Here is a 57,671-nt window from a genome sequence, read left to right on the forward strand (position 1 = left end):
TTCCTCGAGCCCGAAGCCGAGGAGTTTCCGTTCAAGTACAGCAAGGAGCAGGCGCATGAGCTGGCGCCCTACCTCGCCACCGAGCCGGCCACGCCGCTGCTCAAAAGTTATCTCGCCGCCATCGACCGCACGCCCAAACGCACCATCGATTTCCTGGTCGGGCTGAACCAGAAACTGCAGCACGACATCAAGTACGCCATCCGCATGGAGCCGGGCGTGCAGACGCCGGAAGAAACCCTGCAGCTCGCCGTCGGCTCCTGCCGCGACACCGGCTGGCTCATGGTGCAGCTGTTTCGCCACCTCGGGCTGGCCGCACGTTTTGTCTCGGGTTACCTGATCCAGCTCAAGGCCGACGTCAAGTCGCTCGACGGCCCCAGCGGCGCCGAGGCCGACTTCACCGACCTGCACGCCTGGTGCGAGGTGTTCCTGCCCGGCGCCGGCTGGGTCGGCCTGGACCCGACCTCGGGCCTGATGGCCGGTGAAGGCCACATCCCGCTGGCCTGCACGCCCGAGCCCTCAAGCGCCGCGCCGATTGAAGGCGGCGTCGATAAAAGCGAAGTGGACTTTGCCCACCACATGGGTGTGCAACGGATTTATGAGTCGTCGCGCGTGACCCAGCCCTACACCGACGCGCTGTGGGCCGATGTGCTCAAGCTGGGCCACCAGGTGGACCAGGACCTGGTCGCCGGCGATGTGCGCCTGACCATGGGCGGCGAGCCGACTTTTGTTGCCACGCAGGACCGCGATGCCGCCGAATGGAACATCGACGCGCTGGGCCCGACCAAACGCGGCTACGCGACCGAACTCGTGCAGAAGCTGCGCGCCGAATACGGCAACGGCGGCTTCCTGCATTTCGGCCAGGGCAAGTGGTACCCGGGCGAGCAGTTGCCGCGCTGGGCGCTGAGCATTTTCTGGCGCAAGGACGGCCAGCCGGTCTGGCAGAACCCGGCGCTGTTCACCGACGAGCGCCAGCCCTGCAGCTACACCAGTGACGACGCGCGCCGATTTACCGAGACGCTGGCCGGCAAGCTGGGCCTGTCCGCCCAACACATCACCCCGGGTTATGAAGACACCTGGTACTACCTGTGGCGCGAGCGCCGCCTGCCGGTCAATGTCGATCCCTTCGACACCAAGCTCGACGATGCGATGGAGCGCGCCCGCCTGCGCCGCGTGTTCTCGCAGGGCCTCGATGCCGTGGTCGGCTACGTGCTGCCACTCAAGGTTCGCGAAGAAAGCGCAAAAGGCAAGGGCCCGCAATGGTCCACCGGCCCCTGGTTTTTCCGCGACGAACGCATGTATTTGATGCCGGGCGACTCGCCCATGGGTTACCGCCTGCCGCTGGACTCCGTGCCCTGGGTGTCGAAAACCGATTTCCCCTACATGACCGAGGCCGACCCGTTTGCGCCGCGGGACGAGCTGCCCTCCACCGCGGCCCTGGCCGCGCGTTACAACGCCGCCACCGGGCAAGCCGCACCAAGTCCCGCGCCTGCAGCGGCGGCACCCGCCACCGGGCACAACAGTGCGAGCATGCTGGCCCAGTACATGGCGCGTTACATGACGGCCAGCGGCCCGCGCAATGAAGCCAGCCGCCTGCTGCAGTTCAAGCCGTCCACGGTCAGCACCGATGTACGCTTCAGCCAGACTCCAGTCAACACGGCAGCCCCCACCGCCCCGCCGGCGGCTGCGCCGGCGCCGGATACTTCGGCCCGCATGCCCAAACCCGGCGAGTCCGCCGCCTGGCTGACCCGCACCGCGCTGTGTGTGGAAGTGCGCGACCCGACGCGCGCCAACGGCCCCCAGGACAAACCCAAAGCAGCACCGAAAGAAAAAGGCGCAAAGGCGGAGACAGGCGCGCTCTACATTTTCATGCCGCCGCTGGAGCGTCTGGAAGACTACCTGGACCTGCTGGCGGCCGTGGAGGCCAGCGCGCAGACGCTGGGCCTGCAGATCGTGCTCGAAGGTTACCCGCCGCCACGCGATCCGCGCCTGAAGATGCTGCAGGTCACGCCCGACCCCGGCGTGATCGAGGTCAACATCCACCCGGCCTACAACTGGAACGAGCTGGTTGAACACACCGAGTTTCTGTACAAAATCGCGCACGAGACACGCCTGTCGGCCGAAAAGTTCATGACCGACGGCCGCCACACCGGCACCGGCGGCGGCAACCACTTTGTGCTCGGCGGCGCCACACCGCCGGACAGCCCCTTCCTGCGCAAGCCGGAGATGCTGGGCAGCCTGATTGCCTACTGGCACAACCATCCGTCGCTGAGTTATCTGTTCTCGGGCATGTTCATCGGCCCGACCAGCCAGGCGCCGCGGGTGGACGAAGCGCGCAACGACCAGCTGTACGAGCTTGAAATCGCGCTGCGCGAAATCGCCGCCAACCGCGAGAAATACGGCCAGGACATGCCTCCATGGATCGTGGACCGCGCCTTGCGCAACATCCTGGTCGACGTCACCGGCAACACACACCGCAGCGAGTTCTGCATCGACAAGATGTATTCGCCCGACTCGGCCACCGGCCGCCTCGGCCTGCTCGAGCTGCGTGCTTTTGAAATGCCGCCGCATGCCCGCATGAGCATCGTGCAGCAGCTGCTGCTGCGCGCGCTGGTCGCGCGTTTCTGGAACAAGCCTTACCACGGCCGCATGACGCGCTGGGGCACCGAGCTGCACGACCGTTTCCTGCTGCCGGGTTTTGTGCGCATGGATTTCGCCGACGTGCTGACCGAACTCAACGAAGCCGGTTACGCCTTTGACATGGCCTGGTTCGAACCCCATTTCGAGTTCCGCTTCCCGATGATCGGCCAGGTGAAAGCCAACAGCATCGAGCTGACGCTGCGCAGCGCGCTGGAACCCTGGCATGTGATGGGCGAGGAAGGCTCGTCCGGCGGCACCGTGCGTTATGTGGACTCCTCGCTGGAGCGTGTCGAAGTCCATGTGACCGGCCTCAACGACAACCGCTATGTCATCACCGCCAACGGCCGCGCCCTGCCGCTGCAAAGCACCGGCACCGTTGGTGAGTACGTGGCCGGCGTGCGCTACAAGGCCTGGAACCCGCCCTCGGCCCTGCACCCGTCAATCGGCGTGCATGCGCCGCTGACCTTTGACATCGTCGACACCTGGATGGAACGTTCGCTGGGCGGCTGCCAGTACCACGTGGCGCATCCGGGCGGCCTGAGCTACGACACGCTGCCGGTCAACTCCTACGAAGCCGAAAGCCGGCGCCTCAACCGCTTCTTCCAGATGGGCCACACCGCGGGCAAGATGCGGGTCCAGCCGGCACAGCCGAGCCGGGAGTTTCCGTTCACGCTGGACCTGCGCTAATGCTGAGAAATGTCTTCCCGTTCATGTTGAGCTTGTCGAAACGCCTCTACATCCAGGGCTGCAATGCTGTTTAGTCAGCCCCGCTCTCCCTGAGCTTGTCGAAGGGCTGCAAGGCTTCGACAGGCTCAGCCCGAACGGACAATCCCCCAACCTTCCGTCGAGCTTGCATTCGATCTGTCTTGCGACAGCAACAACGGCGGCCCATTGCCGTGTGATCGTGCGCTGAACCGCATCCCGATGCCGCATGGGTGGCCTGCAAGGTAAGCATAAAGGCATACTTGGGCCACCGTGGACAACAACCCCTCCCTTTTTGCAGCCGCCGCGCTGGAAGCACCTGGCGACCTGGCAGCAGCGTTGGCGCTGCCGGCGTCCGTCGGACATTTTGACGAGTTGCACGGCCGGACCCTGGACAAAGCCCCACCCCTGGCCAGTCAAATGCAGGGCCAGAGTCAAAGCCAGACCCAGCAAATGCTGCAGCTGGCGGGTACCGCCGTTGCGCCCGCTGCAGCGCCCGGCCCCACCGCTGCCCCGGCGTCCACCCTGGCGCCCGACTGGAGCCGGTTCTTCAATTTCCTGGGCGGCGACGGTTTTGACGACCTGAACCACCGCACCGCCAACCTGCAACGCCAGATCCGCGACAACGGCGTGACCTACAACGTCTATGCCGATGCCAACGGCCCGCAACGGCCCTGGTCGCTGGACCTGTTTCCGCTGGTCCTGTCGGCGCAGGACTGGGCGAAGATCGCCACCGGTGTGCAGCAGCGCGCCCGGCTGCTGGAGCGCATCCTGGCCGACGTGTACGGCCCGCAGCAGTTGCTGGCGCTGGGCCTGCTGCCTGCGGCGCTGGTGCAGGGCCACCCCGGTTACCTGCGCGCCATGCACGGCGTGGTGCCGGCCGGCGGCACTTTTCTGCACATCGCCGCCTTTGACCTGGCGCGCGGCCCCGACGGGCGCTGGTGGGTGGTGTCGCAACGCACCCAGGCGCCCTCGGGCCTGGGTTACCTGCTGGAAAACCGCCTGGCGATCTCGCGGCTTTTTCCCGAGGCCTTCCGCGAACTGAAGGTGCAGCGCCTGGCCGCCTCCTACAAGGCGCTGGTCGACGGCATGAAGGCGTCCAGCCCCGCGCATGCGCGCGGCGAGGAAAGCCGCATCGTGCTGCTGACCCCCGGCCCCTACAACGAGACCTATTTCGAACATGCCTACCTCGCACGTTACCTCGGTCTGACCCTGGTGGAAGGCAGCGACCTGCTGGTGCGCGACGACAAGCTCTACCTCAAGACGCTGCAGGGGCTGGAGCCGGTGCACGGCCTGCTCAAGCGCCTGGACGACGAGTTTCTGGACCCACTGGAGCTGCGTTCCGACTCCACACTCGGCGTGCCCGGCCTGCTGCAGGCGATACGCGCCGGCAACGTGCTGGTGGCCAATGCCCCGGGTTCTGCTTTTCTCGAATCCAGCGCGCTGCTGGGTTTTCTGCCGGCACTGTCGCGCCACCTGCTCGACGAGCCGCTGGCCCTGCCTTCGCTGGCCACCTGGTGGTGTGGTGAGCAGGCCGCGCTGCAGGCGGTCCTGCCGCGCCTGAAGGAATGTGTCATCAAGGGCACCTATCCGGAGTCCGGCATTGAATCGGTGATTGGGCAGACGCTGTCCCGCCGCGAACTCGATGAATGGGCCGGCCGCCTGGTCCGGCGCAGCGAAGACTACACCGTGCAGGCCTACCTGCCGCTGTCCCAGACACCCACCTGGCAGGGGCAGAGGATCGCCCCGCGCTCGACCATGCTGCGTGTGTTTGCGGTAGCCGACGGCGCGGGCTCCTGGCAGGTCCTGCCGGGCGGGCTCGCGCGGCTGGCCGGCCCCAACGACAAGATTGCCTCCATGCAGCAAGGCGGCAGCAGCGCGGATGTGTGGGCGCTGGGCGAAGCCGCAGCCCCAGCCCCGGCGACCTCAGGCAGAACCACCGGTCCGGCGGCAGCCTGCACCGACGCCGTGCCGCTTTCCCCGTCCGGAGTAGAACTGGGTGCTGCGCCGCGTGCGGCCATGCGCACCATGCACAAACCCCCGGTCACCAGCCGCGCCGCCGAAAACCTGTTCTGGCTGGGCCGTTATACCGAGCGCACCGAAAACGCCATCCGCATGGCCCAGCTGACGCTGCAGTCCCTCAACGGCGAAGACCAGTCTTCACAGCCACTGCTGGCCTGGCTGTCGGAGCTGTCCGTGAAAAACGGCCTGGTGCTTGACTCGGTGCCACCTGCCACACAGTCGCGCCGTGTGTTCGAGCGCTCACTGATTGCCAGCCTGGACGACACCCAGGACGCCGCCAGCGTGGGCTACAGCCTGCGCGCACTCAAAGGTGCGGCTTCGGCCGTGCGCGAACGGCTGTCGCAGGAACAGTGGCACGTGATCATGCGCGCCGAGGCCGATTTTTTCAGGCGCTGCGAGGCTTTCAGCGGATCCGACCACCCTGCGTCGCAGGCACTTGAATACTCGTCGGTCGAAGCCCTCGCGGCACTGGAGTCGGCCAGCGGCTTCCTGGCCGCCATGACCGGCGCGCAAACCGACCGCATGAGCCGCGACGACGGCTGGCGCCTGCTCAGCGCGGGGCGCCACATCGAACGGCTGAACACGCTGGCATCCTCGCTGATCCTCGGCCTTGAAACCGGCGCCGTGTTCGACGAAGGTGGCTTCGGCGCCATCCTCGCGCTGTTCGACAGCACCATCACCTTCCATGCCCAATACCAGCAGCAACGCGATGTGCGGGCGCTGCTGGACCTGCTGGTGCTGGACCGCGACAACCCGCGCTCGCTCGGCTGGGTCACCCAGACGCTGCGCGGCCGCCTTGCGCGCCTGGCCGAAAACACCGTGGGCGCACCGCAACCGGTACCCGACCTGACGCCCACCCTGCCCGACCCGGGCAGCTGGCTGCTCAGCGAGCTGTGCACACCCGCGCCCGGCGCGAGGGACAGCGAACCGTACGCGGGCCTGCTGGCGCAACTCGAGCTGTGCTGCAGCGCCGCCTTCGAGCTCTCGGACACGCTGAGCCGGCGCTACTTCAGCCACGTGGCCCCGGACGAACACAGCCTGGGCGCCTGAGCGTCCGGGGTCCGCTTTCCTTCTTTTTTTCCATGCTGCTTCACCTTGTTCATGAGACGCGTTATGCGTACAGCCCCACCGTCGAAAGTGCCCACCATGTGCTGCACCTCAAGCCGGCCAGCCACGCCGGCCAGCAACTGCTGAGCCACCAGCTGACGATCAGCCCGCAACCGGCACGGCTGCAGGAACGGACCGACGTGTACGGCAACACCCGCAGCTATTTCTCGCTGCACGCGCCGCATGACAAGCTGACGGTGGTCGCCGACAGCATCGTCTCCACCCTGGCGTTTGCCGCAACGCCGGAAGACGCGCCGGCAGGCCTGCCCTGGGAACAGGTGCGCGAGCAGTTCCGCTACCACGCCGGCGCCGCCTATGACAGCGCCTGCGAATTCCTGTTCGCCTCGCCCTACATCCCGCGCGACGAGGCGTTTGCGGAATTCGCCCGGCCCAGCTTCACGCCCGGGCGTCCCTTGCCTGAAGCAGCGCAGGACTTGATGGAACGCATCCACACCGGCATGGTCTATGACAGCGAAAGCACCGAGGTGGGCACGCCGGCGCTGGAGGCGCTGCAACTGGGCAAAGGCGTGTGCCAGGACTTTGCCCACATCATGGTCGCCTGCTGTCGCGCCATGGGTGTGCCGGCGCGTTATGTCAGCGGCTACCTGCTGACCACACCGGCACCCGGCCAGCCGCGCCTGATCGGCAGCGATGCCTCCCATGCCTGGGCCTCGGTCTATTGCCCGGTGGAAAGCGAGGCCGGCGGCCTGGCGCTGGCGGAAGGACAAAGCCCGGGCCTCTGGCTGGACTTCGACCCCACCAACAACCGCGCCCCGGGCGAGGACTATGTCACGCTGGCCACAGGCCGGGACTTCCTGGACGTCTCGCCGATGCGCGGCGTGATACGCGGCGGCGCGCGCCATGTGCTGGACGTAGCCGTGACGATGACACCCATCGCCAAACTGCCCGAGCCCGAGTGAACGCAGCTCGCCTGCCGGGCCGCTGCATGCCCAGCGCTTCGCGGGCTAAAATTGCCGGAAGCCAGCCGCAATCGCTATCTTTTTCATAGCTACTTGCGCTCGCCCCATAAGGGCTAATGGCATATTTCATTCAAATTTTCTACCCATCCACTTTCTGGAGCACTTCATGAGCACAGCCACCGGCCCCATCTACGACAAGCTGAAAACCCTGGGCATCACCCTGCCACCGGTCTCCACGCCGGCAGCGGCCTATGTACCTTTTGTGCAGACCGGGAAACTGATTTTCCTCTCCGGCCACATTGCCAAAAAAGACGGCAAAGCCTGGGTCGGCCAGTTCGGCAAGAACATGAGCACCGAGGAAGGCAAGGCCGCGGCACGCGCCATTGCGATCGACCTCATGGGCACGCTGCATGCAGCCGTCGGTGATCTCGGCAAGATCACACGCATCGTCAAGGTGATGAGCCTGGTCAACTCGACCGGCGACTTCACCGAGCAGCATCTGGTGACCAACGGCGCCAGCGAACTGCTCGGCGAAGTCTTCGGTTCTGCCGGCAGCCATGCACGCAGCGCGTTTGGTGTCGCGCAAATCCCCATGGGCGCCTGCGTCGAGATCGAGCTGATCGCCGAAATGGAATAAGCACACCCCGTGGAGGCTTCGCCTCCTCCCCCTTGCAGGGGCGGGCGCCTCTCGCCCGGCGAAGCCGGATCGCGGCCCCCGCTTGCAATGCGGTGTGGCAGCCTCTTGATCGGCACACGGTGCCCAATAGCCCGCCCGCAGCGCCGGCTTTGGCCCGGCGCTTAAACTTCATGGGTGCCGGCCATGACGCCGGCACAGCGTTCTCAGGGCGGGGCGAAATTCCCCACCGGCGGTGTTTGCGTGCAAACGCATCAGCCCGCGAGCGCCCGGCCTGGCCATTTTTAGTTCAGCGCGAGATTAGGCGCGTCGCCGCAGGCAGTGCTACGGCACGATAAGGCGGCGCAACGACATATCGCGTTGAATTGGAAATGGCACCCGGGGTCAGCAGATTTGGTTCAACTCCAAAGCCGACGGTCACAGTCCGGATGAAAGAGAGCGCGAAGTCCATGGCCTTGCCGTGGGCTGGCGCCTGCGCGCCGGCCTGCCGGAGGCCACCGGCTCGTGCGCCCTGATTTCCGGTGACCGTTTTCAGGAGAAGCCCATGAGTCAGAGAGATCCCCAAGCCGCCACCTTGCCGCAGCAACACCCTGCCAGGTTCTGCTTCATCCAGGCCGGCTGGCACGCCGACATCGTCAACCCCGGCCGCGATGCCTTCCTGGCAGAGATGGCCAGACAGGGCGTGCCGCAGCAGGACATCGACTTGATGGAGGTACCCGGCGCCTTCGAGATACCCCTGCATGCACAGCAGTTGGCGCGCTCAGGACGCTACGCCGGCATCGTGGCCTGTGGCTTGGTGGTGGACGGCGGCATCTACCGCCATGAGTTCGTCGCCGATGCCGTGATCAGCGGCCTGATGCGGGTGCAGCTCGACACCGGAGTGCCGGTGTTTTCGGCGGTGCTGACACCCCACCACTTCCACGAACATGAGGAGCATCGCCGCTTCTTCAGCGCGCACTTTGTGGTCAAAGGCACCGAGGTCGCGCAAGCCTGCCTGCGCACAGTCGCCAGCTTGCGGCAGCTGGCAGGGCTGGCACCGGCCTGACCCAACCTGACCTTGGCGAAGCACTTCCATGCTGGTGACCCTTCGACAGGCTCAGGACAGGCCCCTTCGACCCTTCGTCAAGCTCAGGACAGGCCAAGCCCAGGGCGAACGGTCGAGCGGACAGTTGCTTCCTAGGCGCGTTCGCTAACCCAGGCCTGAACCGACTTCAGCGCAACCAGGAGTTTTGCCGGTTCGGTGCCGCCGGCCATGGCCATGTCGGCCTTGCCGCCGCCCTTGCCGCCGACCTGCTGGGCCACAAAGTTGACGAGTTCACCAGCCTTGACCTTGCCCACGCTGTCGGCGGTCACGCCGGCCGCGATCTGCACCTTGTCGCCGTCCACCGCGGCCAGCACGATGACCGCGGTTTTCAGCTTGTCCTTGAGCTTGTCCATGGTGTCGCGCAGGGTCTTGGCGTCGGCGCCTTCGAGCTTCGCGGCCAACACCTTCAGGCCCTTGACATCGACCGCCTGCGACATCAGCTCATCGCCTTGCGCCGAAGCCAGCTTGCCCTTGATCGCTGTCAATTCTTTTTCCAGGTCGCGCATCTGCTCAAGCAGGCCGCTGACACGGGCCGGCACTTCATGCGGCGTGACCTTGAGCGTTCCGGCCACGCCGCCCAAGGTGGCTTCCATGGCCTGCACGTAGTTGAGCGCCGCCAGGCCGGTGACGGCCTCGATGCGGCGCACGCCGGAGGCCACGCCGCCCTCGGCGGTGATGGTGAAAAAGCCGATGTCGCCCGTGCGCCCCACGTGTGTGCCACCGCACAGTTCCTTGCTTGAACCAATACTCAGCACACGCACCTTGTCGCCGTATTTCTCGCCGAACAGCATCATGGCGCCGGTTTTTTGCGCGGCTTCCATGTCCATCACACTGGCGTCGGTCGCGGCGTTGGACAGGATCTCGGCGTTGACGCGCGCTTCGATCTCGCGGATCTGCTCGTCGGTCACCGGCGCGTTGTGGGCAAAGTCGAAGCGGGTTTTCTCGGCATCGACCAGCGAGCCTTTTTGCTGCACATGGTCGCCCAGCACTTCGCGCAAGGCCTTGTGCATCAGGTGGGTGGCGCTGTGGTTGCGCACGGTGGCGGCGCGCACGGCCAGGTCGACACGCGCCGACACATGGTCACCCACGTTGAGCGTGCCCTGCGCCACGCTGCCGTGGTGGCCGTACACATCGGCCTTGATCTTCTGGGTGTCACCGACTGCAAAATGCGCCGAGCCGCTGACCAGTTCGCCCTGGTCGCCCGCCTGGCCGCCGCTTTCGGCATAAAACGGGGTGTTGTCCAGCACCACCACGCCCTGCTGACCGGTCTTGAGCGCCACCACCGGCACGCCGTCGGCGTACAGGGCCACAATTTTTCCGCTGGTTTCCAGGGCTTCGTAGCCGGTGAACACATTGCCTTCGCCGGTGTACTCGAGCGCGCGGTCCATCTTGAACTTGCCGGCGGCACGTGCCTGGTTTTTCTGTTTGTCCATGGCGGCGGTAAAGCCGGCCTCGTCAACTTCGACGCCGCGCTCGCGGCAGACGTCAGCCGACAGGTCCAGCGGGAAACCGTAGGTGTCATGCAGCTTGAAGGCCACGTCGCCGGGCAGCACTTTGGCGCCGCCGGCCAGGGCCGTGTCCAGAATGGTCATGCCGATTTCCAGCGTTTCAAAGAAACGTTCTTCCTCAGCCTTGAGCACGGCGGTGATACGCGCCTCGTCGCTCCTGAGCTTGGGATAAGCCTCGCCCATCAGCTTGACCAGGTCGGCCACCAGCTTGTGGAAAAACGGCGTTTTCTTGCCCAGCTTGTAGCCATGGCGGATCGCGCGGCGGATGATGCGGCGCTGCACATAACCGCGGCCTTCGTTGGACGGATTCACGCCGTCGCTGACCAGGAAGGCAGTGGCGCGAATGTGGTCGGCAATGACGAACAGGCTCTTGTTGCCCAGGTCCTTCTCGCCGGTCTCGCGTGATGCCGCCTTGATCAGCGCATCAAAGATGTCGATTTCGTAGTTGCTGTGCACATGCTGCAAGATGGCAGCCAGGCGCTCCAGGCCCATGCCGGTGTCCACGCAGGGCGCGGGCAGCGGCTTGACCGAGCCGTCGGGCTGCATGTCGAACTGCATGAACACGTTGTTCCAGATCTCGATGTAGCGGTCGCCGTCCTGCTCGGGCGAGCCCGGCGGGCCGCCGGCGATCTCGGGGCCGTGGTCGAAGAAAATCTCGCTGCAAGGGCCGCAGGGTCCGGTGTCGGCCATCATCCAGAAGTTGTCGCTGGCGTATTTGGCGCCCTTGTTGTCGCCGATGCGCACCACGCGTTCCGGCGGCAGGCCGATTTCTTTCGTCCAGATGTCGTAGGCCTCGTCGTCGTCGATGTAGACCGTGGCCCAGAGTTTGTCGGCCGGCAGCTTGTAGACCTCGGTCAGCAGCTCCCAGGCCCACTTGAGCGATTCACGCTTGAAGTAGTCGCCAAAACTCCAGTTGCCCAGCATCTCGAAGAACGTGTGGTGGCGCGCGGTGTAGCCCACGTTTTCGAGGTCGTTGTGCTTGCCGCCGGCGCGCAGGCAGGCCTGCACGGACGCGGCGCGCACGTAGGAGCGCTTGTCGGCACCCAAAAACACGTCCTTGAACTGAACCATGCCCGAGTTGGTGAACATCAACGTGGGGTCATTGCCCGGCACCAGCGGGCTGCTTTCGACCACGGTATGGCCTTTGGATTCAAAAAAATCGAGAAAGGTTTTGCGAATGTCGGCGACATTCATGGTGGTTTGGGTCATGACAGATTGATCGTTGGGCAGAAATAGGGACGTTCTCGGCCAGACTGCGCACAGTACAGCAGGCCAACTATGCATTATCGCCCGGCATCAGCGCAGGTGCCCGCCGGTTGCTGACAGGTTTCCATCGAGCGTGGGACGCACGGCAGTCAGAAAATTACTCAGTGACTCAGGCAACACCGCCCCTTTGCGCCAGGCAAGGCCGACCTCCAGGTGCGGCATCGGGTACGCCAGGGACCTTGCTTCAATTCGATCACCTTCCAGAGACCAGGGGCGGTACAACATGTCCGGAAGCACCGAACACCCCGCACCAGTGGCCACCAGACTGCGCACCGCTTCCACAGAAGATGTGCGGATCAAGATGTTGGGGTCGGATCCCCCGGCGTTCCACAGCGCGGTAGCCGTGTCGCCCAACTCGTCTGCCTGCAACAGTATCAGTGGCTGCTCGGCGAGTTCCCTGGCTTCAATTTTTTCCTCGCTCGCCAAACGGTGGTTGACCGGACACCAAACGCGCCAGCCCGAGCGAAGAACAGTCTCGGTCTCGAGTGCACGGTAATTCTGCAGTTGTGACACAACGATCAAGGCCACGTCCAACTCACCATTGATCAGCAAATGCTCAAGATAGTCACGCCGATCTTCAGTGATTTGAACCTGGATCCGTGGAAATACCCGGCGAAACCGGTCCAGCAAAAACGGCAGGTAGTACCCCACCATCAGGCTGGTGACGCCGATGTTGAGGCTGCCGGTGACGGTATGGGGGCGCGAGGCCAGCGCGTCGCGCGCATTGCGCATGGCCACTTCAATCTGGTGGGCATGGCGCAAAAACTGGTGGCCCGCATGGGTCAAGGCCATGCCGCGGGCCCGGCGCTCAAACAACAAGGTACCCAAATCAGCCTCGATTTGGGCAATGGCCGCCGACACCACCGATTGCGACACACCCAACTCATGGATTGCCGCCGAGATGGAACCCGATTCCGCGACCGCTATGAAATACCGAATGCTCTTAAAAGATGTACTCATATCGTTGTTTCGTCATTTCAGGCACCTTTTTGGCCCATTTAGCGGGTAAACCCGGCAATGCACCTTTTTGAAACCTAGGGTTAACCACTAAACCAATGCCATTTGGTGCAAGGTTTCTGTTTTTCCGATGGATTGTATTGCCATGCGCGTATGGATCAAGCCTATCGCTCTCCCTAAGATGCCAGCAGGCCCGCAAACGCTGGCCACAACAACCCACGTCAGGAGCCTCTTTATGTCACAAGCCCGCGCATTACTCACCGGTTTGCTGGCGGTAGCCGCCGCCGCTTCCAGCTTCGCCAGTCCACCCTCGTCCATCGGCAAGGGTGAAGGGAAACTCAACATCATTGCCTGGGCGGGATATATAGAGCGTGGAGCAACCGTCAAGGAATACGACTGGACCACCGAATTCGAGAAGACATCCGGCTGCAAAGTCAACGTCAAGACGGCGGCCACTTCGGATGAAATGGTGTCTCTGATGAAAGCCGGTGGTTATGACCTGGTCACAGCCTCGGGCGATGCCAGCGGACGCCTGATCGCCTCCAAATTGGTGCAGGAAGTCAACGTGGGCCTGGTTCCCAGCTACAAGAACGTGGACCCGCGCCTCCAAAACGCGTCCTGGCACACCATTGATGGAAAGCACTACGGCGTGCCCTACCAGTCGGGTCCCAACGTACTCATGTACAACACCGATGTGTTCAAAAAGGCACCCGATTCCTGGGGTGTCGTGTTTGAAGAACAAACCCTGCCCGATGGCAAGTCCAACAAAGGCCGCGTACAGGCCTTTGACGGAGCCATCTACATTGCCGATGCAGCGCTGTACCTCATGACAAAAAACCCGGCGCTGGGCATCAAGGATCCCTATGAGCTGAATGAAAAACAATACGCTGCGGTGCTGGACCTGCTGCGGGCCCAGAAGAAACTGACGCACCGCTACTGGCACGATGCCACGGTGCAGATGAATGACTTCAAAAACGAAGGCATCGTCGCTTCCGGCTCCTGGGGCTTCATGGTCAATTCACTGAAAGGCGAGAAAAAGCCGATTGCCTCGGTCATCCCCAAGGAAGGCGCCACGGGCTGGGCCGACACCACCATGCTGCACACCAACGCCAAGAACGTGAACTGCGCTTACAAGTGGATGGAGCATCAGCTCAGCGACAAGCTGCAGGCCCCCCTGGCCGAGTGGTTTGGCACTGTGCCGGTGACACCTGCGGCCTGCAAGGCCAAGGCCCCGGGTGGCAGCGACTTCTGCAAGATCAATGGCTTTGACGACCTGAACAAGATCAAGTTCTGGAAAACCCCGCAAGCCAAGTGCACCACCCAGGGCACCTGTGTTCCTTACGCCAAGTGGGCGATGGACTACATCGCCATCATGGGCGGCCGTTGATCCGCAAAATCTGAAGGTGTGTATGCCAGTCGCTATCGAGTTTCAACAGGTATCCCGGCACTACGGTGAAGTCAAAGCGCTGGACAGCGTGAGCTTCACCGTGGAAGAAGGCGAGTTTTTTTCCATGCTGGGGCCGTCGGGCTCGGGGAAAACCACCTCGCTGCGGCTGATGGCGGGCTTTGAGCAGCCCACCAGCGGCAGCCTGACCTTGATGGGCAAAGAGGCTTCTGGCACACCGCCTTATGAGCGCGATGTGAACACCGTCTTTCAGGATTACGCCCTGTTTCCGCACATGAGTGTGCTGGACAACGTGGCCTACGGACTGATGGTCAGAAAAGTGGGCAAGGCCGAGCGCCATGCCAAGGCGCGCGATGCCTTGGCCATGGTCGCCTTGCCCAACCACGCCGAACGTACGCCGGCCCAACTCTCCGGCGGTCAGCGCCAACGTGTGGCCTTGGCCCGCGCACTGGTCAACCGGCCCCGTATTTTGCTGCTGGACGAACCTCTGGGCGCACTGGACATGAAGTTGCGCGAACAAATGCAGGTGGAGCTGAAAGTGCTGCACCGCAAACTGGGCATCACCTTTGTGTATGTCACGCACGACCAGGGCGAAGCCCTGTCCATGTCGGACCGCATTGCCGTTTTCAACCACGGCAGGATTGAACAAATAGCCTCGCCACGTGCGCTGTACCACCAGCCCCGCACCCGCTTTGTGGCGGACTTTGTGGGCAGCGCCAACGTGATCGACACCGATCTGGCCCACACCATCACCGGCAAGGCGCAGGCCTTTGCCGTGCGCCAGGAAAACATCACCGTGGTCGCGCCCGGCGGCAGCGCCAAAAAGGGCCTGCTGCAGGTCGAAGGCGAAGTGCTGGCCATCCAGTTCCTGGGGGCCAGCCAGCGCCTGGAAGTGCGGGTAGGTAACCAGACCCTGACCGCTATGCAGACTGAGAGCGAAGCCGCGTCCACCCTCGCAGCCCATACCCAGGCAGGCCAGCGCGTGGCCCTGAGCTGGTCGCAGCAGCACATGGTGATGCTGGACGCCTGAGGCCCCTGCCATGCGCGCACTCTCCAACTTTTTTTACCAGCGGCGCACACTCACGCTGCTGTTGATCCTGACCCCGCCCCTGTTGTGGTTTGGCGTGGTGTACGTGGGCTCGCTGCTCACCCTGCTGAGCCAGAGCGTCTTTACCTTTGACGACATGAGCATGTCGGTGGTGGCTGAATTCACCACGGCCAATTTCGCAGGCCTCCTGGTGCCCGCCAACCTGGACATCGTTCTGCGCACGCTGGGCATGGCCATCGCGGTCACCCTGGGCACCGTCCTGATCGGTTTCCCCATGGCCTATTACATGGCCCACCATGCCAGCCCGGCAGAAAAAGGTTTTTTCTTTGTTGGCGTGATGCTGCCCATGTGGGCGAGCTACATCGTCAAGGCCTATGCCTGGACCGTGTTGCTGGCGCAAGGCGGCGTGATTTACTGGGCGCTGGATGCGCTGGGTTGGCGCGGCGCACTACAGGCGGTGCTGCAACTCCCGGTGATTGGTGGCGACACCCTGGCGACCTCCAATCTGGGGCGTTTTCTGGTGTTCACCTACATCTGGCTGCCCTTCATGGTGCTGCCGATCCAGGCCGCCATCGAGCGCGTGCCGGCCAATTTGCTGCTGGCCTCGGGTGATTTGGGCGCCCGGCCGTTACAGACCTTTCGCCACGTGCTGTGGCCGCTCGCCTTCCCGGGGGTGGTGGCGGGCTCCATCTTCACCTTTTCGCTCACGCTGGGCGATTACATCATTCCGCAACTGGTGGGGCCGCCCGGCCTGTACATCGGCAACATGGTCTACACCATGCAAGGCACCATTGGCAACATTCCCATGGCCGCGGCGTTTACCTGCGTCCCCATCGTGTTGATCACCATTTACCTGGCGATGGCACGCCGACTGGGAGCATTCAATGCACTCTAACCCAAAGACCTGGCGTCGCCCCAGCCTGCTGCGGGTGGCCGCCTATGCGGGGCTGGCTTTTTTGCACCTGCCGCTGTTGTTCATCGCACTGTATGCCTTCAATAGCGATGACAGCGGCTACAGCTTCCCCATCCAGAGCCTGACGCTGCGCTGGTTTTACCGCGCGCTGGAGCGCACCGATATCCATGAGGCCATTGCCCTGTCACTCTCGGTCGCGGCCATGGCCACCGTGATTGCCATGGTGCTGGGCACGCTGACCGCCGCCGCCCTGAACCGCGACCGCTTCTTTGGCAAGGACGCCTTCACCACCATGCTGATCATGCCGATTGCCCTGCCCGGCATCGTGACCGGCATTGCGCTGTTGTCGGCGTTCAAGATGATGGAAGTGAACCCCGGCTACTGGACCATTGTGATTGGCCACGCCACCTTCTGCGTGGTCATCGTGCACAACAACGTGGTGGCCCGCCTGCGCCGCCTGCCCGATCGCCTGTGGGAAGCCTCCATGGACCTGGGGGCCGACACGCTCACCACGCTGCGCTACATCATCCTGCCGCAGCTCAGCACCGCGCTCCTGGCCGGCGGCATTCTGGCCTTTGCGCTGTCGGTGGACGAGTTGATCGTCACCACCTTTACCGCCGGAGCTGACCAAACCCTGCCCATCTGGCTCATGGGGCAACTGGGCCGCCCCCGCGAAGTCGCCATCACCAACGTGGTGGCGCTGGCCATCATGCTCATCACCATGCCGCTGATTCTGCTGGCCTGGCGCCTCACCCGCGACGGTGAAGCCAGCCCCAACGCCCGTTGATTGCCCGCTGAACCAAGCATCCCATTACCCTCAATCCTCTGGACTCTCCACCATGGCTGCAACACGATTTCCCACCCGACTCCTGATCAACGGCACCAGTGTCACCGGCGAAGGCCGGGCCGAAAGCGTGCTCAACCCGTCCACCGGCGAAGTGCTGTGCGAAGTGCGCGAAGCCAGCGCGGACCAGTTGCGCCAGGCCGTGGACGCCGCCCACGCCGCCTTTCCTGACTGGGCCGCACTCACCCCCAAGGACCGCAGCGCCTACCTACTGAAAATTGCCGATGCCGTGGAGGCCCACGGTGACGAGTTCGCCATGCTGGAGTCCCTGAACTGCGGCAAACCCCTGAGCGCCGCCCGCAACGACGAGATTCCGGCCATTGCCGATGTGTACCGGTTTTTTGCAGGCGCCATCCGCAACATGTCCGGCAGCCTGGGAGGCGAATACCTGGCGGGCCACACCAGCATGATCCGGCGCGACCCGCTGGGCGTGGTGGCGTCCATTGCACCGTGGAACTACCCGTTGATGATGGCGGCCTGGAAGCTGGGCCCGGCCATCGCGATGGGTAACACCGTGGTACTGAAGCCCTCGGAGATGACACCGCTCACCACTCTGCGCTTTGGCGAGTTGCTCTCCGACATCCTGCCACCGGGGGTGGTCAACATCGTGTGCGGCCGGGGCGACACGGTGGGCGCGCCGCTGATCCGCGACCCGCGCATCCGCATGGCCTCGCTCACCGGTGATGTCTCCACGGGTAGCAAAATCATGGAATCCGCCGCACGTGGCATCAAACGCACCCATCTGGAACTGGGCGGCAAGGCACCGGTCATCGTGCTGGACGATGCGGACATTGCCAGCGTGGTCGAAGGTCTGCGTACCTTTGGCTACTACAACGCCGGTCAGGACTGCACCGCCGCCTGCCGTGTCTACGCCAGCGACAAGATTTATGAGCGTCTGGTGGCCGACCTCAGCAGCGCGGTGTCCGGCATCCAGTTGGGCCTGCAACAGGAACCCGGCGTCGAGATGGGGCCACTCATCTCGGCCCGCCAGCGCGACCGCGTGGCCAGCTTTGTGGACCGCGCCAGCCAACTGCCCCATGTGGAGATCACCGCCGGTGGCAGCGCCTGGGGCACCAAAGGCTTTTTCTACAAGCCCACAGTCGTGGCCGGTGCCTTGCAGGACGACGAAATTGTGCGCAGTGAGGTGTTTGGCCCGGTGGTGTCCATCACGCGCGTCAAGGACGCGGAGCAGGCTGTGGCCTGGGCCAATGATTCGGAATACGGCCTGGCCAGTTCGGTGTGGACCAGCGACGTGGGTCGCGCCATGAACATTGCCTCACGCCTGCAGTACGGCTGCACCTGGGTCAACACCCACTTCATGCTGGTGTCGGAAATGCCGCACGGCGGCATGAAACATTCCGGCTACGGCAAGGACATGTCGGTGTATGCGCTGGAAGACTACAGCTGCGTGCGCCATGTCATGGTCAAACACAACGCATAACGCATAACCCAGGCACAGAGAGACAACTCCTCAAGTGAAAAGCACACGATGACCATTGCCAGCACCCCAACCAACGCCGCCCTCATGGCCCGCCGTAGAACCGCAGTACCACGGGGCGTGGGCCAGAGCCACGAAGTTTTTATCGCACGCGGCGAAAACGCCGAGGTGTGGGACGTGGAAGGCCGACGCTACATCGACTTTGCGGGGGGCATTGCAGTGCTCAATACGGGGCACTGTCACCCTGAAATTATTGCCGCTGTAAAGGCGCAACTCGACAACTACACTCACACCTGCTTCCAGGTGGTAGCGTATGAGCCCTATGTAGAGTTGGCAGAACGAATCAATGCACTGGCACCTGGCAACTTTGACAAGAAGACCCTGTTGCTGAGCTCAGGGTCAGAAGCGGTGGAAAATGCCATCAAAATCGCGCGCGCCTACACCCAGCGCTCCGGCGTCATCGCGTTTACCAGCGGCTACCACGGGCGCACCCTGCTCACCCTGGGCCTGACCGGCAAAGTAGCGCCTTACAAAACCGGCTTTGGCCCGTTCCCCGCAGAAATATTCCATGCCCAGTTTCCCAATGCGCTGCATGGCGTCAGCGTGGACGAAGCCATCGCATCCGTAGAGAGCATCTTCAAAAATGACATTGAGGCCAACCGGGTGGCCGCCATCATTGTGGAACCGGTGCAGGGCGAAGGCGGTTTCAATGTGGCCTCGCCGGAATTTCTGCAACGCCTGCGCGCACTTTGCGATCAGCATGGTATTTTGATGATTGCCGATGAAATACAAACCGGTGCCGGCCGCACCGGCACCTGGTTTGCCATGGAGCAAAGCGGTGTTGCACCCGACATGATCACCATGGCCAAGTCCATGGCAGGCGGCTTCCCCATCTCGGCGGTGGTGGGCCGTGCCGAAGTCATGGACGCGCCAGCCCCCGGTGGCTTGGGCGGTACGTATGCTGGCAGCCCCCTGGGTTGCGCCGCCGCACTGGCCGTGCTCAAGGTATTTGAAAAAGAAAACCTGCTGGAGCGCAGCAAGACCCTGGGCGCACGCTTGACCACACGCCTGCAAGCACTGGCAGCCCAAAACCCCTGCATCGCCGATGTGCGCGGCATGGGCGCCATGGTCGCGATTGAGTTGTGCAAGAACGGCGACGTGCGCCACCCCGATGCCGATCTAACCAAACGCCTGTGCGCAGAGGCCACGCGCCGCGGGCTGATTTTGCTGTCCTGCGGAACCTACGGCAATGTCGTGCGGATTCTGGTGCCCTTGACCGCGAGCGATGCAGTGGTGGATGAAGGCCTCCAGATGCTGGAAGCCGCTTTGGCGACTTGCCTGGCCCTGCAACGATAATGGCCAACACAGACTTCCCACAACTTTTCATCTGCCACCATGAACTCAATCACAGCCACAGCCACAGCCGCACCCCTGTCCCTCCTGAAAGACCCCAGCCTGCTCAAGACCGACGCCCTGATCAACGGCCAGTGGGTCAAGGGCAGTTCGCGTTTTGACGTGAATGACCCCTCCACCGGCCTCAAACTCGCTGACGTGGCCAACCTCGGCGCCCAGGACGCGGAAGCCGCGATCGCCGCCGCCAACGCCGCCTGGCCCGCCTGGCGCAGCAAGACCGGCAAGGAGCGCCACGCCATCCTGCTCAAGTGGTACCAGCTCCTGATGGCCAATGTCGAAGACCTGGGCCGCATCATGACCGCCGAGCAGGGCAAGCCTTTTGCGGAAGCCAAGGGTGAAGTGGCCTATGGAGCGAGTTTTGTCGAGTGGTTTGCCGAAGAGGCCAAACGTGTCAACGGCGAAACCCTGCCCCAGTTCGACAACAACCGCCGCCTGATGGTCTTGAAGCAACCCATCGGTGTCTGTGCGGCCATCACGCCGTGGAACTTCCCGCTGGCCATGATCACCCGCAAGGTCGCGCCAGCCCTGGCCGCCGGCTGCCCCGTGGTCATCAAGCCAGCCGAACTGACCCCGCTGACGGCCCTGGCCGCGGCCGAACTGGCAGTGCGCGCCGGCATCCCGGCCGGCGTGCTCAATGTGCTCACTGCCGACAGCGACAACTCCATCGCCGCCGGCAAGGTGTTCTGCGCAAGCGACGTGGTGCGCCACATCAGCTTTACCGGCTCCACCGAAGTCGGCCGCATCCTGATGGCGCAGAGCGCGCCCTCGATCAAGAAGCTCGCGCTGGAGCTGGGCGGCAACGCGCCCTTCATCGTGTTCGACGATGCCGACGTGGACTCGGCCGTCGATGGCGCCATGGCCAGCAAGTACCGCAACGCCGGCCAGACCTGCGTCTGCGCCAACCGCCTCTATGTGCAGGACGGCGTGTACGACCAGTTCGTCGAGAAATTCGCCGCCAAGGTCAAGCTGCTCAAGGTCGGCAACGGCTTCGAGGAAGGCGTGGTCCAGGGTCCGCTGATCGAGGACGCGGCCGTGGAGAAAGTGCAGCGCCATGTGGACGACGCCATTGCCAAGGGTGGCAAGCTGATGGCCGGCGGCAAAAAGCTCAGCGGCCAGTTTTTCGAGCCCACCGTGATTTCGGAAGCGACCGGCGACATGCTTTGCGCCAAGGAAGAAACCTTTGGCCCGTTTGCGCCGGTGTTCCGCTTCAAACACGAGCAGGAAGCCATTGATGCGGCCAACAACACCGAGTTCGGCCTGGCCAGCTACTTCTACAGCCGCGACATCGGCCGCATTTACCGGGTCGCCGAGGCGCTCGAATACGGCATGGTCGGCATCAACGCCGGCGTGATCGCCACCGAACACGTGCCTTTCGGCGGCGTCAAGCAGTCAGGCCTGGGCCGCGAAGGCTCCAGCCACGGCATGGAAGAGTACCTGGAAATGAAATACCTGTGCCTGGGAGACATCCTCAAATGAACCGCCGGCTTTTTATCCATGCCGGTGCCGCCGTCGCAGGCGCTACATTTTTAGTAGCTGGCGGCGCCCAGGGGACGGGGGCTACAGGCCAAAAACGTCACAAAATGGTGATCCAGGTCAGCGACAATGACCCGGCCAAATGGAACCTGGCGCTGAACAACGCCAAAAACCTGCAGGACGACGTGGGCGCCGCCAATGTGGACATCGAAATGGTGGTCTACGGCCCGGGGATCAACATGCTCAAGCTCGAATCCTCCGTCGGCTCGCGCGTCGCTGACGCCATGAAGGCCAACGTCAAAGTAGTGGCCTGCGAAAACACCCTGCGCGCGCAGAAGCTGAGCCGGGAAGACATGCTGCCCGCTATCAGTTATGTGCCGGCCGGCGTGACTGAAATCATGAAAAAGCAGGGCGAAGGCTGGGCTTATTTGCGGCCCTGAGCGTTTTTCGCCGTCAGTTCACTTTTATAATCGGCTGAGCTTCCAGCCTGAATGCGGGTGTAGTTCAATGGTAGAACTTTTGCTTCCCAAGCAAATAGCGTGGGTTCGATTCCCATCACCCGCTCCACATCTCTCCGTGCCCGGCCCCTGCCGGCACACACCTCACACGGCGACCGCCGGACTGTCAACCACCACTGCGCCAAGGGTGAAGTAAAACGTCGCCCCCTGCCCCTCGGCAGCCTTGGCCCAGACCCGGCCCCCATGCCGGTCAATGATGCGCTTGACGGTGGCCAGCCCGATGCCGGTGCCGGCGTAGTCCGTGGAGGAATGCAGCCGCTGGAAGGTTCCAAACAACTTGTCGGCGTATGCTATGTCGAAGCCGGCACCGTTGTCCCTGACGAAATAGACAGCTTCGCCGTCTTCTCCCGTCTGGCAGCCCACATCGATGCGCGCCGACGGCTGCAGGGACGTGAACTTCCACGCGTTGCCCAGCAGGTTCTGGATCACCACCGACAGCAGCAACTGGTCACCCAGCGCGAGCAGCTTCTCCTGGATGTGGATATCCACCGCGCGCTCCGGTTCGCGCTCGCGGCACGCCTGGACCACCTGCCTGGCGATTTTTGCAATATCCACTGTCCCGGCGCGCAGCGGGTCGCGCGCCAGCTTCGCCAGGGACAGCAGACCCTCGATCAGCTCGCCCATCTGGCGGGTGCCGGCACGGATGCGGCTGAGGTAGTGCCTGCCCTGCTCACCGACTTTGTCCCTGGCCATGCGCTCGAGCAACTGGCTGAATCCATCAATCGTGTTGAGCGGGGAACGCAGGTCGTGTGACACCGAATACGAAAACGCTTCGAGCTCGCGGTTCACGGCCTCGAGTTGCGATGTACGCTGCCGCACCCGTTCCTCCAGTTCGGCATTGAGGCGCAGGATGCTTTCCTGGGCCTGTTTGCGTTCGGTGATGTCCTGGGTCGAGCCGTGGAGCCGGATGACATGGCCGCTGTCGTCGCGCACCACTTCACCAATCACCCTGACCCAGACCCGGCGCCCGCCGGCAGAAATGATTTCCATTTCTTCATCAAACGGCGTTCCGCTGTCGATACACGCTTCGATAACCGCTTCCATCTTCCCGCGCCACTCAGGCGACACATAAAACTGCAAGGCTTCCTGCAGGGAGGGCGTGGTTCCGGGCGGCACCTCATGGATTTTGCAGACTTCGTCGGACCAGACCACATGATCCGAGGACAGCTCCAGCATCCAGCCGCCTATCCGCGCGGTGCGCCCTGCAATCCTGAGCAAGGCTTCGCTCTGGCGCAGCTTGGACTGGATAGCCCGGCGCTCCGTGATGTCTTCGGTCACCGAGATGACGTGCGTGGCCTCCCCCGACGCCGACCGCACCATGGACACCGTGGAATGAACCCACACGGCGGTGCCATCCTTTTTCACATAACGTTTTTCATCCGAGAAGCTCTCCAGCTCGCCGGCCAGCATCCGGTCCCTCTGCGCGGCGTAACGAACCCGGTCGTCGGGGTGGGTCAACTCGCGCGTGTCCATGGCCTGCAACTCGGCCTCGGTGTAACCCACGATGGCGTAGTAGGCCGGGTTGGCCATCAGGAAGCGTCCGTCAGGCGTGTTCATCACGATGCCTGTTGCAGCGGTGCCGAACATCAGCTGAACCATGTCCTGGCTGACCTTGAGCTGCTGCTGCGCCTCAGTCCGCCGCAACACCTCGGTCTGCAGCTGCCGGGTGCGATCGCGAACACTGCGGCGCATCTGCAGGTTCCACAGCAGCACCAGGGCCAGCAGGGCGGCGACGCCAACAACCGAGCCGGCCAGCCAACGCGCCTGGGAAGGATGCAGGCCCGACCGCGGTTCGAACATCAACCCCGCCAGGGAGTAGTCCGCCTTGACCATGCCCAGGCTCGCCAGCGTCCGCGCGATGGACTCCAGCCGGCCGGGGTTGAGTGCCCGATCTCCACCAGATCGGGCAACACCAGAGGCCGCATCTGCATCGCCTCGCCCAGCAGGGCCGCGCGGGTCAGCCCCCGCTGCCGGACGCCCTTCATGCCCGTGATCAGATCGGCGATTTCCTGTTCGTGGTTGAAGGCATATTCCCAGCCCTTGCGGGTGGCACGCAGGAAGGCGGCGGTACGCTCGGGCGCTTTCGCTGCCTGGGCCTCGGTCGTGAAGAGAATGTCGCCATAAAAATCTACGCCATAGTCCAGGCTGCGCATGATCGCAGGCGCCACGCCGCGGGCGCGAAGCAAGGCGGGCTCCACCGTGGCATACGCTGACATGGCATCTACCCTGCCCTCGATCAGGTCCTCGAGCTTCCAGGTCTGGGGGAGGATGTTGACGCGCTGGGGGTCGATGCCCTCGCGTTTGAGCACGGCGCGAAGTTGGATGCTGCCCTGACCGTCGGAAAGCATGACCCTGGCGCCGACCAGATCGCTGGGAACGCGAATCTGGCGATCCGCCCGGCTCATCAGGACATAAGGCGAGTGCTGAAATATCGCCGCCAGCGCCACGAGCGGCTGCCCGTTGATGCGGTCGATCAGCAGGTCCGAATCGCCAATGCCGTAGTGCGCGTCGCCCTTGAGAACGGTGGCAATCACCGGCCGGTCTGCACCGCCCTCGCGAATGGTGACGTCCAGGCCTTCATCGCGGTAAAAGCCCTTGGCCAGGGCAGCGTAATAACCGGCAAACTGGAACTGGTGCAGCCACTTGAGCTGCAGGGTGACGCGTTCGGGTGCTTTGGTGTCGGGGGCGGCATGCACCTGACTGGTGCAAAAAACCCAGAGGGCAATGACCGGAAAAATGGCCATAACCGCCACCAGCGGCCTCACCGGATTCAGCAAGGACTTGGGCAAGCGGCTCGAGAGAAACATCGTGATTTCAGTCTAGCATGCGTATGTCTTTTTCCGAGAGAAAGTAGCTCTCCCGATGGCGCAGACAATGCTCTTCTTTTGATAGCTTTTGTACATGGCCGGAGCGGGGTTGCTGCCACGGATCTACAAAGCGGGTACTCAGGACAGCAACGGCAGAACAACCAGGCGGACCTAGTTTTCCACAGAAGCCGGCTCCAGCACTTCGGGATTCAAGCTTAGCTGCGTAAATTCGAGCATCGCGTTCATGAAGTTCAATCGGAAATAAAAAAAACCGGGCAAAACGCCCGGTCTTTTCTTATCGCTCCTGTTAGAGAGGTTTGCAGAGAACGAAGCCCGCAGTGGCCTCAACATAAGGGCTGGATGCTCCGGCATTTGCAGCAGGAGGTGCAGCGGCAACAAGTGCACGAACATCCCCGGTGTTGCTGACACCGTCATCAAGCATTCGATCCAATGCGCCGGCCTGCTTGCCTGTCAAGCCGCTCAGGCATACAACATTCCGGACGCCAAAACCAAAGACGCCATTGGTCAGACCAATTTGACCGCCTGCTGCATTTAACAGCGGCCCCGTATCCGTTGAGTTGCCTTCCAGAAATCCAGCGTAGCGCAGTGCTCGAATGGCTTGCCTGTTTTCCAGAAGTATCGCCGCTGCAGTGTTCAGGAACGGGTTGGAGCCGGCAGCGCCTATCAAACTATCGGATGCAGCGACAGCGGTAAGCGCCGGAGCGCTGGTCCAGCCGCGGTCTGCGATATTCGCCGCAGTAAGGTCATCGCCGGGAAGACCACGGTAACGGTCCTGGTAGCTGGTAACGACTGCGGTCATGCTGCTCATGTCCTTTGCCATGTTCTTGATCCTTGAGCTTTCAATCAGCTCCTGGCCTTTGAGAACACCAGCCAGCAGCAAGCCAACAATCACCAGAACGATTGCGATTTCCACCAAAGTGAAACCGCCCTGTTTTTTCAATGTTTTCATTGATGACTCCAAAATAATTACGCGACGCGGGATGCATCGGTAATTAAATGTATCTTTTGTTTTAAAGCTAGGGGAGTCAGGAATTTTTACAAGGCATGCGCAGCGTGATACGCACCCCCAGGCCCAAGGGCTCTGCGTAGAGGTTGCCGCCCGCCTGAAGGGCCTGCTTGCGCGCCTGGTACATGCCCAAACCCTTGTTAACCGTCCCGGACGTCGCCCAAGGCTCAAAAAGCCTGTCCAACGGAATCTCCAGCGGCAACTGAGGCGTTTCGAAATGGACAGCGATGTCCTGCCCTTCTTCCATCACCCGTACCCTGCAGTGTGCCGGCAGCAGGCGCTCGCGCGACAAGGTGGACACATTGCCCAGCACGTTGTCGAGCACTGTCGCAAGTGCCTGCTCGTCCCACTGCAACCAGGCACCGCCCTCGAGCTCGATCTCGACCTGGTGCAATTCTCCGGCCTGGCGGATGTGTTCATCCAGATCCAGCATGGGCGCAGCCTCGGGATCTTCCCGCGAGGTTAGCGGCGCTGAGAGTGATGGCTGCCAGGTGGGATTGAGCAAGGCCTTCGCCATGCGCTCTGCCCGGTTGGCCGCCAGGGCGGCATTGCTGCGCAACCGCCGCGCGCGGACCATCAGCGTCTGGTCGTCCTGTGCCGCCGCAAAGTCTTCTGCCACCAGCTGTACCCATTGCGCTAGGTTGCGCATGTCGTGCTGCAGAAAAACGCCTACCCGCGCACGCTGGCTGACCGCTGCCACCAGTGCAAGCTGACGGGCCGCCAAGGCGCCCTGAAGCATGGCAAACAGCACCTCGGCGGCCTGCACGGCAAACAGATGGCGCTCACCGCGCAAACCTTTGAGTCCGATGCGAAAGTCCAGCGAAATATCGTCAAACTGAAAGCTCTGACAAAGGACGCGATCATCAAACCGCCGCTGACCCCGCGCATCGGTCGCCGCCGCCCCATGCACCAGGGCAGGAATGGGCGGCCCCATTCGGGTGAACACCGGCGAGCCATACCAGTTCCCTTGCCAATCCATGCTGATCAGGCCTACCTGCGCAAGCGTGCGCTGATGCAGGACCAGCGTGCCCAGCAAGTCATCATGCAAGGCCTCGCGCAAGGCCAGCATCTGGTCCATGCGCTGGCGATGCAGGCGGCTCAGGTGGCGCAGCCAAACCATGGTGAAGCCCACGCTCAAACCAGCCACCACCAGTGCCACCGCGGCATCGTAAAGATCTGTCACGACGCCGCTCTTTCGATACCGAACTTTTTCATGAAGTAGTACAGGTGCTCCCGGGTCAGCCCCAGCTTGCGGGCAGCCTGTGCCACATTGAACTGACTGTCGGTCAGCACCGAACGCACCAATTTTTCCTGCGCTGCCTCGCCGAACTCCCTGACGCCTTCCCCAATCGGTGCAGTCAATGTCATGCGCGCCTGTCCGTCGGTGCTCAGCTGTTGTTCAGCCTGCAGAAACAGCACGGCACGGGCCAAAGCCTCGCGCAGGCGCTGGCTGCTGGCGGGTTTGTTTAGAAAGTCAAACGCACCCAACCCAATCGCCGTGAGCGCGACTGAAGGTTCGTCCTGGCCGGTCAGCACCACCACTTTGAGCGAAGGCCGCTCCAGGATGAGCAGACGCAGCAACTCCAGACCGGCCGTTGGCTCGTTCGGATGAGGCGGAAGGCCCAAGTCAAGCAAGGCGAGGTCAAACGGCGCTTGCGCCTGCCGGGCAATCACCAGCGCTTCAGCAGCAGAGCCCGCCGAAAGCACGTCGTAACCCATGTCTTCGAGCGAGCCGCACCACCAGTCGCGAAGAGATGCGTCGTCTTCGACAATAAGAACGGTGTGGTGAACTGGCATTGTTAAGGCAACACCCCAGCCTTTATCAAGCCACTTCCAATGACACTTGTCGGTTGCCATAGAAAAATATCATCGAAGGCGCCGTTAGCTGCACCAGGTTCCGAGCGCGGATGAAACACATACACCGGGTCATTGTCCAGGTTGGCAGACTCATCCGCGCCACCCCCACCAGGAAGCTCAGCACCATTGCGCACCGTGGACCAGACTACGAAACCGGCCTGGGCTAAACGCACTGCAGTCCCGCAACTGGTCGCCGTGATACCAGTGACGGTGGTACAAACCTCCAGCTGACCCACTGGAATACCTGTAGTGGCAACAAATGAAGGAAAGAATTCGGCCGCAGAAACTGCAGCGGGCACACCGTCCAAGTAGTAAGCGCTCTTAAGCCCATCGACCTGTGTAAACGGATAGCAGGGCGCCCCGGCTACCGAACAATCCTTTTTTGTCACGGCTGGGTTGTGCCCAGCCCCAATATATGCCCGCTGATCAACAGCGTAGCGCAGGCCAAAACCCCATGCATCCTGCATCAGCCCGTCAGGCCCCTGTTCACCAAGGCCCAGGGTACGAGCTGGTACAAAACCGTCGTTCGGATTGGCACATTGACCCCGCGTGCCTGCCGCGCCTGCGGATACCACTTCAAGTCCGGCGCTAACCGCAGTAGCAGGACAAGGCAGCCTCCGATTCACCATCGCAAACGCCATGATGGCGTCTGAAGCCTGCTTGATGCGCTCCTGGGTATCGCCAACTTTCCTGTTTTCAAGCTGTGGCCCAAGCGCCGCCATAATTCCGCCAAGCGCCAAGCCAACGATCACAAGTACCAAAGCAATTTCTATCAGGCTAAACCCGCGCTGACGCAGTCTGAAAACAGCAGGTAGAAGCACTTTATCAGCGGGGGGATGATTCATTTTCCTTACTCCTTCTAATACTGACACCCACCCCAGCCTTCGGCGGAATGATCCGGATAGCCCCGGGGGGCAACAAATCTACCGCCTGCCCCGAAGGCACATCAATCACCTGCCCCGGCCTGGCTTTGAGTTGCATGTCATGGCCCCCGGACTGCAACACACCCGCCCGACCCGCCAGCGTGCGCAAGGGATTGGCTGCACCTCGTCCATAAATCGGCTGGTCATTGACCCACACCGTGCTGCGGTTGCCTGAACGGACCACCACGCCACTGACGACCAAAGCATCGGGCAAACCCGGCGACACATCAATGGAAGGATCTTTCTGCAACACTTGAATGCCGGCATCCGGGTTGTCGGCAGTATTCCGTAATGTTTCAAGGTTGCGTCGCTGGGATGGCGAAAGGATAAGTGAGCCCAGCGTGTCGGAAGTGAAGTTAGCCTGCGGAGCCGCTAGCAGGGGACCAGCAGCTTGCGCCATTGCCGAACAAGTACCCAACGTGATCACGGCACAGACCGCACCCCGCACCCATAACATAAGCCAGCTTCGGACTGGCAGCAAAGCTGTCATGACATGCCCGCTTTCATGGTGCTTTCGGCGCTACGCCTTCAGCTACCACATACAACCATGACAAACTGCATTGCGCATCCAAGGCCATCGTGGACCTTTCGCCCAAACTGAATTTCTTCCCCAGATAGGTACAGCTATCTGCTGTGAAATAACCGCCGCTACTACCCTGCAGACGCGCCAGCAGTTGTAGCCATTCCTCCTCATGAATCGTGCTGGCACTGAGTTTCATCGGTACCCGCACCAAGTGGGCCACCGTTACCCCGGTCTTGTCATCGTTCAGTGGCTTGAGCTTTTCCTGTGCACCGAGCTCCCATAAGACAGTGACTTTTCGCATATCACGGGCAGCGACTTCCAGCGCTTCCAGCATCGCAAGGCGGTCGGGCCTGTGAGCAAAGCGGGACTGCCTGAGTTTGTCAAACATCTGCAGGTTCTCCTCAAGACGTGCCCGGTCCGACTGCGTGTTTTCGAGCGACAGGTTGGCCGCGTTCAGTGCCGCCTCGGCCTGGGCCGCTTCCAAGGCAATACTGTCGGCCAGCCAGCTTGCGCCACCGGCCAACGACGCAGCAACGGTACACATGATTGCCCCCAGCACAAGCGGCCGGGCGGCCATGCGCCAGACGCTGCTCGGTTCTTGCTGGTTGGTCATGGCGCAACCTTCTCCAGACACAGGTCCAGCGTGCGTGCGCCCACCTCGCCCAGCGTGCCGGTCTGGACCTGCACCGGGTCCAACGTTACGGTGGACTTGAGCAAAAAGGCCGACCAGCCTCCCGTATTCAAACCAGCAAGCAAGCCGTCCTGCAACTGCAGTGCCTGCCGCTGTGTCAATGCCAGGGGAAGCGCCGCGGAGAAGCTCAGCAAGGCAAGGGCGGGTTTGGCAGCTTCCGCAGCAGCTGCAGCGGCATCAACCACCTTGGGGCATCCAAAAGGCTGGGCAGGAGCAGGAGGCGCGCCGGCGGCTTGCACCTGCAAACGCGGCAGTGTCCAGCTGATTTTTTGCACTTCCACCCCCGGTGCACCCTTCAGTGCACCGGCCAGATGCTGCAGACCGGCAAACTGGTCGGGCTGCGACGCGAGGGTTTGCTGCCAGGCCTGCACCGCCGCCACAGCAAGGCCGGCCTGGCTCAGGTCGCCCTTGGCGCGCAGGACTTCCTGGCTGGCCTGCTGATTGATGACCGCTGCGCGCGCCAGTTGCTCCTGGGCCAGGTTGCGCTTGCCCCAGGACAGCCACAACAAGTCTGCCGACCACAAGACAGCCAGGGCCAAAGCCGCGATGCCGCCGTACTTCGCACCGGCGGCGATCTGGGCAGCGCGCCATTGCGTGCGTGACTCGTCCGGCAAAAATTGCAGTTGTGCAGAGGCCGACTTGATCCGCGGCAGCAGCCGGGCATAAGCGTCGGTCACACCTTCAATAAATTGCACGTCCAGTGCGGGGTCACTGCCAACCTCCGCGAGGGCCTGCTCGTCGTCAAACGGCAACCACATCTGCGTGGCGACCGGCTGGTCCGCGCTGCCCAGCCATTCCTGTGAAATCAGGTACTGGACGGTTCTGCGCGCTTCGGCCAGCACAAAGGCCGCCGACAGGCTGCCTTCGCCCACACTCAGGGCCAGCCGCGAAAACAACGGGGTCTTGCCGCGAACCAGCACCTGCCGCAAACCGGCAGGGGTGGCCACCAGGGCCAGGATAGGCCGAAGGCTGGCGGGCTCCGGTGGCGCCGGGGGGCCTTGCACCAGCGGATCGGTGCGCGGCCGCCGGGGCAACTTCTGCCGGACCTCCAGCGCGATCAGGGCCGACAGCGGCCACAAGCCCTTGACGCGAATGTGGTGCGCCGTCAGGGCGGCCAGCCATTGGGCGATGCGCTCGCTTTGCCCCATGCCGATCAGGCTGACACGGGTCGGCGGTCGCCACGAGCCGGAGGGAACCAGCACGGCGGCGCGGTAGGGGTTGTCGCGCATCTGCTGCTGCAGCCGGCGTTGCAGCAGTTGCTGCCGGGTGCCGGCCAGCCAGATGGGCGGCAAGACGTTGCGTATATAGGCCTCGTCCATGATGTCGCTGACCAGCGAACAGTTGCCGCGCGCGGGCATGTGGGCAGCGACCCAGGCGACGGGGTCAACATCCACACCCGCTGCCGCCACAGGCTCGGCGCGGGCGCCGCTCAGCCGGTACAGATGGACCGACTGCTGCGCAATGACGAGGGCGAAGTCCAGCATGGCTAGAACTTGACCTTGGAGATCAGGTCGTAGATTGGCAGCATCACGGAAGACATGATCCAGGCGATCATGCCGCCCAGCACCAGCGTCAGCACAGGCTGTATCAGCCCCTGCAGCTTTTCAATGGCATCGTTGACTTCGCGGGTGTAGAAATAACTGACGTTTTCAAGCGCCTTGTCCAGGCCACCCGTGCTTTCGCCAACCCGGATCATGCGAACAACCAACGCCGGAAACAAGGTGGTTGCGGCGAAGGAGTCCGACACCTTCTGTCCCTGGGAAATGCTCAGCGCTGCACCGCTGATGGCCTTTCGATAGGCGGCGTTGTCCGAAAGACTTAAACAGAACCCGAGCGCGTCGAGTACCGAGACGCCGCTTTTGTACATCAGGCCAAACGACTTGGCAAAACGCGCCATGATGATCTTCTTGAGGATGGGGCCGAAGATGGGCGCCCGCAATTTGGCACTGTCCACCCAGAGCCTGGCCGCCGGCGACAGGCGCACCGCCGTGATCCACGTGGCTGCAACTAGAAAAATCACCAGGGGAATGGTGTACCAGTAATTGACCAGAAAGCCGGAAAAAGCCACCAGCGCGCGTGTCTGGATGGGAACCGTTCCGCCCAGGTTCTTGATGAAACCGATCAACTGTGGCACGAGGTAGATCATCAGAAAACCAACGGCGCCAAGCACCACGGTGCCGGCAAACACCGGGTACATCAGCAATTTTTTGGTCTGCGCGGCAATTTCGTCCGACCACTTCAGGCTTTCCACGAGCTCGGCCAGCACTTCCGGCAACTTGCCGGTGGCTTCGCCGGTACGAATCAGGTTGACGTTGACCTTGTCGATGCCTGCAGGCGATTGCTCGAGCGCCTCCGACAGGCTGGCGCCGCCCTCGATGCGGTCTACCAGGTCAGAGATAAAACGTCGCACGGTGGGTGTGTCGGCAGAGTCGCGCAAATCGATCAGCGATTCAAACAAGGGCACACCTGCATGGCTCATCGTCTGCATGTGGATGAAGATGTTGATGAGCTCCTTGCTCTCCAGCTTCTTGCGGGCAAACAGCGTAACGGCCCGTACCGGCGTGGCTTTCAGAAGCTCCAGCTGCATGCGGCCCAGGCGCGCTTCCAGGTCCGACTCGCTGGTGGCGGACTGGCGCCCCGAGATGGTCCGGCCCTCGGCCGTGATCGCGCGGTAGTTGAACTCCAGCATCAGTTGGCCAACCGGGTCAGGTCCACCACGCGGGCCACCTCTTCAAGCGAGGTTGTGCCTGCCAGCACGCGGCCCAGCCCGTCTTCGGCCATGGTGGTGAAACCATTGCTGCGCGCGTGGGCCAGCAGCTCGGGCGTGCGGGCGTTGCGCGACAGCAGGTCGTCCAGGCCCATGTCGAAACGCAGCAGCTCCATGATGCTGGTTCGCCCCTTGTAACCCTGGTTTTTGCAGTGGGCGCAGCCCACGGCGCGGTAAAGGGTCAACGGCAGATGGTGCGCAACGCCCAGCAGCGACTTTTCAACATCGCCGGCTTCATAGGCAACCTTGCACTTGGGGCACAGCAGGCGCACCAGGCGCTGCGCGACGATGCCGATCAGGTTGCCCGTCATCACGCTCACGGGAATGCCCAGGTCCAGCAGCCGGGCAATGGCCAGCACGGCTGAATTGGCGTGCAGGGTTGAAAACACCTGGTGGCCCGTCATGGCGGCACGAAAAGCCATCTCTGCCGTCTCGTGGTCGCGGATCTCGCCGACCAGGATGATGTCCGGATCCTGCCGCATCATGGAGCGGATGCCGTTGGCAAAGTCCATCTTGGGGTTGTCGGCGGCAGAGGCCTGGCGGATACGCGCCATCGGGTATTCGACCGGGTCCTCCAGCGTCATGATGTTGACGCTCTCGGTGTTCATCTCATTGAGGATGGAGTACAGCGTGGTGGTCTTGCCGCTGCCGGTCGGCCCCGTCACGAGGATGATGCCGTAAGGCCGGGCCAGCATCAGCCGCAAGGTGTTCATGCGGTCGGCAGGCAGCCCCATCTTGTCCATGGGCACGATGGACTTGCGCCGGTCGAGCACCCGCAGCACGAAGTTCTCACCATGGATGGTCGGCTGCGCGGCGGCGCGAAAGTCAACATCGTGCCCACGTATGACCATGGAAATACGCCCGTCCTGGGGTGCACGCGTCTCGGCGATGTCCATGCCCGACAGGACCTTGAGCCTGACCGACAACGCCGGCCAGTACTGCTTGTGCAGCACCCTGACCTGCCGCATCACGCCGTCAATGCGGTAGCGAATGCGCAAGAAACCCTCTTCGGGTTCGAAGTGAATGTCGGAAGCGCCTTCGAGCACAGCATCGGCCAGCAGTGCATCGATGAGCCGGACAATCGGGTGCGCAAAAGCCTCCGCGCCGCGCATGGACAGTGCGCTGTCGTCCATCTTGCCGGTGCGCAGCCCCTTGAGGATGTCGTCGATGGACAGCACATAACCATAGAAGCGGTCGATGGCGGCCTTGATGTCAGCCTTGGACGCCAACCGCCAGCGCAGTGAAATATCTGCAGGCACGGCGGAGCGGCACTGGTCCATGGCCACGACGTCGTTGGTGTCGCTGATGGCCACCGTCAGTTGCCGGCTCTCGTCGTCAAAGCCGACCGGGAAAACGTCGTAGTTCTGCGCCAGCGTTTTCGGAATCAGCTTGATCGCCCCGTCGTCGGGGACCATGTCGTCGAGGCGGATGGCTTCTGTGGCACTGGCCGCCGCCATGATGGCCGTGAGGTCATCGAGCGACAGCATGCCCAGGCTGACCAGGATGTCGCCGAAAGAGCCGCCGCGCTTTTCACGCTCGGTCCAGGCAATCTCGGCCTGGTCGTGTGTGATCAGGCCGCTGCGCTCGAGCTCAAGGTAAAACGACGTCGGGTTGTAGACGTCGAGTTTGGCGTTCATCGGGACGCCCCCGCAACCGCGCCCGCCTTCAATGCGGCCAGCCTGGTGCGCGCGCTGGTTTCGTCAAACCCCGAGGCCCGTCCCTGGGCCAGCCCGATCGCGGTTTCGTAGTACTGGGCCGCGAGACCGGACTTTCTCAGGTGGTCCAGCGTCACCGCCAGGTTGTAGGCGAATTGCGGCTCCTGGGGCGCTGCGGAATGCGCCTTGAAAAACAGGGGTTGCGCCTCGGACCAGCGCTTTTCGCCGGACAGGACCAGCCCCAGGGCATTGTTCAGATCGGCCTCCTGCGGCGACCGGGCCAGCATTTCCCGGAGCCTGGACTCCTGCTGGGGTTCGCCCGCGTTGGTGATCAGGCTGCTGAGGCCGGCGAGTGCCGTGGCGTTTTGCGGCTCCAGGCGCAAGACCCGCTTGTAGGCATCCATGGCCGGTTCGCGCTGGTTGCTGGCATGTGCAATGACGGCCAGACCGAGCCAGGCATCACGCTGGGTCGGATCGGCCCTGAGAACTTCCTGATAGAGCCGGGTGGCTTCCGTGGTCTTGCCCGCCTGGTAGGCCGCATAGGCAGCGTCCATGAGCGAGGCAGGTTTTGCGGCATTGGGACGCAATGCCACGCCCGGTCCGCCGGCGGCGACATCCGCCCCACCGCGGCTGTCGCCGCTGGTGGGCGCCTGCCTGGCCGCGGTGGTGCGTGCAGAATTTTGCGCCACTACGCGGGGACGAGACGTCACAGGCACCGGGCCAGAAGATGTGCGGGTTGGGCCGCCAGCCACCCCTGGCGCGGGCGACGGGACCATGCCGGCCACCGGCTGTGCGGCGGCAGGGGCACCCCTGTCTGCCCCGGCAACCGCCGTTGTTTCGCTGGCCGCAGCGGGCAGATTGCCGGGTGCGGCAGTATCGGTTGGGGGCGCCGGGGATGCCTCAGGCGCAGCGACCTGTGGGGCGACGACTGGCACGATGGGTTTGCTCGCAAGCAGTGTGCTGGAGGACCCGAAAAGCGCATCCCCAAACAGCAAAAAAGCGGCCAGGGGCAGAGCCACCACCAGCGCCACGGCAGCCAGCAGCCACTGCCGTCGCTGAGCCCTGTTCGGCACCTTGCGGGCGCCGGCACCCGCCATCGCGCTCGCGGCCGAGATCGCCTGGCGCTGTGTGGTTCCCGCCAGGGGCGCGGCCCGGTCCAGGGGCCCCGCCGCGGTCGGCGTTGCCTCTGGGGCTTGGGACACCGGAGCTGGCCCGGCGAAGGACCCCGTTGAGGAGCGCACCGGTTCGCGTGCCACTTGGGCGGCGGCCCAGCCCCCGGCGACAGGACCCGTACTCTGGCCGGCTTCCGCGCCGATTGGTCTGGCATAACGTCCATAGGACTGAATCGGCGTCCGGGGGTCGGCGACCGAGGTCACAGGCGTGGCTTGCGGCAACGGCGCGGGGGCAGCGGCTTGGTCCGAGACCAGCGTCAGATCCGGAAAATCCGTCTCGGACGCCGGTGCCTGTGGCGCCATGGAAGCATGCGCATCAGCCCCGGCCGGCTCCGGGGTGGGGTATGAAGGCGGCGTCTGCGCCTGCAAGGTCAACTCGGCGCCGGATGCCTGGGCCTGATCCGCGGGCGTGCCCCCCACGGGCGCCATGGGCGTCGGGCCGGCGCCGGTCGCAGATGCGTCCAGCTTGCGCTTGCGGGAGTCCTCCTCTGCCCGGCGGAGCGCGTCGAGCAACAAGCTCATGGCCGGCGCCCCACAGGCACCGGTGTGCCGATGGACAGCTGACTCCGGATAAAGGAGGCGTCGCCATCAATGCTCGAGTCGCGAAGGATGGTGGGACGCAGGAAGATGACCAGTTCGCTTTTGTTGGACTGATTGCTGCGGACCTTGAACAGTTCGCCAACGACCGGCACATTGCCCACGCCGGGAATCTGGTCCGTGGCGTTGCTCTGGTCGTCCTGCATCAGGCCACCCAGCACCGCGGTCTCGCCGTCCCGCACCTTCATGATGGACTCGAACTCGCGCGTCTGTATTTCAGGAATCCGGTTGGTGACACCAGCTGTCGCCAGCGCGGGACTCGGATCATTGACATAACTCATGATCCGGGACACGGACGGACGCAGGTTCAGCGTGATTTCATCGTCGTCACCGACCTGGGCCGTCACGTTCATCAGAAAGCCCACCGGCACGGTGTTGATGGTGGTGGTGTAAACCGCTGCAGTGGGGGCCACACCAAGTGAGCCTGGCGTGCCCGGCGTCACCGAGATCGTGAAATACACCTTGTTGTCCACCACCTTGAGCAGCGCGGCCTGGTTGTTCATGACACTGACCTTGGGACTGGAAAGCACGCGGGTCTTGCCGAATGATTCGAGCAGACGCACGGTCGCAGAAATATCGGTTTTTCCGAAGGATTTCTGGGCGGTAAAGGTACCAAGAGAAGCTGGATTGACGCCCGTCAACAGGGCTGTTCCGCCGCCGGCGGCCATCACCAGGCTCAGCGGTGTGGAGACCGCGTTCCGGATGAACGACCAGTTAATCCCTTGCTGGTAATCGTTGCTCAACGCCACTTCCACAATCGTGGCTTCAATCAACACCTGGCGCCTGGCATTGCCGACGACCTGGTCGAGAAACTCGCGCACGCGCGCATGCTGCTTGCCCGTGGCGCGAACACTGATCACACCCGTTTCCGGATTGGCAATGACCGATGCGGCCTCGCGGTAAAGCGGTTGCGGCGCGGCAGCCGCTGGCGCAGCAGTGCCGGTGATGGCTCGGCCGGCAGCACCCAGCGCCCCGGCCACAGAGGCCACAGGTGTCGGCGCCGCGGGCGCCGTAGCAGGTGCGGCGGCGGCCGTCGTTTCAATGACCTTGTCGGTTTCCCGGAGCAGGTCACGGATGTTTTCCGTGAGCGTGACCCAGAACCGGTTGTTGGACGTATTGCGAATCGATGCGGACGAGGAGTTGCCCGTACCCGAGGCGGTGCCCTGTCCGGTGGTCGCGACCTGCGACTCGGAGCCCGTGCTGCTGACCGAATCGCGGGAGATGTTGGGGTAGTCGGCCTTGTACAGGCGCAGAAACGGCGTGTCGGGCAACACGAACAAGTTTTTGCCTTCCAGCTCGTAACGCATGTCCACCTGCCGCGCAATGCGATCCAGCAGTTCGGAAATCGTCTGGTCCAGCGCATTGAGCGTGACGGTGCCGGTGATGCGCGGGTGAACATCGAGGTTCAATTTGGCATCGCGAGCCAAGGCAAACAGCAGGGTCTGGACGTTGACGTTGCTGACCACCACGCTGTAGGTTTCCTGCGGTTTGACCGCCCGGGGGGCGGGCAGACGCGGCGCTCCGGCCGAAAGCGGGGGGATGCTGACGACGTCGCTGGGCGCCTGGGCGAGTGGCGGAACCGTGCCTGGCTCCTCGGCCAGGTGTCCTTTGGACAAGGGCGGCGGCGGCGTTGCACAGCCTGCAAGCACCAGTGCGGCCAGCAAGGCCGGCTTCCAGACGGGGCAATGCGTTTTCAAGGGACAGGTTCCTTACGGATGGCGTCGAGACTGCGCACAACCGGGTTGTAGCGTCTGATGGCAGCAGGCGCAGATTGTATGAACTCGAGGGCGTCCGCGCGGGTTTCGAAGTGCCCCGCATAAAGAGCGTGAAAGAGCTGGCGCTGGTAGAGCCGGTTATGGACGAGCACCGGCGCGGCGGGCTGCGCAGCGCCGTCCAGCGCAGCCTGGACTTCATTGGCCATGGCCAGCACCTCGGCATCCCGGGGGGCGCGCTGGGACAGCAATTGAACCGTGAACCCCTTGCTGGACAGTTTAGCGATGAACTCGTCCGTGGCCTGCATGCGAACGGCCAGCGAGTTGTCCTTCAGCTTCGCAACCAGCGCGGGCTCCGCGATCGACGCTTTTCCGGCTGCAGGCGTTGGGGGCACCGGGACCGCAGAGGCCGGACTGGTGACAGGGCGGGTCGGCGGGGCTACGGCCACAGGCAGGACGGGACTGGGAGCCGCCTGAGCGACCGGGACAAGCTGCGACGGCGAGTGTGGCCCGGATGGCAGCGAAGGCGGCGGGCTTGTGGTCGGAATCGAAGCCGCCTCGGAAACCAGCGGCGTTACCGGCTGGGTCATGGCCACGCGCTCATTCCTGTCCATGTTTTTTCCGCTGCCCAAAAGATATCCGACGCCCAAGGCGACCAGCACCCCGAAGCCTGCCGGCGCAAACCTGCGCCACAGGGCTGCAGAGTTGCCGCTGGCTGTGTTTGCGGCAAACAGCGTGGCGCGCCTGGTGGTCGGCAGGCTGTCGCCGATCGCGCGGCGCACCTGGTCGATACCCACTTGCGGCACACCTTCCGCATACGCCGCCAGCATGGACTTGTCGGCCAGCATGTTGAGCTTGCGTGTACGCCCCTCGGAGGCCTGAACCAGCAGGCGCAACGCGGCGGCGTCAAACAGCTCGCCCCCCTTCCACCCGGCCTTGTGCAGGCGAAACATCAGGTAGGCCGACGCATCCTGGGCATCGAGCGGCTGCAGTTCAAACCGGTGGCTGATCCTGTCCTTGACCTGCCTGAGTTGCGGTGCGGCCAGCAATTCGTCCAGCTCGGGCTGGCCAAACAGCACTATTTTCAGGAGCTTGTTCTGTGTCGTTTCCAGGTTGGACAGCAGGCGGATTTCCTCCAGCGTGGTCGCCGGCATGCTGTGCGCCTCATCGATCACGACCACCACGCGCCGGCCCTGGGAGTAACGCTCGATGAGCACGGATTCCAGCGCCGCCAGCATGTGCGCCCGGTTGCCCTGCGGCGGCTCGGGCATCAGGTCGCGGGCAATGGCGCCCAGAATTTCGTCGCGGTCAAAAACTGGGTTGGCCAGGTAAACCGTGTCCGACGGCAAGGGCCGCAGCCGCTCCAGCAACATGCGGCTGAGCATGGTTTTTCCCATGCCGATTTCACCCACCACACTGACGATTCCCTCGTCATGCATGGAAGCAACGATCAATCCCTCAAGGATGTCGCCACGCTGGCCTCCGGTAAAGAAGAGTCCTGTGTCGGGTGTAATGCGAAAAGGATCCGTCGACAAGCCGAAGTGATCTAGGTAAAGAACACTCATGTTTTCAAATACTTGTTAAGGAATACTCATGTTGTGCAACGTCATTTTTTCAATGGCGGCTATAACAAGGATTATGCGTTTGAAACCAAAAATGCAAGAAATTGTTACGCATCCAACGGGAACGACTGTTGCATTCAGGGAATACCGACGCGGCCGCGGGCCGACCGGCATAGTTACCCGCATTGCACGGGGAGCAACAGGATCTGTTGCGGGAACGAACCGGGCCACCTCGCCTTGGGGGCCCTTGGTCGTGCGAATCCGCAAAAAGAGATCTGCCCATGCAGGCGGGTGACCAGAGAAGCCAACCCTGGGGATGGAGTGGCACAGGCGCCGGTTGCGCGCCACCGGCTTCCCGGGTGGCGCGCCCCAAGCCTGAAGAGGCGACCTGGGAAAACTTGTACATTGCCTTCAGACGGCGCGAACGCCACCTGAAGGCGGGATGGCCGCTCAGAGCAGCTTGCAGCCTGTCTTGGCCTGCAGGGCCTCAAGGGTCACCCCGGGTGCCAGTTCAACCACTTTCAGGCCTTCCGGCGTGACGTCCATCACGGCCAGGTCGGTGATGATGCGGTCCACCACACCGACCCCGGTCAGGGGCAAGGTGCATTTTTCGAGGATTTTCAGGTCTTCCGTGCCGTCTTTTTTCTTCGCGACATGCTCCATCAGGATGATGACCCGCTTGACACCGGCCACCAGGTCCATGGCGCCGCCCATGCCCTTGATCATCTTGCCCGGAATCATCCAGTTGGCCAGGTCGCCGTGTTCGTTGACCTGCATGGCCCCCAGGATGCTGAGGTTGATCTTGCCGCCTCGGATCATGGCAAAGCTGTCGTGACTGCCGAAAATCGACGAGCCCTTGATGGTGGTCACGGTCTGCTTGCCGGCGTTGATCAGGTCGGCGTCCACCTCGTCTTCATACGGAAACGGGCCAATGCCCAGCATGCCGTTCTCGCTTTGCAGCCACACCTCGATGTGGTCGGGCACGAAGTTGGCCACCAGCGTCGGGATGCCGATACCGAGGTTCACATAAAAGCCGTCTTCGAGTTCCTGCGCCGCGCGTGCGGCCATTTGATCCTGGGTCCATGCCATGTTCGTGCTCCTCAAACTTTACGGTCGCGGGTGGTGCGCTTTTCAATGCGCTTCTCGGGCGTGGGGTTGTGCACGATGCGGTGCACATAGATGCCGGGCAGATGGATGTCGTCGGGCGCCAACTCGCCGGTGGCGACGATGCGCTCCACCTCCACGATGCAGACCCTGCCCGCCATGGCCGCGGCCGGGTTGAAGTTGCGCGCCGTCAGGTTGAAGCGCAGGTTGCCCGAGCGGTCGGCGATGTCGGCCTTGACCAGCGCCACATCAGGCACCAGCGAGCGTTCCATCAGATAGGTTTCGCCATCGAACTCGCGCAGTTCCTTGCCCTCGGCGACGAGGGTGCCGACACCGGTTTTGGTGAAAAATGCCGGGATGCCGGCGCCGCCCGCGCGCAGCTTCTCTGCCAGCGTGCCCTGCGGCGTGAACTCCAGTTCCAGTTCGCCGGCCAGGTACTGGCGCTCGAACTCCTTGTTCTCCCCCACATAGCTGGAAATCATCTTCCTGATCTGCCGGGTCTCCAGCAGCTTGCCCAGGCCGAAACCATCCACGCCGGCATTGTTGGAGATCACGGTCAGGTTTTTGACCTGGCTGGCTTTCAGCGCTTCGATCAGTGCCTCGGGAATGCCGCACAGGCCAAAACCACCAACAGCCATCAGCTGGCCGTCCTGGACGATGCCCTTCAGGGCTTCGTCGGCGGATGGGAAAATTTTATTCACAGAAATCTCCTGCAGAGCTTCGACACGAACTTCAAAAGCCTTACGATACTACCTATCCATATACGTAGTTATCCCTAAAGTCAAACCCGCACTCCCCACTCACCTGCACCACCATGGACATTGACTACCGCCTGGCATTTGACATGGCCCCCGTGGGTCTGGTGCTTTCGCGCAACCGGGCCATTGTCGACTGCAACCAGCATCTGTGCGAGATGTTCGGGGCCACGCGCGAGCAACTGACCGGCCAGTCGTTCCAGATCCTCTACCCGAGCGCGGACGAGTATGAACGCATAGGCGCGCGCATGCTGCCCATCCTCAATGCGAAGGGGCACTACGCCGACGACCGCATCATGAAACGCGTGGACGGCCGCCTCAAGGGCGAGACCTTCTGGTGCCATGTCACGGGGCGCGCGCTGAACCGAGCTGCGCCGCACGAGTCCGGCATCTGGACCTTCGAGGACCTGAGTTCACGCCGGCCCGTCAAGGCCGAACTCACCGCGCGCGAGCGCGAAGTCGCCGCACACCTGATGGACGGACTGACATCCAAGGAAATCGGCCGCGCCCTCGTCATCAGCCACCGCACGGTGGAGATCTACCGGGCCCGCCTGATGCGCAAGTACAAGGCATCCACGACCGCCGACCTGGTGCACAAGCTGATGGCGGGCTGACCTGGGCGCTCCTTGATTGATAGCGGCTCGCGCTTTCCTGCCAAGGGCTGCGGGCATTTTTCACCCTAACTCCCCTACATCATGACGCGGGAAACACGCGCAGGCCTGTCGGCCAGGTGGTCCTGGGCGTGGCTGCCGTCCGTCGCGGCCAGCTGGTCAAACGGCAGCGCCTGTTTGACCAGCACGACGGTGCACGGCGCCGCCATGGCGACCCGGATGGGCACCGTGGCCAGCAGCCGCTGCATTTGCAGCCCGTGGGTGGCCGCGCCCATCACGATCATGCTGACCTGGTTGCCTTGCGCATAACGCAGCAGGGCCTGGGCGACGTCACCGTTTTCGAGGATGTGGAAAGAGACCGTCTGGCCGCTCAGGTCCAGCGGTTGGGCCCACTGCCGCAGCATGCCGAGGTAGCGCCGGTGCACCGTGGTCTCACTGGAGGCGGTATCGTGGCCCGGCGTTTCTGCCGGGTCAATCACGCTCACGCAGGCCAGCCGGGCACCGGGCACGGTACCGAGGGCACGCGACACCGCCCCGCGCAGGGAGTACAGGGTGGCATCACTGACGTCGCGGTTGGGAACGGCCACCATGATGATGGGCACCTCGTCAATCTGCCGTGACGGCAGCGCGCTCGGCTGGTAGTGCATGCCGGCCGCGCGCACCCAGCGTTTCAGATGCGCCCAGAACCCGGTGGGCCGCACGCGGCGCCCTCGGTCGGTCACCTGCACCTGCTGCGGATGGGAGAGGTCGAAGGCCAGATGCGCGGCGGACGCATAACGCTGCGCGGCGTCCGGTTCCAGGCAGCGCAGGATCACTTCCTGCAGCCATTCGGGCAACGCCGGGTGCCACTTGCGCGGCGGCACCGGGTCCATCCACAGGCGCTGGCGCAGTCCGCCGGTGGTCTGCGGGTTGCCAAAAGGAAGCTCGCACGTGGCCAGCTCGTACAACATCACACCGATGGCAAAAATGTCGCTGCGCGGATCACCGCGCATGCCCACCACCTGTTCGGGCGCCATCCAGGTCGGCGATCCCACGGCGGGACGCAATTCCTCGGCCAGCAGGTCCGGATAGTGGGCGTGGCAAGACAGGCCGAAGTCGAGCAGCACCGCCAGGCCGTCCGGCCGCATCAGCACATTGGCCGGCTTGAGGTCCAGGTGGCAGACGTCCTGCAGGTGCAGGCTGTGCGCGGCCTGCGCCACGGCCGCGCCCAGCCGGGCGATTTCTTCAGCCGGCAGCGGCGCGGGATCGTCGTCCAGCCATTGCTGCAGGGTGCGCCCGGGCACGTGTTCCATGACCAGGTAAGGCAGCTTTGCCAGGTCGCCGGTGGCCACCAGGCGCGGCACATGCGGCCCCGTGAGCACGGACAGGATCTGCCTCTCCACCTCGAACCCGACGATGTTCTCCGCGCCGTCGCCCTCGGTCATGCGCGGCACCTTCATGACCATGGGAAATGGCTCGCGCTGCGCAGCGCCCGCATAAGCGACCTGGTAGATGTGGGCCATGCCGCCGGCATGCAGGCAGTCGCCTACCTGGAAGCCGTCCATCACCGTTCCGGGGGCCAGCAGCTTCACAAGCCCTGCTCCAGCCGTTTCGCAAAAACCTCCGGCAACCCCGCGGCCCGGACATCGGCCGCAGCCGCAAGATGGTCATAAGCGACCCGGTGAAAGGTCAGCTCGGCGCGGGCTGCGTCGAAAATCGCATACATCGCATCGGTGTCCCCATCACGCGGCTGTCCGACCGAGCCCACGGTGGCAATCCAGCGGCGATGGGACGGTACCGGAATGGTGGCGCCTGACGTCGGCTCAAAACGCAGGAGCTTCTGGCTCGCGCCCCGGAAATAAAGGGTCTGCTGGTGCACGTGGCCGCCAAAGACATAACGCACACGCTCGTCCGCGCAGGCCGCATGGAGGCTGGCCTCGGCGCGGTGCCCGCTGTCGACATACAGCCAGCGCTGCGGCGCGTCGGCGCTGCCGTGCACCAGAAACGCAGTGTCGTCGGTAGCGGTCAGCGGCAGGCCGGCCAGGAAATCCAGGTCGGCGGGCGCCAGTTGCGCGCGGGTCCACGCCGCCCCACCCGCGTCCATCGTGCCGGCCTGGTCGAGCGGGGCCGCCGCCAACGCGTCGTGGTTGCCCTGGAGGACGATGGCACCGTCCTGCGCCAGCGCACGTACCCGGCGCACCACCTGCGCAGGCTGCGCCCCGTAACCCACCAGATCGCCGAGCACGGCGAAACGCTGCGCACCCTGCGCGGCGGCGTGCTCCATGCAGGCGTCAAGCGCGCGCAGGTTGGCATGAATGTCGGACAGCAGGGCAATTTTCATGGGTTGTTGCGCACATCATCACCCCCGAACCTGATGCGAGGCTTGCAATCGGGGAGGCCGGCGTTGTACCGCCCGTGATGCCGCACGCGCGCAGGAGGGCAGCCGCACCTACCGGCCGGAAAGCTATCATATTAATAGCTGCCCGCGCTTTCTGTCATTGGGCTGGAGGCCAAAAACACTTCAAAACAAAAAGCCGATCCCTGTCAATGCGCCGGCAGCCGGCGCTGACTGCCTGCCGGCTCAGAGAGCGCCCGGATCGGGCTCGCGGCGGATGGACTCGCGTGAACGGTGGTCACGCAGCTTGTCCAGCGTGTGCTCCAGCACCCGCTTGAGCTTCTCGCTGGCGCCCCGGAAGGCTTCGTCCTGGCTGGAGGCGTGGTGGTTGACGGCCAGCGGTTCGTGGTGAGCGAGCCGCGCCTCGATCATGCAGCGCTTGTGGTCGGTGCTGACCTTGTCGCTGTTCTCGTCGCTCATGTGCACCTCGATGCGGGTGATCTCATCCTTGAAGCGGCTCAGCGACGCGTTGAGTTCCGTGCTTGCCCATCGCTCAAACGACTCACCGGTGTGGATGGTGTGGTTGGAGTTGACTTGAACCTGCATGTCATTTTTCCTTTCGGGGTCGGCAACCTGCGGCGAAAAGGCCGGGTTGCCATGAAGTCACACGGCGGCGACTGGAAATTCATTGTGCACCCTGCCCGCCCTGATGGCGTGTAGTCCACATTCCCCCGCCGGAGTAGGGCGAGCGAAAACGGGCAACGTTTTCTCAGCACGGTCTCCCGGCAGCAGGCGGTCTTTCTGCTTGCAGGCGCTGCAAAAAAAAACGGGTGCACACCGTTGAAGGCATCACCATGAAAAACGGACCCCGAAGGGCCCGTCTTTCTCTCACAAGCCAGGCTGGATCATTTTTCCCCGGAAGCGATTTCGCCTTTCTTGACGGCGGCAGCGGCAGCGGCTTTGCGCTTGGCCCGGGCCGCATCGCGCTCCTGCTTGGTGGCCGCCTTGGCGGTGCCGACACCTTTTTCCTCGGCTGCACGCGGCGTGACGGCCTTGTGGGCCGCAGCGGCGCCTTCCTCTTTGCGCCCGGCCTTGGCAGTGGCTTTTTCAGCGGGCGTCGCTTTGGGCATGGTCTGGCCCTTGGATTGTTCGGCGTCGGCCTCGCCCCCTTTGGTCTGGGCGAACGCGCTCACGGCCAACATCTGGGCAAGAACGAGGCTCAGGGGAAGCAACAGTTTTTTCATGACAGATCTCCAGGAAGGTTGATGAACGAGGGATTCGAATAACGGGAAATTCAAGTATTTCATGCGGCCTTGATGCGCAACTTGCGCTTTATCAACAGGAGAGCATGCCCTGCAATGGCGTCTACACATGGCTTTGCGCCTAAGGTGCCGTCTGCTGCCGCAGGTACTCCTTGCGTTTCATGTCGAGGTAGGCGGCACGGTCCACCTCATACAGCTGGCGGGCATATTTCTGGGTTGCCGCGAACCAGCCCTCCAGGCCTTTCTCGAAGCGTTGCGGCGGTGGCACCGCAAGCGCATCGAGGTAGGACTCAATCGCGAGGTAGTAACGCATTGTGTTTCGCTCCACCACGCCACGCACCCCCCCAATGAGTGCCGGCGGCTCGCCGGGTGAAGCCGCTGCGGTCGGGGTGAACCCGACCTTTCCGCGGCCGAGGGTCGCCAGATACAGCTGCATGGCGACGCGACCCGCGCGCCCATAGGCGAAGGAGTACCGCATGTGAATGAAGCTTTGGCCCTGCGCGATCGGGACAGCCTCGAGCAGGATCTTGTAATCATGTGTATCCAGCGGTCCATCTGCGGCGTCGAGTTCGATGGCCAGATATTCCGGCTCTACCGCAGCCGTGCGGTAGGAAAAAAGAACCGTGGACGCCTCAACCAACGGCCGGTCATGCTTGCGGCCGATCCGCACATCCAGCTGGGTGCCTCCACCGGCCGGTCTGGCACGGCAGAACTTGATGTTCAGATGCAGGATCAGCATGTCACACCAGTGCCTGGGGTCGCTCAGCTCGGTGCTGACCGTCCCGAACGGGTGCTTGACCAGGGCGTAGACATCACCCTCCAGTTGCTGGGCGCTTTCAGTCGACGCCAGGTACAAGGGCCCCTGGAACTGATTGCTGGCAAGTTGAGGGCCCAAGGCAAGGTGCTTGGCCCGCAAGGCAGCAGGCCCGAGCGCCTGCGAACCGCCGGCGCCCCAGGCAGACATGAACAGCCCCAGCGAGAGCGACAACACAATCGCATGGCGGATGACCCGTTGGCTGGTATGGATGAACCACATCATGCCGATCATTATGGGCAGCCGGCCCAACAGAAACTTTGCGGCAGATCATGTCCGGTCGAGCCCATGCGCAGAAAAATCCGCCGTGCCAGCCGGCCGGCGGTTTCCCGTCCTACTTGCCGTCAATCACCTCGGCAGCGCTGCGGAAGGCATCCACCGCCGTGGGCACACCGCAATAAACGGCGGCGTGCAGCAACACCTCCTGAATCTCCGCAGAAGTTGCGCCGTTGTTGAGCGCACCGCGCACATGTGCCTTGAGTTCATGCTGCTTGCCGAGCGCCGCGAGCATGGCCACGGTGATCAGGCTTCGCGTCTTGCGCTCCAGGCCCGGCCGCTGCCAGACATCCCCCCAGGCTTTGGCGGTGATGTGTTCCTGAATGGGACGGGTGAAATCGGTGACATTGGCGAAAGCATTGCTTACAAAGTCTTCGCCCATCACCTGCTTGCGGGTGGCGAGGCCTTTGTCGAATTGGGAATTCATGGGTCAAGTGCTCCTGGACAAATCGCCAGCATAGCCGCTGGCGTCCCCATCAGCCTGCGCCGACAAGGCCAACCTCCCCAAAGTCACCTCGCACTGAACGTATCATTGCCCCAACATTCACCCGCCATGAGACAAGCCATGACCACAAGATACCCCCTGCCCGACCTCAACACCCTGCCCGATGACATCAAGGCCAAAGTGCTGGAAGTGCAGGAAAAAGCCGGCTTCGTACCCAATGTGTTTCTGGCGCTGGCGCGTCGTCCGGCGGAGTGGCGTGCCTTTTTTGCCTACCATGACGCATTGATGTTGCGCGAGGAGTCGGGCCTGAGCAAAGGCGACCGCGAGATGATCGTGACCACCACGAGTGCGGCCAACCACTGCGTGTACTGCGTGGTGGCGCATGGCGCGCTCCTGCGGATCTACGAGAAAAAGCCGCTGGTGGCCGACCAGGTGGCGGTGAACTACCGCAAGGCCGACATCACGCCGCGCCAGCGCGCCATGCTGGACTTCGCGATGAAGGTCTGCCAGAAGTCGGGCGAGGTGGAAGAAGCCGACTTTGCCGCGCTGCATACCCACGGCTTCAACGACGAGGACATCTGGGACATTGCGGCGATCACCGCTTTCTTCGGCCTGTCCAACCGCATCGCGAGCTTTTCCAGCATGATGCCCAACCCCGAGTTTTACCTGATGGGTCGGTTGCCGAAGCAGAAATAGGGAAACAGGGGCCGCTGGCCCCGGTCAGCGCAGCTTTCCGGGTTTGCGTTCCGGTTTGTGCTGCTCCGCACGCTGGCAGGAGCGCCGGAAATCCTGCAGGGTTTTCTGCGCGCGGCCCAGCACGCTGCCTTCCGGGTAATCGCCTGACGCGCCGAACCCGCCAAAAGGCGTGCCGGTGAGCAGTTCCAGGCCTTCACTGGCATGTTCGGCCGTGTAGATGTGGAACCGTCCCGCGGCCACCGCCTCCACCACCTTGCGCTCGAGCATCAGGTGGCGCCGGTTACGGTGCGGAATCAGCACGCCCTGGCTGCCGTCCAGCCCGACAATTTCACAGCTGCGAAAGTAGCCTTCTATTTTTTCGTTGATCCCGCCGACCGGCAGCATGTCGCCATGCTGGTTGATCGCCCCGGTCACGGCGACGCCCTGTTTCAGCGGCAGCCCTGACAGCGACGACAGCAGTACATACAGTTCGGCGCAGGAAGCGGAATCACCCTCGACGCCGTGGTACTCCTGTTCGAAAACAATGGCCGCATTCAACGCCAGCGGCGCAATATGGGCAAACAGCGCCGACAGGTAACTGTGCAGGATGAGCACCCCCTTGTCATGGATGGGGCCGGAAAGCTCCACCTCGCGCTCCACGTTGAGCAGGCCCTCGTCGCCGGCGTAGGTGCGTGCCGTGACACCCACCGGAAAACCGAAACGGTAGTCGCCCAGGTCAATCACGGTCAAGGCATTGAGCTGCCCCACCTTCTCGCCGGTCAGGACCAGCAGCCGCTCCCCGTCCGCAATGGTTTCCTGCTGGCGCTGCTCGGGGTAGTCGTGCCTGTAGTTGCGGGCACGAAGCGCCGCCTCGACGTCCTGCAGGTCCACCAGGGTCGCGCCCCGCGCGCGGCCCATGGCGGCGCTCTCCATCACGAGGGCCTCGGTGCGGGAAAAAATGGCGCTCTGGCGCGTCTGATCGTCCACCTCGCGGTGGGAATCTTCCAGCAGGCGCGCGACGGCCGCCGCGGAAAAGTGGGGGAAGCCCATTTTGCGGCAGGTGTGCGCCACAAAAACCGCCGAAGCCCGGCGGGTATCCTGGTTGGCCGGAAAACTTTCGGCCACGTCCACCTTGCAGCGAAAACGGCGGGTGAACTCCGGATCGCTCTCCTGCAGGAGGTAGTACTCCTCGACGGAGCCGATCAGGATGATCTTGACATCCGCATCGACAGGTTCCGGCTCCAGTGCCACGGCGGCCATGGGCGAATACGTCATGCCGGACTCCTCGATCTGCACGCGGCCGCTGCGCAGGAAGCGGCGCAGCTTTTCCCACACCAGCTCATCGGCCAGCAGGTCGTGCAGGTGCAGCATCAGAAAGCCGCCGTTCGCCTTGAGCAGGCTGCCCGCGCGTATGCGCGAAAAATCCGTGACCCGCACATCGTTGTCGGACTGGTACTCGATGCTGCCAAACAGCCTGCGCAGCAGGGGGTTGTCCTCGACCATCACCGGCGCGCCGGTCAGGCCGTGGTTGTCCACGACCAGGTTGACCCGGTAACGGCCCAGCACTGAAGCCAATGCCTCAAGCCGGACCTCTTCGTCGGTGTCGCCCGCCTGGAACAGCTCCAGGTTTTCGAGCGCATCGTGCATGACCAGTTCCAGGTAGTTGCCCAGCTTGACCGAGTCCTTGATCTGTTTGCGCAGCTCGTTGCGGATCTCCTGCAGTTCGTGCTCCACCATCGGTTTGACCACCTGGCGGCGCAAGGCCGCCAGGCCTTCGTGCAGGACCCGTTCCATGGACCGGGTTTTGTCGAGAAACCGGGCGATTTCGGCACGCAGTTCCTGCTCGGCGCGGTCAATCTCCACACGCCGCTCTTTCGGCAGGGCCAGCGCCTCGCTTTCGGTCAGGGCCCGGCCCTTGTCATCCCTCAGGGTGAAGACCAGGTGGCCCGCCTCGCGAAACAATGAAAAGCTCCGGGCCTCGGCAAACGCATCCAGCTCCGCGTAGGCCGGGTCCTCTTCCGCCTTGTAACTTTTTTCGATGCGTTCGCTTTCCGTGCGGAAATCCTGATCCGCCAGTCGTTTGGGAATTTCCGCCTGAAGCGTTTTAGTCAACTGCAGCATGAGTTGACGCAGCAACCGGCCCTGCCCCGCGGGCATGCGCAAGGCCCGGGGCCGCTCCGGCGCGTCGAAATTGTTGAGGTAACACAGGTCCGGCGGCACCGGCCGGCTGGCCGCCGCCGTCTGCATCATCTGCAGCAGCAGGGTTGATCTTCCCGTGCCGACCTCGCCCAGCACGAAAAGGTTGTAGTCGGGCTGCGCCATTGCCAGGCCAAAGCGGGCCGCGGTTTCGGCACGCTCCTGGCCGATCCAGTGCATCGGCTGGTCCAGCAGTTCGGAGGTGTCCGCGAACCCCAAAAGCCCGGGGTCGATGGCGAGACGCAGATCAGCGGGAAGGACTTTGGCGACAGGCATGGGGCTGGCAAGGTGGATGGATGGCCGGATTTTGCGCTCAGCTGACCAGCTGGCGCATCCAGTCGGGCAAGGGGGCGGCCTTCTGGCTCGGAAAGTCGACCCAGATCGTCGTGGCACCGCCGGCCGCACAGATCACACCGGGCTGGTCGGCACGCTCCATCGTGCCCCAGCTCTCGAAGGTGGTGCGTGCCGGGTCGCTGACATACATCTTGACCAGCACGTCCCCCGGGTATTCGAGTTGTTTGTAAAAATTGCAGAACGCATTGACGATGACCGGGCCTTCGCCCTGGGGGTCGGGCACACAGCCGATGGAATGCATCCAGTCGATACGAACCGTTTCCAGGTAACGGAAATAGCTGGTGTTGTTGACATGGCCCATGGCGTCCATATCGCCCCACCGGATGGGGATGGACATTTCAAAAACCAGTTTCTTGATCTCGGGAATTTCAATTTTCATGGCGCTGTGAAGACGATGGAGAGTCGAAAAGGAAGGACAAAAAAAGATGGCCGATGGACAGGCGCTCAGCGGCGCGCGCCTCAGAGCCCGAAGCCGTCGTCCGCCGCAATGACCGCACCGTTGATGAAGTGGCTCTGGCCACTGGCCAGCATCACCAGCAGCGCGTCCAGGTCCTCCGGCTTGCCGATGCGCTTGCGCGGCAACATCTGCACCAGCCGTTTTCCCTGCTCGGTTTCCCAGTGGTGGTGGTTGATCTCGGTGTCGATGTAGCCCGGGCAGATGGCGTTGACGTTGATGCCGAACTTGCCCCACTCCAGCGCCATGGCCCTGGTCATCTGCACCACCGCCGCCTTGCTCATGCAGTACACGCCAATCTGCGGCAACACGCGCAGGCCGGCCATGGAGGCAATGTTGATGATGTGTGCGCCGGAAAAGGCGCCGGGCGCCGCGCCGCGCGACCGCGCCAGCATGCGTTTGCCGACTTCCTGCGCCACAAAAAAAGCGCCCTTGACGTTGGTGCCGAAAATGAAGTCGTAGTCATCCTCGCCCACGTCCTGGATGCGCTGCGTGGTGCTCACGCCGGAGTTGTTGACGAGGATGTCAATGGGGCCGACCTCGGTCTCGGCGTGCGCCACCGCCGACTTGATGCTGGCATGGTCCGTCACATCGAGCGTGACCACATGCGCATCACCGCCTTCGGCCTCGATCTGCGCGCGCAATGCCTTGAGCTTGTCCATCCTGCGGCTGGCCAGCACCACCGCTGCGCCGGCACGGCTCAGGGTTTTGGCAAACTGCGCACCCAGACCGCCGGATGCGCCGGTCACGAGCGCGACACGCCCTGAAAGATCCAGGCTGTAAGCCATTAGAGGGTCCTCTCGATAAAAGTGTGCCGATGCGAACGATCGTTCGACTCAGCGGATTCACGACATAAAATCAGGCGCAGACTGCGGCCGTTACCTGACGGACAACCGTTCCTGAAATTGATTATCAGCGAGTCCACCATGAACAACGAAGAAATCCTGGCCCAGTTCGGCCCCCGTGAAGCGATGGAATACGACGTGGTCGTGGTCGGAGGCGGGCCCGGCGGTCTGGCCACGGCCATTCGCCTGAAACAGCTGGCCGCTGAAAAAGGCACGGAGCTCTCTGTGGTGGTGCTTGAAAAAGGCTCGGAGCCCGGCGCGCACATTCTGTCCGGCGCGGTCATGGACCCCAAGGCCCTTACCGAGCTGATTCCGGACTGGAAAGAGCTGGGTGCCCCGCTGAACCAGCCCGTGACCAGCGACGAGGTGCTGTTCCTCAGCGAAACGGGCGCGACAAAAACACCGGCTTTTTTTGTGCCCGAGTGTTTTCACAACGAAGGCAACTACGTCGTCAGCCTTGGCAATGTGGTGCGCTGGATGGCGCAGCAGGCCGAGAACCTGGGGGTGGAAATTTTCCCAGGCTTCGCAGCCGCCGAAGTGCTTTACAACGACAACGGCTCCGTCAAGGGCGTGGCCACCGGCAACCTGGGCGTCGGCAAGGACGGCCAGCCGAGCGACCATTTCCAGCTCGGCATGGAACTGCACGGCAAGTACACGATTTTTGCCGAAGGCGCGCGCGGCCACCTGGGCCGCCAGCTCATGGCGCAGTTCAAGCTCAACGAGGGCAAGGACCCGCAGGCCTACGCGCTGGGCGTGAAGGAACTCTGGGAAATCGATCCGGCCAAACACAAGCCCGGCCTGGTCGTGCACACCGCCGGCTGGCCCATGGACAGCCAGACCTATGGCGGCGGCTTCATGTACCACCTGGAAGACAACAAGGTCACGCTGGGCCTGGTGGTCGGCCTGGACTACAGCAACCCCTGGCTCAGCCCCTTCGAGGAAATGCAGCGCTGGAAAACGCACCCCAGCATCAAGGCCTACCTCGAAGGCGGCAAACGCATCAGCTACGGCGCACGTGCCATCACGGCCGGGGGCATGGTCAGCCTGCCCAAAACCGTGTTCCCCGGCGGCGCACTGATCGGCTGCGAAGCCGGTTACCTCAACGCCGCACGCATCAAGGGCAGCCATGCCGCCATCAAGACCGGCATGCTCGCGGCCGAGGCCGCCTTCGATGCGGTCACCGCGGGCCGCCAGCACGACGAACTGAGCGCCTACCCGCAAGCCTTTGCCAAAAGCTGGCTGCATGCCGAACTGAACCAGTCACGCAACTTCAAGCAGTGGTTCAAGAAAGGCGTGTATGTCGGCTCCTTCATGACCGGCATCGAACAGTGGCTGCTGCCCAAGCTGGGCATCCGCAACCCGCCGTGGACGATTCGCCGCAAGGTGGCCGACCACGCCACGCTCAAACCGGCGGCCGAGTGCCCGCAGATTGTTTACCCCAAGCCCGACAACAAGATCACCTTCGACCGTCTGAGTTCGGTGTTTGTTTCCAACACCAACCATGAAGAGCAGCAACCGGCGCACCTGACGCTCAAGGACGCCAGCGTGCCGGTCAACATCAACCTGGCGACTTATGCCGGTCCGGAGTCGCGCTACTGCCCGGCCGGTGTGTATGAGTTCGTGAAGAACCCCGACGCTAGCTCCCGCCTGCAGATCAACGCGCAGAACTGCGTGCACTGCAAGACCTGCGACATCAAGGACCCGACGCAAAACATTGTCTGGGTCACACCCGAAGGCGGTGGCGGCCCCAACTACAGCGGCATGTAGGGCCATGCGGGGCGGGCCAGCCTCCGCCAAAGTGCAAGCCGCCCGACCTGCCCGTCTTGAACCTTCACCCGCGGCATCGCCCGGGTGACGCCAGCGCCACACGATGTCCGATCAACGTCCAGAGAAGGCCCAGCTCCCATGAACATTGTCATTACCGGCGGCGCCGGTTTTCTGGGCGTTCGCCTGGCCCGCGAACTGCTCCAACAAGGCACGCTGTCGCTGGCCGGCAGCCCCGCGCAACCCATCACCCGCGTGACCCTGCTGGACCGGGCGGCACCACCGGCCGACCTGATGGCCGACAGCCGCGTTCGCGCCGTCGAGGGGGACCTGAACGCCCTGCTCGCAACAGGCCAGTCCTCCAGCCCCGTGATCGCCAATGACACGGACGTGGTTTTTCACCTCGCCGCTGCGGTCAGCGGTGAATGCGAAGCCGATTTCGACCTCGGCATGCGCAGCAACCTCGATGCCACGCGCGCCCTGCTGGAGACCTGCCGGCGCCTGAAGACCTCGCCGACACTGGTGTTTGCCAGCTCACTGGCCGTGTTCGGCAATTCCCCCGAACAACCCCTGCCCGCAGTGATTGAAGACAGCACCTTGCCGACGCCCCAGAACAGCTACGGCATCCAGAAATTCATCGGCGAGCAGCTGGTGGCCGACTATGCCCGCAAGGGTTTTGTCCGCGGCCGCAACGTGCGCCTGATGACCGTGAGTGTGCGCCCCGGCAAACCCAACGGCGCGGCCTCCAGCTTCCTGAGCGGCATGATCCGCGAGCCGCTGGCCGGCGTGCGGGCCGCGTGCCCGGTGGCGCCCGACACACCGGTGGCGCTGTCCTCGCCCAGCCGCACCATCCATGGCCTGATCAGGGCCGCCGAGGCCAGCGACGCCGACTGGGGCGCGCGTACCGCCATCAACCTGCCAGCCCTCAAGACAACTCCCGGCGAGATGGCGGCGGCGCTGGAGCGCCTGGCAGGCAAGGAGGTGGCCGCGTTGATTGACTGGACGCCGGACGCCGCGATTGCCAACATCGTGACCAGCTGGCCGGCCCACATCGACGCGGCTCGGGCTCGCCGGCTGGGCCTGCTGCCCGACGCCAATTTCGATGCCATCATCGGAGAGTACTTAAGCGAAAACCCCTAGGCGACGCAACGCCCCAAGAGATGAAAATTGCAAGTTGTATGACAACTTTTCCATCCACCCCTTTTTTCACCCCGAGGAGACACTCCATGACTTTTTTCAAACCCACGCTGACCCGACTCGCCTTGGGCATGACGCTGGCACTCGGCCTGGTGGCCGGTGCTGCGGCGCAGACGACCATGAAGATCAGCATCTCGACATCGCAGAACTCGCACCAGGGCGTGGCCATCGACACCTTCGCCAAGGAAGTGGAAAAGCGCACCGGTGGCCGCTACAAGGTCCAGACCTTCTACAGCGGCTCCCTCGGCGGTGAGCGCGAGTCCATCGAGGCCGTGCAGCTGGGCACCCAGGAACTGGCTTTCTCGTCGACCGGCCCGGTCCCCAACTTCGTGCCCGAAACCAAGATTCTCGACGTGCCTTTCCTGTTCCGCGACAAGGCCCACGCACGTGCGGTGCTGGACGGCCCGATCGGCCAGGACCTGCTCGTCAAGTTCGAAGCCAAGGGCTTCAAGGCATTGGCTTGGGGCGAAAATGGTTTCCGCCACATGACCAACAGCAAGCGTGACGTGAAGACGCCCGAGGACCTGAAGGGCCTGAAAATGCGCACCATGGAAAATCCAGTGCACATTGCGGCCTACAAGGGCTTCGGCATCATCACCACCCCCATGGCTTTTCCCGAGGTGTTCACCGCACTGCAGCAGGGCACGGTTGACGGCCAGGAAAATCCGCTGTCGGTCATCATCGCGTCCAAGTTTGACCAGGTCCAGAAACACCTGTCACTGACCGGCCACGTCTATTCGCCCTGCATCTGGGTGATGAACAAGGCCGTCTTCGACAAGCTCAGCGCCGCCGACAAGAAAGCCTTCCTCGAAGCGGCCGCCGAAGGCACCAAGGCCAACCGCGCGCGCGTGGACGAAGACGATGCCAAAGGCGTGGCCGACCTGCGCGCCAAGGGCATGACCGTGATCGACAATGTCGACAAGGCCAAGTTCGTCGCCGCCCTGGCACCCGTGAACGCCGAGTTTGAAAAGCAGTTCGGCAAGGCCAACATCGAAAAGATCCGCAGCGTCAAGTAAGCTGCCCGTTCGCTACGCTTTTTGTAGCTGAACACGCCCGCAGCCATTAGGCTTGCGGGCGTTTTCCTTGCAGAACCGGGATTCCCATGAAAAACACCTTTCTCAGACTCGAACGCTGGACCACGGGGTTTGCCACGCTGGTGGCCTGCCTCATGCTGGTGATCGCGTCCTCGCTGGGCATGTTCCAGATCGTGACGCGCTTCGTGCTCGAGCAGCCTGCCGAGTGGAGCGAGATCCTGATCCGCCTGTCGCTGATCTGGATGGTCTTCATGGGCATACCGGCGGCCTTCCGCCAGGGCGCCATGGTCAGCGTCGATGTGCTCTACCGCTGGAGCCCCATCAAGGTCAAACGCATCCTCGACTGGGTGGTCTGCTTGGCCGCCCTGGCCCTGATCGGCGTCATCATCTGGTGGGGCTGGGACTACGCCATCCGCGGGCAAGTGCAGTCCATGGCGGGCCTGGAGTCCATCTCCATGTTCTGGGGTTATGTGGCCATGCCGATAGGCGGCATGTTCTGCGTAATCGGCATCATCGGCAACCTGCTTGATCCGCAGCGCGAGGAACTGGAGACGGCAACATGAGCTGCATCATCAACAACACCGACAACAACTTTTTTCCGGGGATCGCCCAATGACCGCCGTCATGCTGACCACCATGATCGTGTGTTTCGCACTGACGATCTCCGTTGCCGTGTCCATCGGGCTGGCTTCCATCTTCGGCATCCAGGCGACCAATGCCCACATGCTGATCTCCGTCAAGGAGATGTTCAACGCCATCAACAAGTTTCCGCTGGCCGCCATTCCGTTTTTCATCCTCGCCGGCAACCTGATGGAGACCGGCGGCATTTCGCGCCGCCTGGTCGAGTTTGCGAAAAGCATCGTCGGCGGCGTCCAGGGCGGCCTGCCCATGACCTGCGTGCTGACCTGCATGATTTTTGCCGCGGTCTCCGGCTCGTCGGTGGCCACCACGTTTGCGGTGGGCGCGATCCTGATTCCCGCCCTGATCAAACATGGCTACCCCACCAGCTACGCCGCGGCCCTGCAGGCCACCAGCGCCGAGCTGGGCGTGATCATTCCGCCCTCGATTCCGCTGATCCTGTACGGCGTCAGCGCCGAGGTCTCGATCGGCGAACTGTTCATCGCCGGCGTCGGCCCGGGCATCCTGATCAGCCTGTCGCTGATGGCTTTTGTCTACGTGTATTGCAAGATCAAGGGTTGGGGCAAGAACGACGGCGACGGGCGCCTGGGTTTCTTCAAGGCCACCTGGCAGGCCGGCTGGGCATTGCTGATGCCGGTCATCATTCTTGGCGGCATCTATGGCGGTATCTTCACGCCGACCGAGGCAGCAGCCGTGGCCGTGTTCTACGCGCTGATCGTGGGCGGAGTGATCTACCGCGAGATCAAGCTGCCGACACTGGTGCTGGTGCTGCGCAAGTCGGTGATTTCCAGCGCCGTCATCATGTTCATCATTGCCAATGCCGGGTTGTTTGCCTTCCTGATCACGCGCGCCGGTGTGCCCGATGCCATTGGCCGCTGGCTGGAAGCGGTGCTGCAGTCGCCTACCCTCTTTCTGCTGGGCGTCAATGCCGCGCTCTTCTTCATCGGCATGTTCATCGAAACCAGCGCCGCCATCATCGTGCTGGCGCCCATCCTGGCTCCCGTGGCCATGCACTTCGGCATCGACCCGGTGCATTTCGGCATGGTGATGGTCGTCAACCTGGCGCTGGGCATGATCACGCCGCCGTTCGGCGTGAATCTTTTCGCGGCCTGCACCGTCGCCAAAATATCGCTGGACCGGATCGTCGGTCACCTGATTCCCTTCGTGCTGGTCATCATCGCCTGCCTGATGGTGATCACTTATTTCCCAGCCATCTCGCTGACCCTACGCGATCTGGTCTACGCCCGCTAGGAGCCTGCGCGGCAGAAGGCGTCGAAGCTTTGCAGCCGACCTTCCTTCCGCCGTTCAGACGCCTGGCCCGCCCAGGCTTCATACGTGTGTCATATTGTGTATGCATGATCGGTGCTTTACCGTTCAGGACGCCCCATGCAGCTCCACAAGACAGACCTCGCCCGGGCCGAGCTCAAATCGGGAACCCGCACGCTCGGCCAGCGCGAGCGCACCCTGCTGTTGCTGGCCGATGGCAGCAAGTCCGTTTTGGACTTCCGGCCGCTCTTCAATGGTGACGGCGAGGAAATCGCCCTGCGCCTGATGCGCGAAGGTTTTCTGCAGACCCAGCATGGCAAGTCGTCACAAGCCGTCCGCCCACCGGTGATTGCGGCAGACAAACCACAGCCCGCCAAGTCTGAAAGGCAGCCACTTCCGCAAAACAATCCTGCTCCACCGGCACCCGCCCGGGTGTCAGCAGACCAGTTTGACGGAAAAAGGTCGCTGGCAACCACACGAATGT

Annotated in this window: 48 protein-coding genes, 1 tRNA gene and 1 riboswitch (1 of these 50 running past the window's edge); of the genes, 22 read left to right on the forward strand and 27 right to left on the reverse strand. The window is 63.2% G+C overall.

What is annotated here, in order from left to right; all coding sequences use genetic code 11:
* The 5 genes from PSV40_RS01240 to PSV40_RS01260 all read left to right on the forward strand — a co-directional run.
* Positions 1 to 3,324: DUF2126 domain-containing protein (locus PSV40_RS01240; RefSeq protein ID WP_300533301.1), on the forward strand; the 3,324-nt coding region annotated here is incomplete at its 5' end.
* A gap of 468 nt (positions 3,325 to 3,792) precedes the next feature.
* On the forward strand, positions 3,793 to 6,411 hold the full coding sequence (locus PSV40_RS01245; RefSeq protein WP_300533410.1) for a circularly permuted type 2 ATP-grasp protein: 2,619 nt from the start codon (positions 3,793 to 3,795) through the stop codon (positions 6,409 to 6,411).
* Positions 6,412 to 6,443: 32 nt separating this feature from the next.
* Positions 6,444 to 7,388: a transglutaminase family protein gene (locus PSV40_RS01250; protein ID WP_300533302.1), complete on the forward strand. Its 945-nt coding sequence runs from the start codon at positions 6,444 to 6,446 to the stop codon at positions 7,386 to 7,388.
* A 166-nt stretch (positions 7,389 to 7,554) separates the two neighbouring features.
* Entirely contained in the window at positions 7,555 to 8,025 is a 471-nt protein-coding gene (locus PSV40_RS01255) for a RidA family protein (protein ID WP_300533303.1), read from the forward strand.
* Between the two features lie 195 nt (positions 8,026 to 8,220).
* Positions 8,221 to 8,466: riboswitch (FMN riboswitch) on the forward strand.
* A gap of 100 nt (positions 8,467 to 8,566) precedes the next feature.
* Positions 8,567 to 9,067: a 6,7-dimethyl-8-ribityllumazine synthase gene (locus tag PSV40_RS01260; protein ID WP_300533305.1), complete on the forward strand. Its 501-nt coding sequence runs from the start codon at positions 8,567 to 8,569 to the stop codon at positions 9,065 to 9,067.
* Positions 9,068 to 9,198: 131 nt separating this feature from the next.
* Here PSV40_RS01260 and alaS read toward each other — a convergent pair whose 3' ends face one another.
* Entirely contained in the window at positions 9,199 to 11,823 is a 2,625-nt protein-coding gene (gene alaS, locus PSV40_RS01265; RefSeq protein WP_300533307.1) for an alanine--tRNA ligase, read from the reverse strand.
* Between the two features lie 87 nt (positions 11,824 to 11,910).
* Positions 11,911 to 12,840: a LysR family transcriptional regulator gene (locus PSV40_RS01270; RefSeq protein WP_300533308.1), complete on the reverse strand. Its 930-nt coding sequence runs from the start codon at positions 12,838 to 12,840 to the stop codon at positions 11,911 to 11,913.
* Between the two features lie 232 nt (positions 12,841 to 13,072).
* Between PSV40_RS01270 and PSV40_RS01275 the strand changes: the two genes are divergently transcribed.
* The 9 genes from PSV40_RS01275 (at position 13,073) to PSV40_RS01315 (ending at position 21,938) form a co-directional block, all read left to right on the forward strand.
* Positions 13,073 to 14,224 (forward strand): ABC transporter substrate-binding protein, encoded by a 1,152-nt coding sequence (locus tag PSV40_RS01275; RefSeq protein WP_300533310.1) that lies wholly within the window; start codon positions 13,073 to 13,075, stop codon positions 14,222 to 14,224.
* 22 nt (positions 14,225 to 14,246) lie between these two features.
* Positions 14,247 to 15,272: an ABC transporter ATP-binding protein gene (locus PSV40_RS01280; protein ID WP_300533311.1), complete on the forward strand. Its 1,026-nt coding sequence runs from the start codon at positions 14,247 to 14,249 to the stop codon at positions 15,270 to 15,272.
* Positions 15,273 to 15,282: 10 nt separating this feature from the next.
* Complete coding sequence (locus tag PSV40_RS01285) at positions 15,283 to 16,185, forward strand: ABC transporter permease (RefSeq protein WP_300533313.1); 903 nt, start codon at positions 15,283 to 15,285, stop codon at positions 16,183 to 16,185.
* Positions 16,175 to 16,990: an ABC transporter permease gene (locus PSV40_RS01290; protein ID WP_300533315.1), complete on the forward strand. Its 816-nt coding sequence runs from the start codon at positions 16,175 to 16,177 to the stop codon at positions 16,988 to 16,990. The genes PSV40_RS01285 and PSV40_RS01290 overlap by 11 nt, the downstream gene beginning before the upstream one ends.
* A 52-nt stretch (positions 16,991 to 17,042) precedes the next feature.
* Entirely contained in the window at positions 17,043 to 18,488 is a 1,446-nt protein-coding gene (locus PSV40_RS01295) for a gamma-aminobutyraldehyde dehydrogenase (protein ID WP_300533317.1), read from the forward strand.
* A 48-nt stretch (positions 18,489 to 18,536) separates the two neighbouring features.
* Entirely contained in the window at positions 18,537 to 19,841 is a 1,305-nt protein-coding gene (gabT, locus tag PSV40_RS01300) for a 4-aminobutyrate--2-oxoglutarate transaminase (protein ID WP_300533319.1), read from the forward strand.
* A 39-nt stretch (positions 19,842 to 19,880) separates the two neighbouring features.
* On the forward strand, positions 19,881 to 21,374 hold the full coding sequence (locus tag PSV40_RS01305) for an NAD-dependent succinate-semialdehyde dehydrogenase (RefSeq protein ID WP_300533320.1): 1,494 nt from the start codon (positions 19,881 to 19,883) through the stop codon (positions 21,372 to 21,374).
* Positions 21,375 to 21,478: 104 nt separating this feature from the next.
* Positions 21,479 to 21,811 carry a DsrE family protein gene (locus PSV40_RS01310; protein ID WP_300533322.1) on the forward strand — a complete coding sequence of 111 codons (333 nt, stop codon included), beginning with the start codon at positions 21,479 to 21,481 and terminating at the stop codon, positions 21,809 to 21,811.
* A 53-nt stretch (positions 21,812 to 21,864) separates the two neighbouring features.
* Positions 21,865 to 21,938 (forward strand) — tRNA-Gly (locus PSV40_RS01315).
* A 35-nt stretch (positions 21,939 to 21,973) separates the two neighbouring features.
* On the opposite strand, the gene PSV40_RS01320 is transcribed toward PSV40_RS01315, so the two are convergent.
* The 16 genes from PSV40_RS01320 to PSV40_RS01395 all read right to left on the reverse strand — a co-directional run bounded on the left by PSV40_RS01320 (position 21,974) and on the right by PSV40_RS01395 (position 40,987).
* Entirely contained in the window at positions 21,974 to 23,722 is a 1,749-nt protein-coding gene (locus PSV40_RS01320) for a PAS domain S-box protein (protein ID WP_300533324.1), read from the reverse strand.
* Entirely contained in the window at positions 23,689 to 24,696 is a 1,008-nt protein-coding gene (locus PSV40_RS01325; RefSeq protein WP_300533326.1) for an ABC transporter substrate-binding protein, read from the reverse strand. Before PSV40_RS01325 ends, PSV40_RS01320 begins: the two co-directional genes overlap by 34 nt.
* A 307-nt stretch (positions 24,697 to 25,003) precedes the next feature.
* A complete protein-coding gene (locus PSV40_RS01330) occupies positions 25,004 to 25,666 on the reverse strand; it encodes a type II secretion system protein (protein WP_300533328.1) in 663 nt (220 codons plus the stop codon).
* A 76-nt stretch (positions 25,667 to 25,742) separates the two neighbouring features.
* Positions 25,743 to 26,906, reverse strand: a complete 1,164-nt coding sequence (locus PSV40_RS01335) for a hypothetical protein (protein ID WP_300533330.1) — start codon at positions 26,904 to 26,906, stop codon at positions 25,743 to 25,745.
* Entirely contained in the window at positions 26,903 to 27,580 is a 678-nt protein-coding gene (locus PSV40_RS01340; protein WP_300533332.1) for a response regulator, read from the reverse strand. The genes PSV40_RS01335 and PSV40_RS01340 overlap by 4 nt, the downstream gene beginning before the upstream one ends.
* Positions 27,523 to 28,425 (reverse strand): type II secretion system protein, encoded by a 903-nt coding sequence (locus PSV40_RS01345; protein ID WP_300533333.1) that lies wholly within the window; start codon positions 28,423 to 28,425, stop codon positions 27,523 to 27,525. The genes PSV40_RS01340 and PSV40_RS01345 overlap by 58 nt, the downstream gene beginning before the upstream one ends.
* Positions 28,406 to 28,993 carry a hypothetical protein gene (locus PSV40_RS01350; RefSeq protein ID WP_300533335.1) on the reverse strand — a complete coding sequence of 196 codons (588 nt, stop codon included), beginning with the start codon at positions 28,991 to 28,993 and terminating at the stop codon, positions 28,406 to 28,408. Before PSV40_RS01350 ends, PSV40_RS01345 begins: the two co-directional genes overlap by 20 nt.
* Positions 28,994 to 29,006: 13 nt before the next feature.
* Positions 29,007 to 29,639: a hypothetical protein gene (locus PSV40_RS01355; protein ID WP_300533336.1), complete on the reverse strand. Its 633-nt coding sequence runs from the start codon at positions 29,637 to 29,639 to the stop codon at positions 29,007 to 29,009.
* Complete coding sequence (locus PSV40_RS01360) at positions 29,636 to 31,201, reverse strand: hypothetical protein (protein WP_300533337.1); 1,566 nt, start codon at positions 31,199 to 31,201, stop codon at positions 29,636 to 29,638. Before PSV40_RS01360 ends, PSV40_RS01355 begins: the two co-directional genes overlap by 4 nt.
* Positions 31,202 to 31,203: 2 nt before the next feature.
* Positions 31,204 to 32,406 (reverse strand): type II secretion system F family protein, encoded by a 1,203-nt coding sequence (locus PSV40_RS01365; RefSeq protein ID WP_300533339.1) that lies wholly within the window; start codon positions 32,404 to 32,406, stop codon positions 31,204 to 31,206.
* Complete coding sequence (locus PSV40_RS01370; protein ID WP_300533341.1) at positions 32,406 to 34,121, reverse strand: GspE/PulE family protein; 1,716 nt, start codon at positions 34,119 to 34,121, stop codon at positions 32,406 to 32,408. Before PSV40_RS01370 ends, PSV40_RS01365 begins: the two co-directional genes overlap by 1 nt.
* Positions 34,118 to 35,833: a tetratricopeptide repeat protein gene (locus PSV40_RS01375; protein WP_300533342.1), complete on the reverse strand. Its 1,716-nt coding sequence runs from the start codon at positions 35,831 to 35,833 to the stop codon at positions 34,118 to 34,120. Before PSV40_RS01375 ends, PSV40_RS01370 begins: the two co-directional genes overlap by 4 nt.
* Positions 35,830 to 37,605 carry a pilus (MSHA type) biogenesis protein MshL gene (gene mshL, locus PSV40_RS01380; protein ID WP_300533344.1) on the reverse strand — a complete coding sequence of 592 codons (1,776 nt, stop codon included), beginning with the start codon at positions 37,603 to 37,605 and terminating at the stop codon, positions 35,830 to 35,832. Before mshL ends, PSV40_RS01375 begins: the two co-directional genes overlap by 4 nt.
* A complete protein-coding gene (locus PSV40_RS01385; RefSeq protein ID WP_300533346.1) occupies positions 37,602 to 39,059 on the reverse strand; it encodes an AAA family ATPase in 1,458 nt (485 codons plus the stop codon). The genes mshL and PSV40_RS01385 overlap by 4 nt, the downstream gene beginning before the upstream one ends.
* A gap of 573 nt (positions 39,060 to 39,632) precedes the next feature.
* Complete coding sequence (locus PSV40_RS01390; RefSeq protein ID WP_300533348.1) at positions 39,633 to 40,271, reverse strand: CoA transferase subunit B; 639 nt, start codon at positions 40,269 to 40,271, stop codon at positions 39,633 to 39,635.
* Positions 40,272 to 40,282: 11 nt separating this feature from the next.
* Complete coding sequence (locus tag PSV40_RS01395) at positions 40,283 to 40,987, reverse strand: CoA transferase subunit A (RefSeq protein ID WP_300533349.1); 705 nt, start codon at positions 40,985 to 40,987, stop codon at positions 40,283 to 40,285.
* Between the two features lie 113 nt (positions 40,988 to 41,100).
* Here PSV40_RS01395 and PSV40_RS01400 point away from each other — a divergent pair, with 113 nt between their 5' ends.
* On the forward strand, positions 41,101 to 41,655 hold the full coding sequence (locus PSV40_RS01400) for a PAS and helix-turn-helix domain-containing protein (protein ID WP_096699128.1): 555 nt from the start codon (positions 41,101 to 41,103) through the stop codon (positions 41,653 to 41,655).
* Between the two features lie 74 nt (positions 41,656 to 41,729).
* Here the strand turns inward: PSV40_RS01400 and PSV40_RS01405 are convergent, their stop codons facing one another.
* The 6 genes from PSV40_RS01405 to PSV40_RS01430 form a co-directional block, all read right to left on the reverse strand.
* Positions 41,730 to 43,223: a bifunctional serine/threonine-protein kinase/universal stress protein gene (locus tag PSV40_RS01405; RefSeq protein WP_300533351.1), complete on the reverse strand. Its 1,494-nt coding sequence runs from the start codon at positions 43,221 to 43,223 to the stop codon at positions 41,730 to 41,732.
* Positions 43,220 to 43,972, reverse strand: a complete 753-nt coding sequence (locus PSV40_RS01410) for a metallophosphoesterase family protein (RefSeq protein ID WP_300533353.1) — start codon at positions 43,970 to 43,972, stop codon at positions 43,220 to 43,222. The genes PSV40_RS01405 and PSV40_RS01410 overlap by 4 nt, the downstream gene beginning before the upstream one ends.
* A gap of 240 nt (positions 43,973 to 44,212) precedes the next feature.
* Positions 44,213 to 44,572, reverse strand: coding sequence for an HPF/RaiA family ribosome-associated protein (locus tag PSV40_RS01415; protein ID WP_300533354.1), 360 nt, complete (start codon positions 44,570 to 44,572; stop codon positions 44,213 to 44,215).
* Between the two features lie 299 nt (positions 44,573 to 44,871).
* Entirely contained in the window at positions 44,872 to 45,210 is a 339-nt protein-coding gene (locus PSV40_RS01420; protein WP_300533355.1) for a hypothetical protein, read from the reverse strand.
* A gap of 139 nt (positions 45,211 to 45,349) precedes the next feature.
* Positions 45,350 to 46,267: a hypothetical protein gene (locus PSV40_RS01425; RefSeq protein ID WP_300533356.1), complete on the reverse strand. Its 918-nt coding sequence runs from the start codon at positions 46,265 to 46,267 to the stop codon at positions 45,350 to 45,352.
* 109 nt (positions 46,268 to 46,376) lie between these two features.
* Positions 46,377 to 46,745: a carboxymuconolactone decarboxylase family protein gene (locus PSV40_RS01430; RefSeq protein ID WP_300533358.1), complete on the reverse strand. Its 369-nt coding sequence runs from the start codon at positions 46,743 to 46,745 to the stop codon at positions 46,377 to 46,379.
* Between the two features lie 138 nt (positions 46,746 to 46,883).
* On the opposite strand from PSV40_RS01430, the gene PSV40_RS01435 reads away from it, so the two are divergent.
* On the forward strand, positions 46,884 to 47,459 hold the full coding sequence (locus tag PSV40_RS01435; RefSeq protein WP_300533360.1) for a peroxidase-related enzyme: 576 nt from the start codon (positions 46,884 to 46,886) through the stop codon (positions 47,457 to 47,459).
* A 24-nt stretch (positions 47,460 to 47,483) separates the two neighbouring features.
* On the opposite strand, the gene PSV40_RS01440 is transcribed toward PSV40_RS01435, so the two are convergent.
* The 3 genes from PSV40_RS01440 to PSV40_RS01450 all read right to left on the reverse strand — a co-directional run bounded on the left by PSV40_RS01440 (position 47,484) and on the right by PSV40_RS01450 (position 51,230).
* The gene (locus PSV40_RS01440) at positions 47,484 to 49,910 is read right to left on the reverse strand and encodes a Lon protease family protein (RefSeq protein ID WP_300533361.1); all 2,427 of its coding nucleotides are present in this window, start codon (positions 49,908 to 49,910) and stop codon (positions 47,484 to 47,486) included.
* Between the two features lie 37 nt (positions 49,911 to 49,947).
* Entirely contained in the window at positions 49,948 to 50,367 is a 420-nt protein-coding gene (locus PSV40_RS01445; protein WP_300533363.1) for an acyl-CoA thioesterase, read from the reverse strand.
* 80 nt (positions 50,368 to 50,447) lie between these two features.
* Positions 50,448 to 51,230: an SDR family oxidoreductase gene (locus PSV40_RS01450; RefSeq protein WP_300533365.1), complete on the reverse strand. Its 783-nt coding sequence runs from the start codon at positions 51,228 to 51,230 to the stop codon at positions 50,448 to 50,450.
* A 138-nt stretch (positions 51,231 to 51,368) separates the two neighbouring features.
* Between PSV40_RS01450 and PSV40_RS01455 the strand changes: the two genes are divergently transcribed.
* The 6 genes from PSV40_RS01455 to PSV40_RS01480 all read left to right on the forward strand — a co-directional run.
* On the forward strand, positions 51,369 to 53,054 hold the full coding sequence (locus PSV40_RS01455; RefSeq protein WP_300533367.1) for an electron transfer flavoprotein-ubiquinone oxidoreductase: 1,686 nt from the start codon (positions 51,369 to 51,371) through the stop codon (positions 53,052 to 53,054).
* A gap of 138 nt (positions 53,055 to 53,192) precedes the next feature.
* Positions 53,193 to 54,191: a D-erythronate dehydrogenase gene (gene denD, locus PSV40_RS01460; RefSeq protein WP_300533369.1), complete on the forward strand. Its 999-nt coding sequence runs from the start codon at positions 53,193 to 53,195 to the stop codon at positions 54,189 to 54,191.
* Between the two features lie 86 nt (positions 54,192 to 54,277).
* The gene (locus PSV40_RS01465; RefSeq protein WP_300533371.1) at positions 54,278 to 55,264 is read left to right on the forward strand and encodes a TRAP transporter substrate-binding protein; all 987 of its coding nucleotides are present in this window, start codon (positions 54,278 to 54,280) and stop codon (positions 55,262 to 55,264) included.
* 86 nt (positions 55,265 to 55,350) lie between these two features.
* Positions 55,351 to 55,845, forward strand: a complete 495-nt coding sequence (locus PSV40_RS01470) for a TRAP transporter small permease (protein WP_300533372.1) — start codon at positions 55,351 to 55,353, stop codon at positions 55,843 to 55,845.
* 49 nt (positions 55,846 to 55,894) lie between these two features.
* The gene (locus PSV40_RS01475) at positions 55,895 to 57,172 is read left to right on the forward strand and encodes a TRAP transporter large permease (protein ID WP_300533374.1); all 1,278 of its coding nucleotides are present in this window, start codon (positions 55,895 to 55,897) and stop codon (positions 57,170 to 57,172) included.
* Positions 57,173 to 57,307: 135 nt separating this feature from the next.
* On the forward strand, positions 57,308 to 57,671 hold the 5' portion of the coding sequence (locus tag PSV40_RS01480; RefSeq protein WP_300533376.1) for a hypothetical protein. Its footprint extends 215 nt past the window's final position; 364 of the gene's 579 nt are visible here — the first part of the coding sequence; it begins with the start codon at positions 57,308 to 57,310; the stop codon falls past the right edge of the window.

Source organism: Polaromonas sp., assembly GCF_029945925.1.
GTDB lineage: Bacteria > Pseudomonadota > Gammaproteobacteria > Burkholderiales > Burkholderiaceae_C > Polaromonas.

Coding starts and splice junctions, on each gene's coding strand:
- PSV40_RS01365 (WP_300533339.1), bottom strand. CDS start 32,406: ATGCTGGAGTTCAACTACCGCGCGATCACGGCCGAGGGCCGGACCATC.
- PSV40_RS01310 (WP_300533322.1), top strand. CDS start 21,479: ATGGTGATCCAGGTCAGCGACAATGACCCGGCCAAATGGAACCTGGCG.
- PSV40_RS01385 (WP_300533346.1), bottom strand. CDS start 39,059: ATGCATGACGAGGGAATCGTCAGTGTGGTGGGTGAAATCGGCATGGGA.
- PSV40_RS01280 (WP_300533311.1), top strand. CDS start 14,247: ATGCCAGTCGCTATCGAGTTTCAACAGGTATCCCGGCACTACGGTGAA.
- PSV40_RS01260 (WP_300533305.1), top strand. CDS start 8,567: ATGAGTCAGAGAGATCCCCAAGCCGCCACCTTGCCGCAGCAACACCCT.
- PSV40_RS01290 (WP_300533315.1), top strand. CDS start 16,175: ATGCACTCTAACCCAAAGACCTGGCGTCGCCCCAGCCTGCTGCGGGTG.
- PSV40_RS01275 (WP_300533310.1), top strand. CDS start 13,073: ATGTCACAAGCCCGCGCATTACTCACCGGTTTGCTGGCGGTAGCCGCC.
- PSV40_RS01415 (WP_300533354.1), bottom strand. CDS start 44,572: ATGCAGGTTCAAGTCAACTCCAACCACACCATCCACACCGGTGAGTCG.
- PSV40_RS01440 (WP_300533361.1), bottom strand. CDS start 49,910: ATGCCTGTCGCCAAAGTCCTTCCCGCTGATCTGCGTCTCGCCATCGAC.
- PSV40_RS01450 (WP_300533365.1), bottom strand. CDS start 51,230: ATGGCTTACAGCCTGGATCTTTCAGGGCGTGTCGCGCTCGTGACCGGC.
- PSV40_RS01270 (WP_300533308.1), bottom strand. CDS start 12,840: ATGAGTACATCTTTTAAGAGCATTCGGTATTTCATAGCGGTCGCGGAA.
- PSV40_RS01370 (WP_300533341.1), bottom strand. CDS start 34,121: ATGAACGCCAAACTCGACGTCTACAACCCGACGTCGTTTTACCTTGAG.
- PSV40_RS01445 (WP_300533363.1), bottom strand. CDS start 50,367: ATGAAAATTGAAATTCCCGAGATCAAGAAACTGGTTTTTGAAATGTCC.
- PSV40_RS01295 (WP_300533317.1), top strand. CDS start 17,043: ATGGCTGCAACACGATTTCCCACCCGACTCCTGATCAACGGCACCAGT.
- alaS (WP_300533307.1), bottom strand. CDS start 11,823: ATGACCCAAACCACCATGAATGTCGCCGACATTCGCAAAACCTTTCTC.
- PSV40_RS01470 (WP_300533372.1), top strand. CDS start 55,351: ATGAAAAACACCTTTCTCAGACTCGAACGCTGGACCACGGGGTTTGCC.
- PSV40_RS01355 (WP_300533336.1), bottom strand. CDS start 29,639: ATGACCAACCAGCAAGAACCGAGCAGCGTCTGGCGCATGGCCGCCCGG.
- PSV40_RS01325 (WP_300533326.1), bottom strand. CDS start 24,696: ATGTTTCTCTCGAGCCGCTTGCCCAAGTCCTTGCTGAATCCGGTGAGG.
- denD (WP_300533369.1), top strand. CDS start 53,193: ATGAACATTGTCATTACCGGCGGCGCCGGTTTTCTGGGCGTTCGCCTG.
- PSV40_RS01350 (WP_300533335.1), bottom strand. CDS start 28,993: ATGACAGCTTTGCTGCCAGTCCGAAGCTGGCTTATGTTATGGGTGCGG.
- PSV40_RS01245 (WP_300533410.1), top strand. CDS start 3,793: ATGCTGCAGCTGGCGGGTACCGCCGTTGCGCCCGCTGCAGCGCCCGGC.
- PSV40_RS01410 (WP_300533353.1), bottom strand. CDS start 43,972: ATGAAAATTGCCCTGCTGTCCGACATTCATGCCAACCTGCGCGCGCTT.
- PSV40_RS01435 (WP_300533360.1), top strand. CDS start 46,884: ATGACCACAAGATACCCCCTGCCCGACCTCAACACCCTGCCCGATGAC.
- PSV40_RS01255 (WP_300533303.1), top strand. CDS start 7,555: ATGAGCACAGCCACCGGCCCCATCTACGACAAGCTGAAAACCCTGGGC.
- PSV40_RS01430 (WP_300533358.1), bottom strand. CDS start 46,745: ATGAATTCCCAATTCGACAAAGGCCTCGCCACCCGCAAGCAGGTGATG.
- PSV40_RS01305 (WP_300533320.1), top strand. CDS start 19,881: ATGAACTCAATCACAGCCACAGCCACAGCCGCACCCCTGTCCCTCCTG.
- PSV40_RS01390 (WP_300533348.1), bottom strand. CDS start 40,271: ATGGCATGGACCCAGGATCAAATGGCCGCACGCGCGGCGCAGGAACTC.
- PSV40_RS01360 (WP_300533337.1), bottom strand. CDS start 31,201: ATGCTGGACTTCGCCCTCGTCATTGCGCAGCAGTCGGTCCATCTGTAC.
- PSV40_RS01425 (WP_300533356.1), bottom strand. CDS start 46,267: ATGATGTGGTTCATCCATACCAGCCAACGGGTCATCCGCCATGCGATT.
- PSV40_RS01455 (WP_300533367.1), top strand. CDS start 51,369: ATGAACAACGAAGAAATCCTGGCCCAGTTCGGCCCCCGTGAAGCGATG.
- PSV40_RS01285 (WP_300533313.1), top strand. CDS start 15,283: ATGCGCGCACTCTCCAACTTTTTTTACCAGCGGCGCACACTCACGCTG.
- PSV40_RS01375 (WP_300533342.1), bottom strand. CDS start 35,833: ATGAGCTTGTTGCTCGACGCGCTCCGCCGGGCAGAGGAGGACTCCCGC.
- PSV40_RS01330 (WP_300533328.1), bottom strand. CDS start 25,666: ATGAAAACATTGAAAAAACAGGGCGGTTTCACTTTGGTGGAAATCGCA.
- PSV40_RS01420 (WP_300533355.1), bottom strand. CDS start 45,210: ATGAAAAAACTGTTGCTTCCCCTGAGCCTCGTTCTTGCCCAGATGTTG.
- PSV40_RS01465 (WP_300533371.1), top strand. CDS start 54,278: ATGACTTTTTTCAAACCCACGCTGACCCGACTCGCCTTGGGCATGACG.
- PSV40_RS01250 (WP_300533302.1), top strand. CDS start 6,444: ATGCTGCTTCACCTTGTTCATGAGACGCGTTATGCGTACAGCCCCACC.
- PSV40_RS01475 (WP_300533374.1), top strand. CDS start 55,895: ATGACCGCCGTCATGCTGACCACCATGATCGTGTGTTTCGCACTGACG.
- PSV40_RS01340 (WP_300533332.1), bottom strand. CDS start 27,580: ATGGCAACCGACAAGTGTCATTGGAAGTGGCTTGATAAAGGCTGGGGT.
- PSV40_RS01400 (WP_096699128.1), top strand. CDS start 41,101: ATGGACATTGACTACCGCCTGGCATTTGACATGGCCCCCGTGGGTCTG.
- PSV40_RS01345 (WP_300533333.1), bottom strand. CDS start 28,425: ATGAATCATCCCCCCGCTGATAAAGTGCTTCTACCTGCTGTTTTCAGA.
- gabT (WP_300533319.1), top strand. CDS start 18,537: ATGACCATTGCCAGCACCCCAACCAACGCCGCCCTCATGGCCCGCCGT.
- PSV40_RS01320 (WP_300533324.1), bottom strand. CDS start 23,722: ATGGTCAAGGCGGACTACTCCCTGGCGGGGTTGATGTTCGAACCGCGG.